55 protein-coding genes and 5 pseudogenes (1 of these 60 running past the window's edge) are annotated in these 55298 nt (G+C 70.4%); 28 read left to right on the forward strand and 32 right to left on the reverse strand.

Annotated elements, in window-relative coordinates; translation table 11 throughout:
- Positions 1-1005: 1005 nt before the first annotated feature.
- Together ACWDR0_RS15480 and ACWDR0_RS15485 are read right to left on the reverse strand one after the other, a co-directional pair.
- The gene (locus ACWDR0_RS15480) at positions 1006-1593 is read right to left on the reverse strand and encodes a hypothetical protein (protein ID WP_456352185.1); all 588 of its coding nucleotides are present in this window, start codon (positions 1591-1593) and stop codon (positions 1006-1008) included.
- Complete coding sequence (locus tag ACWDR0_RS15485; protein ID WP_456352186.1) at positions 1590-2429, reverse strand: dihydrolipoamide S-succinyltransferase; 840 nt, start codon at positions 2427-2429, stop codon at positions 1590-1592. The genes ACWDR0_RS15480 and ACWDR0_RS15485 overlap by 4 nt, the downstream gene beginning before the upstream one ends.
- A gap of 1356 nt (positions 2430-3785) precedes the next feature.
- On the opposite strand from ACWDR0_RS15485, the pseudogene ACWDR0_RS15490 reads away from it, so the two are divergent.
- Positions 3786-4461: pseudogene (locus ACWDR0_RS15490) on the forward strand (transposase); the annotation flags it as partial.
- Here ACWDR0_RS15490 and ACWDR0_RS15495 read toward each other — a convergent pair.
- From ACWDR0_RS15495 to ACWDR0_RS15505, 3 genes are all read right to left on the reverse strand, one after another.
- Complete coding sequence (locus tag ACWDR0_RS15495; RefSeq protein WP_456352187.1) at positions 4454-4939, reverse strand: hypothetical protein; 486 nt, start codon at positions 4937-4939, stop codon at positions 4454-4456. The pseudogene ACWDR0_RS15490 and the gene ACWDR0_RS15495 sit on opposite strands and share 8 nt — an antisense overlap.
- A gap of 941 nt (positions 4940-5880) precedes the next feature.
- Positions 5881-6090, reverse strand: coding sequence for a hypothetical protein (locus ACWDR0_RS15500; protein ID WP_456352188.1), 210 nt, complete (start codon positions 6088-6090; stop codon positions 5881-5883).
- 444 nt (positions 6091-6534) lie between these two features.
- Positions 6535-6708 (reverse strand): hypothetical protein, encoded by a 174-nt coding sequence (locus tag ACWDR0_RS15505; RefSeq protein WP_456352189.1) that lies wholly within the window; start codon positions 6706-6708, stop codon positions 6535-6537.
- Positions 6709-9042: 2334 nt separating this feature from the next.
- On the opposite strand from ACWDR0_RS15505, the gene ACWDR0_RS15510 reads away from it, so the two are divergent.
- On the forward strand, positions 9043-9930 hold the full coding sequence (locus tag ACWDR0_RS15510) for a response regulator transcription factor (protein WP_456352190.1): 888 nt from the start codon (positions 9043-9045) through the stop codon (positions 9928-9930).
- 131 nt (positions 9931-10061) lie between these two features.
- Here the strand turns inward: ACWDR0_RS15510 and ACWDR0_RS15515 are convergent, their stop codons facing one another.
- On the reverse strand, positions 10062-11012 hold the full coding sequence (locus ACWDR0_RS15515; RefSeq protein ID WP_456352191.1) for a helix-turn-helix transcriptional regulator: 951 nt from the start codon (positions 11010-11012) through the stop codon (positions 10062-10064).
- 102 nt (positions 11013-11114) lie between these two features.
- On the opposite strand from ACWDR0_RS15515, the gene ACWDR0_RS15520 reads away from it, so the two are divergent.
- Positions 11115-12665: an MFS transporter gene (locus ACWDR0_RS15520; RefSeq protein WP_456352192.1), complete on the forward strand. Its 1551-nt coding sequence runs from the start codon at positions 11115-11117 to the stop codon at positions 12663-12665.
- Positions 12666-12857: 192 nt separating this feature from the next.
- Here ACWDR0_RS15520 and ACWDR0_RS15525 read toward each other — a convergent pair whose 3' ends face one another.
- On the reverse strand, positions 12858-13025 hold the full coding sequence (locus tag ACWDR0_RS15525; protein ID WP_456352193.1) for a hypothetical protein: 168 nt from the start codon (positions 13023-13025) through the stop codon (positions 12858-12860).
- 1014 nt (positions 13026-14039) lie between these two features.
- Here ACWDR0_RS15525 and ACWDR0_RS15530 point away from each other — a divergent pair.
- Positions 14040-15452 (forward strand): SMI1/KNR4 family protein, encoded by a 1413-nt coding sequence (locus ACWDR0_RS15530; RefSeq protein WP_456352194.1) that lies wholly within the window; start codon positions 14040-14042, stop codon positions 15450-15452.
- Positions 15453-15840: 388 nt separating this feature from the next.
- Here the strand turns inward: ACWDR0_RS15530 and ACWDR0_RS15535 are convergent, their stop codons facing one another.
- Positions 15841-16179 (reverse strand): hypothetical protein, encoded by a 339-nt coding sequence (locus ACWDR0_RS15535; protein ID WP_456352195.1) that lies wholly within the window; start codon positions 16177-16179, stop codon positions 15841-15843.
- A 661-nt stretch (positions 16180-16840) separates the two neighbouring features.
- Between ACWDR0_RS15535 and ACWDR0_RS15540 the strand changes: the two genes are divergently transcribed.
- Positions 16841-17263 (forward strand): hypothetical protein, encoded by a 423-nt coding sequence (locus tag ACWDR0_RS15540; RefSeq protein WP_456352196.1) that lies wholly within the window; start codon positions 16841-16843, stop codon positions 17261-17263.
- A 32-nt stretch (positions 17264-17295) separates the two neighbouring features.
- Here the strand turns inward: ACWDR0_RS15540 and ACWDR0_RS15545 are convergent, their stop codons facing one another.
- Both ACWDR0_RS15545 and ACWDR0_RS15550 read right to left on the reverse strand, forming a co-directional pair.
- On the reverse strand, positions 17296-17460 hold the full coding sequence (locus tag ACWDR0_RS15545; RefSeq protein ID WP_456352197.1) for a hypothetical protein: 165 nt from the start codon (positions 17458-17460) through the stop codon (positions 17296-17298).
- Between the two features lie 112 nt (positions 17461-17572).
- The gene (locus ACWDR0_RS15550; RefSeq protein ID WP_456352198.1) at positions 17573-17863 is read right to left on the reverse strand and encodes a hypothetical protein; all 291 of its coding nucleotides are present in this window, start codon (positions 17861-17863) and stop codon (positions 17573-17575) included.
- A gap of 431 nt (positions 17864-18294) precedes the next feature.
- Between ACWDR0_RS15550 and ACWDR0_RS15555 the strand changes: the two genes are divergently transcribed.
- The 3 genes from ACWDR0_RS15555 (at position 18295) to ACWDR0_RS15565 (ending at position 19884) form a co-directional block, all read left to right on the forward strand.
- A complete protein-coding gene (locus tag ACWDR0_RS15555; protein ID WP_456352199.1) occupies positions 18295-18891 on the forward strand; it encodes an HD domain-containing protein in 597 nt (198 codons plus the stop codon).
- A 197-nt stretch (positions 18892-19088) separates the two neighbouring features.
- A complete protein-coding gene (locus ACWDR0_RS15560; RefSeq protein WP_456352200.1) occupies positions 19089-19586 on the forward strand; it encodes a GNAT family N-acetyltransferase in 498 nt (165 codons plus the stop codon).
- 127 nt (positions 19587-19713) lie between these two features.
- Complete coding sequence (locus ACWDR0_RS15565; protein ID WP_456352201.1) at positions 19714-19884, forward strand: transposase; 171 nt, start codon at positions 19714-19716, stop codon at positions 19882-19884.
- A 64-nt stretch (positions 19885-19948) separates the two neighbouring features.
- Here ACWDR0_RS15565 and ACWDR0_RS15570 read toward each other — a convergent pair whose 3' ends face one another.
- The 5 genes and pseudogenes from ACWDR0_RS15570 to ACWDR0_RS15590 all read right to left on the reverse strand — a co-directional run bounded on the left by ACWDR0_RS15570 (position 19949) and on the right by ACWDR0_RS15590 (position 22801).
- Positions 19949-20470: a DUF2199 domain-containing protein gene (locus ACWDR0_RS15570; protein ID WP_456352202.1), complete on the reverse strand. Its 522-nt coding sequence runs from the start codon at positions 20468-20470 to the stop codon at positions 19949-19951.
- A gap of 212 nt (positions 20471-20682) precedes the next feature.
- Complete coding sequence (locus ACWDR0_RS15575; RefSeq protein WP_456352203.1) at positions 20683-21186, reverse strand: hypothetical protein; 504 nt, start codon at positions 21184-21186, stop codon at positions 20683-20685.
- A gap of 165 nt (positions 21187-21351) precedes the next feature.
- On the reverse strand, positions 21352-21513 hold the full coding sequence (locus ACWDR0_RS15580; RefSeq protein ID WP_456352204.1) for a hypothetical protein: 162 nt from the start codon (positions 21511-21513) through the stop codon (positions 21352-21354).
- Between the two features lie 27 nt (positions 21514-21540).
- Positions 21541-21585 (reverse strand): annotated as a pseudogene (locus ACWDR0_RS15585) (hypothetical protein); the annotation flags it as partial.
- A 490-nt stretch (positions 21586-22075) separates the two neighbouring features.
- Entirely contained in the window at positions 22076-22801 is a 726-nt protein-coding gene (locus ACWDR0_RS15590) for a TetR/AcrR family transcriptional regulator (RefSeq protein WP_456352205.1), read from the reverse strand.
- Between the two features lie 129 nt (positions 22802-22930).
- On the opposite strand from ACWDR0_RS15590, the gene ACWDR0_RS15595 reads away from it, so the two are divergent.
- Positions 22931-24010 (forward strand): ABC transporter ATP-binding protein, encoded by a 1080-nt coding sequence (locus ACWDR0_RS15595; protein ID WP_456352206.1) that lies wholly within the window; start codon positions 22931-22933, stop codon positions 24008-24010.
- Complete coding sequence (locus ACWDR0_RS15600) at positions 24010-24687, forward strand: ABC transporter permease (RefSeq protein ID WP_456352207.1); 678 nt, start codon at positions 24010-24012, stop codon at positions 24685-24687. The genes ACWDR0_RS15595 and ACWDR0_RS15600 overlap by 1 nt, the downstream gene beginning before the upstream one ends.
- 177 nt (positions 24688-24864) lie before the next feature.
- Here the strand turns inward: ACWDR0_RS15600 and ACWDR0_RS15605 are convergent, their stop codons facing one another.
- Positions 24865-26061: a M20 family metallopeptidase gene (locus ACWDR0_RS15605; RefSeq protein ID WP_456352208.1), complete on the reverse strand. Its 1197-nt coding sequence runs from the start codon at positions 26059-26061 to the stop codon at positions 24865-24867.
- A gap of 85 nt (positions 26062-26146) precedes the next feature.
- Positions 26147-27700 carry an AbgT family transporter gene (locus tag ACWDR0_RS15610; RefSeq protein WP_456352209.1) on the reverse strand — a complete coding sequence of 518 codons (1554 nt, stop codon included), beginning with the start codon at positions 27698-27700 and terminating at the stop codon, positions 26147-26149.
- Between the two features lie 114 nt (positions 27701-27814).
- Here ACWDR0_RS15610 and ACWDR0_RS15615 point away from each other — a divergent pair, with 114 nt between their 5' ends.
- Together ACWDR0_RS15615 and ACWDR0_RS15620 are read left to right on the forward strand one after the other, a co-directional pair.
- Positions 27815-28846 (forward strand): winged helix-turn-helix transcriptional regulator, encoded by a 1032-nt coding sequence (locus ACWDR0_RS15615; RefSeq protein ID WP_456352210.1) that lies wholly within the window; start codon positions 27815-27817, stop codon positions 28844-28846.
- A 65-nt stretch (positions 28847-28911) separates the two neighbouring features.
- The gene (locus tag ACWDR0_RS15620) at positions 28912-29052 is read left to right on the forward strand and encodes a hypothetical protein (protein ID WP_456352211.1); all 141 of its coding nucleotides are present in this window, start codon (positions 28912-28914) and stop codon (positions 29050-29052) included.
- 53 nt (positions 29053-29105) lie between these two features.
- Here ACWDR0_RS15620 and ACWDR0_RS15625 read toward each other — a convergent pair.
- Positions 29106-29318 (reverse strand): annotated as a pseudogene (locus tag ACWDR0_RS15625) (L-threonylcarbamoyladenylate synthase); the annotation flags it as partial.
- An 807-nt stretch (positions 29319-30125) separates the two neighbouring features.
- Between ACWDR0_RS15625 and ACWDR0_RS15630 the strand changes: the two are divergent.
- Together ACWDR0_RS15630 and ACWDR0_RS15635 are read left to right on the forward strand one after the other, a co-directional pair.
- Positions 30126-30323 carry a hypothetical protein gene (locus tag ACWDR0_RS15630; RefSeq protein WP_456352212.1) on the forward strand — a complete coding sequence of 66 codons (198 nt, stop codon included), beginning with the start codon at positions 30126-30128 and terminating at the stop codon, positions 30321-30323.
- A gap of 606 nt (positions 30324-30929) precedes the next feature.
- The gene (locus ACWDR0_RS15635) at positions 30930-31217 is read left to right on the forward strand and encodes a hypothetical protein (protein WP_456352213.1); all 288 of its coding nucleotides are present in this window, start codon (positions 30930-30932) and stop codon (positions 31215-31217) included.
- A 48-nt stretch (positions 31218-31265) separates the two neighbouring features.
- Here ACWDR0_RS15635 and ACWDR0_RS15640 read toward each other — a convergent pair whose 3' ends face one another.
- Together ACWDR0_RS15640 and ACWDR0_RS15645 are read right to left on the reverse strand one after the other, a co-directional pair.
- Positions 31266-32984 (reverse strand): hypothetical protein, encoded by a 1719-nt coding sequence (locus ACWDR0_RS15640; protein WP_456352214.1) that lies wholly within the window; start codon positions 32982-32984, stop codon positions 31266-31268.
- A 328-nt stretch (positions 32985-33312) separates the two neighbouring features.
- Positions 33313-33969 carry a DUF6000 family protein gene (locus ACWDR0_RS15645; protein WP_456352215.1) on the reverse strand — a complete coding sequence of 219 codons (657 nt, stop codon included), beginning with the start codon at positions 33967-33969 and terminating at the stop codon, positions 33313-33315.
- A gap of 206 nt (positions 33970-34175) precedes the next feature.
- On the opposite strand from ACWDR0_RS15645, the gene ACWDR0_RS15650 reads away from it, so the two are divergent.
- Positions 34176-34790 carry a YdeI/OmpD-associated family protein gene (locus ACWDR0_RS15650; protein WP_456352216.1) on the forward strand — a complete coding sequence of 205 codons (615 nt, stop codon included), beginning with the start codon at positions 34176-34178 and terminating at the stop codon, positions 34788-34790.
- 353 nt (positions 34791-35143) lie between these two features.
- On the forward strand, positions 35144-36055 hold the full coding sequence (locus tag ACWDR0_RS15655) for an ADP-ribosylglycohydrolase family protein (RefSeq protein WP_456352217.1): 912 nt from the start codon (positions 35144-35146) through the stop codon (positions 36053-36055).
- Positions 36056-36322: 267 nt separating this feature from the next.
- On the opposite strand, the gene ACWDR0_RS15660 is transcribed toward ACWDR0_RS15655, so the two are convergent.
- Positions 36323-36712 (reverse strand): barstar family protein, encoded by a 390-nt coding sequence (locus ACWDR0_RS15660; RefSeq protein WP_456352218.1) that lies wholly within the window; start codon positions 36710-36712, stop codon positions 36323-36325.
- 505 nt (positions 36713-37217) lie between these two features.
- Between ACWDR0_RS15660 and ACWDR0_RS15665 the strand changes: the two genes are divergently transcribed.
- From ACWDR0_RS15665 to ACWDR0_RS15675, 3 genes are all read left to right on the forward strand, one after another.
- A complete protein-coding gene (locus ACWDR0_RS15665) occupies positions 37218-37523 on the forward strand; it encodes a hypothetical protein (protein WP_456352219.1) in 306 nt (101 codons plus the stop codon).
- A gap of 163 nt (positions 37524-37686) precedes the next feature.
- A complete protein-coding gene (locus ACWDR0_RS15670; protein WP_456352220.1) occupies positions 37687-38412 on the forward strand; it encodes a dienelactone hydrolase family protein in 726 nt (241 codons plus the stop codon).
- A 508-nt stretch (positions 38413-38920) separates the two neighbouring features.
- Positions 38921-40357 (forward strand): hypothetical protein, encoded by a 1437-nt coding sequence (locus ACWDR0_RS15675; RefSeq protein ID WP_456352221.1) that lies wholly within the window; start codon positions 38921-38923, stop codon positions 40355-40357.
- A gap of 101 nt (positions 40358-40458) precedes the next feature.
- On the opposite strand, the gene ACWDR0_RS15680 is transcribed toward ACWDR0_RS15675, so the two are convergent.
- Together ACWDR0_RS15680 and ACWDR0_RS15685 are read right to left on the reverse strand one after the other, a co-directional pair.
- Entirely contained in the window at positions 40459-40854 is a 396-nt protein-coding gene (locus ACWDR0_RS15680) for a contact-dependent growth inhibition system immunity protein (protein WP_456352222.1), read from the reverse strand.
- A 58-nt stretch (positions 40855-40912) separates the two neighbouring features.
- Complete coding sequence (locus ACWDR0_RS15685; RefSeq protein WP_456352223.1) at positions 40913-41200, reverse strand: hypothetical protein; 288 nt, start codon at positions 41198-41200, stop codon at positions 40913-40915.
- A 203-nt stretch (positions 41201-41403) separates the two neighbouring features.
- On the opposite strand from ACWDR0_RS15685, the gene ACWDR0_RS15690 reads away from it, so the two are divergent.
- Positions 41404-42042 (forward strand): DUF4241 domain-containing protein, encoded by a 639-nt coding sequence (locus tag ACWDR0_RS15690; protein WP_456352224.1) that lies wholly within the window; start codon positions 41404-41406, stop codon positions 42040-42042.
- A gap of 130 nt (positions 42043-42172) precedes the next feature.
- On the opposite strand, the gene ACWDR0_RS15695 is transcribed toward ACWDR0_RS15690, so the two are convergent.
- The 4 genes from ACWDR0_RS15695 to ACWDR0_RS15710 all read right to left on the reverse strand — a co-directional run bounded on the left by ACWDR0_RS15695 (position 42173) and on the right by ACWDR0_RS15710 (position 44691).
- Positions 42173-42715, reverse strand: coding sequence for a GNAT family N-acetyltransferase (locus tag ACWDR0_RS15695; RefSeq protein ID WP_456352225.1), 543 nt, complete (start codon positions 42713-42715; stop codon positions 42173-42175).
- A gap of 243 nt (positions 42716-42958) precedes the next feature.
- Complete coding sequence (locus ACWDR0_RS15700; RefSeq protein WP_456352226.1) at positions 42959-43507, reverse strand: hypothetical protein; 549 nt, start codon at positions 43505-43507, stop codon at positions 42959-42961.
- The gene (locus tag ACWDR0_RS15705) at positions 43465-43908 is read right to left on the reverse strand and encodes an NAD(P)H-binding protein (protein WP_456352227.1); all 444 of its coding nucleotides are present in this window, start codon (positions 43906-43908) and stop codon (positions 43465-43467) included. Before ACWDR0_RS15705 ends, ACWDR0_RS15700 begins: the two co-directional genes overlap by 43 nt.
- Before the next feature lie 6 nt (positions 43909-43914).
- The gene (locus tag ACWDR0_RS15710; RefSeq protein WP_456352228.1) at positions 43915-44691 is read right to left on the reverse strand and encodes a DUF4386 domain-containing protein; all 777 of its coding nucleotides are present in this window, start codon (positions 44689-44691) and stop codon (positions 43915-43917) included.
- Between the two features lie 108 nt (positions 44692-44799).
- Between ACWDR0_RS15710 and ACWDR0_RS15715 the strand changes: the two genes are divergently transcribed.
- Positions 44800-45504 carry a TetR/AcrR family transcriptional regulator gene (locus tag ACWDR0_RS15715; RefSeq protein ID WP_456352229.1) on the forward strand — a complete coding sequence of 235 codons (705 nt, stop codon included), beginning with the start codon at positions 44800-44802 and terminating at the stop codon, positions 45502-45504.
- 96 nt (positions 45505-45600) lie between these two features.
- On the opposite strand, the pseudogene ACWDR0_RS15720 reads toward ACWDR0_RS15715, so the two are convergent.
- The 3 genes and pseudogenes from ACWDR0_RS15720 to ACWDR0_RS15730 all read right to left on the reverse strand — a co-directional run.
- Positions 45601-45705 (reverse strand): annotated as a pseudogene (locus ACWDR0_RS15720) (IS5/IS1182 family transposase); the annotation flags it as partial.
- Positions 45706-45830: 125 nt separating this feature from the next.
- A complete protein-coding gene (locus ACWDR0_RS15725) occupies positions 45831-46871 on the reverse strand; it encodes a VOC family protein (protein ID WP_456352230.1) in 1041 nt (346 codons plus the stop codon).
- A 249-nt stretch (positions 46872-47120) separates the two neighbouring features.
- Complete coding sequence (locus ACWDR0_RS15730) at positions 47121-47483, reverse strand: hypothetical protein (RefSeq protein ID WP_456352231.1); 363 nt, start codon at positions 47481-47483, stop codon at positions 47121-47123.
- Positions 47484-47612: 129 nt separating this feature from the next.
- On the opposite strand from ACWDR0_RS15730, the gene ACWDR0_RS15735 reads away from it, so the two are divergent.
- From ACWDR0_RS15735 to ACWDR0_RS15765, 7 genes and pseudogenes are all read left to right on the forward strand, one after another.
- Entirely contained in the window at positions 47613-48662 is a 1050-nt protein-coding gene (locus ACWDR0_RS15735; RefSeq protein ID WP_456352232.1) for a hypothetical protein, read from the forward strand.
- A 144-nt stretch (positions 48663-48806) separates the two neighbouring features.
- Positions 48807-49001, forward strand: a pseudogene (locus ACWDR0_RS15740) (VOC family protein); the annotation flags it as partial.
- 44 nt (positions 49002-49045) lie between these two features.
- Positions 49046-49231: a hypothetical protein gene (locus ACWDR0_RS15745; protein WP_456352267.1), complete on the forward strand. Its 186-nt coding sequence runs from the start codon at positions 49046-49048 to the stop codon at positions 49229-49231.
- Between the two features lie 130 nt (positions 49232-49361).
- Positions 49362-49736, forward strand: a complete 375-nt coding sequence (locus ACWDR0_RS15750) for a hypothetical protein (protein ID WP_456352233.1) — start codon at positions 49362-49364, stop codon at positions 49734-49736.
- Between the two features lie 249 nt (positions 49737-49985).
- Positions 49986-51443, forward strand: a complete 1458-nt coding sequence (locus tag ACWDR0_RS15755) for a pyridoxal phosphate-dependent decarboxylase family protein (RefSeq protein WP_456352234.1) — start codon at positions 49986-49988, stop codon at positions 51441-51443.
- Complete coding sequence (locus tag ACWDR0_RS15760; RefSeq protein WP_456352235.1) at positions 51440-52666, forward strand: sulfotransferase family protein; 1227 nt, start codon at positions 51440-51442, stop codon at positions 52664-52666. The genes ACWDR0_RS15755 and ACWDR0_RS15760 overlap by 4 nt, the downstream gene beginning before the upstream one ends.
- Before the next feature lie 44 nt (positions 52667-52710).
- Positions 52711-53961: a cytochrome P450 gene (locus ACWDR0_RS15765; RefSeq protein WP_456352236.1), complete on the forward strand. Its 1251-nt coding sequence runs from the start codon at positions 52711-52713 to the stop codon at positions 53959-53961.
- A gap of 75 nt (positions 53962-54036) precedes the next feature.
- On the opposite strand, the gene ACWDR0_RS15770 is transcribed toward ACWDR0_RS15765, so the two are convergent.
- Together ACWDR0_RS15770 and ACWDR0_RS15775 are read right to left on the reverse strand one after the other, a co-directional pair.
- On the reverse strand, positions 54037-54855 hold the full coding sequence (locus ACWDR0_RS15770; protein ID WP_456352237.1) for an AAC(3) family N-acetyltransferase: 819 nt from the start codon (positions 54853-54855) through the stop codon (positions 54037-54039).
- A 107-nt stretch (positions 54856-54962) separates the two neighbouring features.
- On the reverse strand, positions 54963-55298 hold the 3' end of the coding sequence (locus tag ACWDR0_RS15775) for a tetratricopeptide repeat protein (RefSeq protein WP_456352238.1). It continues 1911 nt past the right edge of the window; 336 of the gene's 2247 nt are visible here — the last part of the coding sequence; its start codon lies off the right edge, out of view — the gene reads right to left on this strand; the stop codon is at positions 54963-54965.

Raw genomic sequence — 55298 nt, forward strand, 5'->3', positions numbered from 1 at the left:
TCCACACCGTCCACTCGCCCTCCGCCTTCGGCCCGTTGGCCCGGCTCCGCCGGGCCTTGGGCGTCACCTTCGGTGACGTTCGGGGCCTTCGGCCCCGTGGCTGCCCTCCGGGCAGCCATAGCTGGCTACGGGGGTGGGTGCCGGCGGGTCGTAAATCGCTGTGTTTTTGGGGTTGCTGGGTGGGGGCTGGCTGTTGTTCGGTTGTTTGTTCGGGTTTTCTGTGTTGGTGCCTGGTGGGGTAGGTGGCTACTTTGTGTGTTTGTGCTGGGGTCTCTCAGTGCCGCCTCGGACGAGGGCTGATGGTTCGTCATGTGAAAACATGCCCGCTCGAATGGTCTACACCAGTTGGACTGGTGTAAAACAGGGGAACCTGACGGCTGGTCAGTACAGGCCGTGAGGAGTGGTCACGCAGGTTCTGGTGGTGCCCGAGAATGGGGCTGCCCCTTTGTTGTTGCATGTTCTTTCGTGGGGCAGCGGTATCTCTGTTCGTGGGTGGGATGCCGCGGTCGCGTGGCGACAGATAATCCGTATTCGATATCCGCATACGGATTCATTGCCTCTTGGTGAAGAGGTGGCTTGCTTGCCCTTCTGTCTTCTGCAGCCGGTACCGTCTGGCGGGTTCCCGGGGCACCCGGTGCCTGGTTTCTCCCCGGAGAGCTGCTGACGGCCCGGGAGTCGGCAGGCTTCCGCCCTGCCAGGGGCCGGCACAGCGGTCCCGCTGTGCTGCGGATGCCGGCTTCGGAGCGCGGGAAGAAGTTCTGTCTGAGGTCTTCGCCGGACGGTGAAGGCTATGCACTTCTGGACTATGTGCCCGGTCTCCTGATGGGCGCAGCCGGGTCGGGGGTGCTTCGGCAGGGGCGGCGGGGGTGGGCCGTTGGTTCGTCGGGGTGCCGATGGGTGATGTTCTTTGCCGGCGCTGCGGGCCGGGGGCCGGGTGGCCTTGTTTGTGTGCGCCGGGGTGACGGTATTTCATGTTGTGTTGCGGGGTGTTGTGGTGCTGTTTTGTCAGGCGCCGATTCCGATGGCGCTGACGTAGGCGTAGGCGGCGAAGTCGGAGTCGAGTTCGGAGATGATGTCGTCCCAGATGTCGTCGAGGGTGTCGAGGTCGTTGGCGGCCCATGCTCTGACGGCGTCGTCCCAGATGTAGCGGGCTTGGATGGAGCGGTCGGACAGAAGGCGGCGGTATTGTTCCGGGACGTTGGTCTGGTCGACGGGGAAGATTTCCATTCGGCGGCCGTGCCCGTTGTTGTCGAGGATGCGTTTCAGTGCGCCGGAGCGGACGATGTTCTGGCGGCGTCTGTTCCAGTAGGCGGTGTCGACTGCTCTGAGCTTCGCGGGGGAAGGGGTGGTACCGCGTTCCCAGGAGCGCAGCAGGCGGCGGCTGATGCCTTGGGTGGCGAGTTCGGTGCGGCCGGTGGGGCTGTCGAGGTAGCGGAGGCGGGCTTTGAGGCCGCGGGTGGTGGTGACGGGTGAGGTGATGCCGCCGGCGCGGGCGATGCGGTCGATTTCGGCGTGGAGGGCCTGGGCTCCGCGTACTCCTTGGGCGTGGTGTTTTTGCCATTCTCCCCAGAGGTCGGATGCGCCGCCGCTCACGTTTCATCCTTTCCGAGGATGTAGGTGTACTTGGGTTTGACCTGTGAAAGGTCGCGTCCTTGTGCAAAAACTGACTGCCATTCACCGGCGATGTGGAGTTCGTCAGTTCCGGACATTTCTACGACGGTGAGTCCGGCGGTGTGTGCCTTGTGTGCCTTCATCCATAGATTAGCAAATGCCTGGGAGCGGATGATGTGCATCCAGTCAGGTCGGCGGATTTCCCGGTTCGCGGTGGACTCGCCGATCGTGGAGACGAACTTGGAATACATGGCCTTGATGTAATCGAGTGTCAGGTCGTCACCGGTCTCGATGGCGGTTTTCCGGACGTCCGTCAGGGCGCGGCGCAGTTTCTCCAGTAGTCCCTCGCTTGCTCCGGAGGTCCAGGATTCGTGGATGACCGGCATTTCGCAGAGGGACTGGCGGGCGCAGCGCAGGAGGAGTCGGAGGGTGGGTTCGGTGATCCAGAGGGGGCCGGGTTCTTGGCGGGCGCCGAGGGGTGAGGGGAGGTCGGTGTGGGTCCAGGTGGGTGGGGTGATGTGGTGGAGTCCGGCGCGTTTGGGGTCGTGGGTGGTGGTGTGGGTGTGGGTGAGGCGGCCAATGGGGAGCCAGGTTTTGAGGGCGGCGAGGTAGGCGCCGTTGATGTCGAGGGTGGTGACGTCGAGGTGGATGTGTCCGGCGTGGGCGGCGTGGTGGAGTTCGGTGTGGCGCCATTTGGGGCGGCCTTCCCAGATTTGGTCGGCGCCTTTTTGTGAGCGTTTTTGGAGGATTTCCTGGGTTGGGGGGAACTCGGTGTGTTCGTAGCGGCCGCCGACGCGGGAAGCGGCGAACAGGGCCATGACGTCGGGGATGGCGCGTTTGACGAGTGTGGTGCGGGCGGCGTCGATGTCTCCGTTCGTGTTCTGGAGGTGTTGGGCGACGGTGGTATGGATCCGGTCGGTCAGCGGCCCGGGCCCGGCAGGGGCGGGGCGGTGCGGAACACGCGGGCCCGGGGCCGGGGCTGTTCGGGCAGGCATGGCGGGGCGGCGCGGTTCTGGGCCCTGGGCGGTTGGGGCGGGCTCTGGGTGCTGGGTGTGCTCCGTGGCGGCGGCATGGGGTGCCGGTGTCGTGTCGCCGGGGTCCTCGAGATCGGCGGTCGCGGTGAAGGCGGGCGTGGGGGTGGTAGCGGCAGTCGGGACGGGGTGGGCGCCGGGTGCGGAGGGCGGGTCGGGGGCTGGCGGGGTCTCGGCCGGAGGAGCGGATTCGGTGGTGTGTTCGTCAGTTGGCCTGTCGGCCGTCGGGTGTGCCGGGCCCGGGGTGGTCGGCAGGCCCGGCGCCGGGGCGGCGGGGCCGGGCGCAGTCGGGCACGGGGGGGCTTGCGAGCCCGGAAGCGGGTCGGCTGGTGCGGGAGTTGCGGCGGTGTGTGTTCCTGCTGGGGTAGGTGCCGGAGTTGTTGTCTCAGCAGGGCTGGGTGCGGTGGGAGGGGCTGGGGTGGGAGCCGGGGTGGTCGTTCCCGTAGGCAGGGGGGGCGGGGCAGTGGGCGGGCCGGTTTCGGCGGAGGACCCGCTGGCGGGTCCAGCCGGGGTGCCGGGGGCGGGCGGGTCGGGAAGAGGGTCTGCTGCCATGGCGGGGCGGGCCGCGGGGGAAGGTCGGCCGGCAGGAGCGGCCGGGCCGGGCGCTCCGGCATCGGGTGCAGCAGGGTCGGTCGGTGCGGGAGCGGCGGCGGGCAGCGGATCCGCGGCGGCAGCGGGGCCTGTCGGGGCGGGGACCGGAGGTGCCCCGGCAGGAGCGGGCACCGTGGGGACCGAAGCCGCAGCGGGACCGGGCGGGTTGGGGGCCGGGGCTGTTCCAGCAGGGGTGGGGGGCAGGGGGATCGTGGTCTGGGTTCCCGTGGCGGCGATTCGGTCGGCGGGAAGGACGGCGGTGGCGTGGGTGGGGCCTGCCAGGAGATCGAGAACGGGAATGTTCCAGTGGGCGGAGAGGGCATCGACGTCCCGCAGGGTCCACGCCGTTCGGCCGCTCTGCTTCCGGCTGATCTGAAGCTGGCTGAGACCGGTCCCGGCACCGACATCGGCCTGGCGCTCCCGGGTCAGCTGCATGACCGCCGCCACCGTCAGCCGGAGGGTGTCCTCCGTACTCATCGTCATACCCCAACCCTACCCATGCGATAGTCCAAAACTGCATACCCCACTCCGGGAATGAAACAACAATCGTTCCAGGTGCAGCACCCGGCTGTCCTCGCCCTGCTGGAACGCTTCGGGTCCCGGCACAGATACGCAAGGACGGCCGACAACGGCTGGTGACGCTGCTGCGGCCGAAGGCGCCCAGGATGGCCGAGCGGCTGGTCGAGGACGTCTTCACAGCCCTGGACGAGCAGACCGTCACCGTTCCCGGGACCGAGGCGGCCGCTCTGATCGTCCCAAGCCTGGCTGGCTCGCTGACGGCCGTGCTTGACCAGCGGAAACTCTTGGCAGGGGGGATCGAGGAACTGCTGGAGGCCTTTCAAAGGTCCTGACGTCGATGCCGGGAGTCGGCGTCAGGACGGGAGCCCGCATCCTGATCGAGGTCGGTGACGGCAGCACCTTCCCGACCTCAGGCCACCTCGCCGCTTACGCCGGACTCGCCCCGGCAACCCGGAGCTCAGGTTCCTCGATCCGCAGCGAACAGCCCTCCAGGAGAGGGAACAAGCAGCTCAAACGGGCCTTCTTCCTCTCCGCGTTCGCCGCCCTGGGCGACCCGGCATCCCGGGCCTACTACGACAAGAAAATCGCCCAGGGCAAGCACCACACCCAAGCCCTGCCCTGCCTCGCCAGGCGCCGGGCCGACGTCCTGTTCGCGATGCTCCGGGACGGGACCTTCTACGAGCCGCAGCCGTCGGCCGCGGTCACCTGACCTGCGGGTCTGCGAGGAGAACAACTCGATCTGCCTCAACAACGAAGCCGAGCACCGGATGGCCATAGTCGCCTTCCGGGTCCATCAGCACAGGCTTGCCCAGCCGCCGTCCGATCTCCCGAAGGAAGCCGCAGAACACATCAAGTCGCTCCTGGCCCTGCAACTCCCGCAGGTCGACGTCAAAGTCGACTTCATCGGCGGCATGGAAGCGGAAGATCGCCAACACGTCGGGAGTCGGCCAGACCCGCAGGTCCGGGCACTCGGCATCCGCAGGGCGGGACAGCACGGCCTCCGCCCGGGGCACCGGAACCACCGCCTCTCCTTCGGAGTACTGGCACCTCCAGCCCTTCTCCGCGACAAGATCAAGGACCGTCTGCCAGTCCTCCACCGAGGCATCCGGGACACGCACGTCCGGCAACGACCCCATCAAGTCCGGGTCGAAGAAGCACTTCACGTCATCCCACAGCAGATCAGCCACCCCGCCATGCTGCCCGGCCCACTGACCCGACGCACCCCCATTTCCCTTGACCAAAGGCATAGGGGCCCCCGCGTCGCCTTCGCCTTCGCCTTCGAACCGAAACCACCACTGCGGAGCCACGTCTTTGAATCCAAGGAAAACCGGAGCCGATACACCAGCATCCACCAACCCGGACACGACAAGAGCCCTACGCTGCGACACGCTGTGCACCGTGCACGCAGGGGTTGCGCACCGCCACCGGGACAGCCGCGCAGGTCGAAGGGGCATCGGCCTGCGGTGGAGGGGCTTTCACCGCAGGAAGCCTCTGTGGGCAACCGGCCCTGCGGGCAGTCCTGCCTGCAGATCACCGCCTGCGCAAAGCATCTCCGGTAGTTCTGGCGGCAAAGGTGCGGGGGCAGGGCCATCCGTACCGCGGCTTTCCGCCGGGCCTGACCCACCAGCACCGCTCCCACCGGGCACAGGGCCGTGGAACAGCGGCCGGCCTGGCTCCCGGGAGCCAGGGGTTTCCCAGGCCGCAGCCGGAGGTCCCCGGGCCGTGGCAGGTCCCTCCCGGGACACGGCGGGAGCCGTCCCGAGCCCGATGATGCCGATCTCTCATGCCGGTGATCCCCGACCTCCCGGAAGACCACCTGAGCGTCTCCTGCCGGGTGTCACCGAAAACCCGGCTCAGCCCCGTCCGTACAGGCACGAACATGACACAGCATGGGGCCGGCCGGGCGGGAACCAGCACCTACACGAACGGCCGGTGCACCCGGGGATCCGTCCCCGGGCCCACCGGCCGTTCCACTGCCTGCGGCGGTCAGCCCTTCACCGTGCCGGGCCGACCGACTCCGGGTCGGTCCGTCCGGGGATCCGTCCCCGGGGCCCACCGGCCGTCGCACACGTCCTGTCACTGTCACCGCGGTTTCGAGCCCGCCGCCCGGCGGCTCATGCCCCGGTATTCAGCCCTCCCCGCCCACCCTGCCCGCGCGCGGGACCTCGGACGGCCCGCCAGCCGGTCCGCCGGTCGGTTCGCCGGTCGGTTCGTCGGCCGGTCCGTCGGCCGGTCCGTCGGGGGACTCCGCGATCCACTCGCCGAGCTGTTCGAGCGTGGTCGACGGGTCCGCGACCAGCGTGTTGAGGGCATCCTCCTGGAGGACCGCCGTAGCCACGGCCGGACAGCGGTAACAGGCGGACACCCCGCTCTGCTGCCACCACTGACACCGCCCGCGCAGATGACACCGTGGGACCGACCGGCCCTCGCCCGCCGCCGGAAGCACACCCACCCGCTCCACCAGCGTGCAGTCACTGCCCCGCCGGTGAACACACGCGGACACGCAGTGCGTGGCAAACCTCAGCACCCGAGTCGGTGCAATGCCCTCCGGCACCGCCCCGAGCACCTCGCCAGCCGGCACCGGCCGCTCCAGATAGACGACCCTGCCGTCCTCACCGGAGCGCACGCCCAGCACCTGCGACTCGGGCCGGTCCGCGGGCCCGCTCGGACACCAGGTCACCGGCGGCTGCCCGACCGCCCCCACCGCGCCGGACCCCGCCGGACCGGACTCCTCAGCCGCGGTACGCTCGGCGGTCCGCGCCGCTCCCACGGTGTCCACGGATCAGGCCCCGGCCGCTTCAGGCGCCCGCTGGCCCGCCAGGCAGCAGCCGATCTGGCCGGCCTGAGCACTCTCCAGCTCCACCGCCTTCGCCAGATGAACATGAAGCTGCTCGACGGAGCCGATCCGCTCAGCCGCGGGAACGGCGCCCGCCGGGGCGGCAGCTCCGACAGCCATCCCCGCAGCAAGCACCACCGCAGCCCCGCCTGCCGCCAACCGGTTCTTCTTCATAGACACTCCCGGTACACGAGACGCAGCCACGGCCTCTCCGGAGCTGTCGCCCGGCACGAACGTAAAGCCGCGGAACAGGTACCAGCGGCAGTCCCGGCGGCAGTTGACGGAATCCAGCCCACCCATGGCCAGTCCACACCCCCCTCCCCCGAACAACCCCCAAAACCCCACCACCACATCACCACAAAAACCAATACCCGGCACAGACACCCGCCAGATAGCAACCCACATGGCAACCCACACCCCTGACCGGCCCTGCTCACCCGCCTCGACAACAGTCGATCACCATCCCGGGAGACAAGCGGATCCCGCCCGAAGCCATGTTCACGAGAACGGAAGGCACCGTGCCGCCCTGCCCCTCCCGGGGCGCAGCGCTCCAGTCATGCCTCACGTCACGGCCCTTCCACCGGGCCGTTGGGGCGCCCTCCAGCACGGAACGCCGTCATCCAGGACGTCCGGGGACACGAAGCGGCGTGGCGCCCGTCGTCATCGGCCTCGCGGCCGGGCTGATCGGCCGTACCTGACGGCGGACCGCCCCCGCACCAGAAGGTCGGCTGCCGGCGCCCGGCCGGCTTCAGTGGCGGCAGCACCCGGACAAGGGCCACCGGACCGGTGGCCGACGGCAGCCAGGCGGCTCTCTCCTTCCGAAGCGTCCAACACCGCGACCAGGCCCACGAACCAGTCATGCACGGTGTCACCGCCCCAGACCGCCTCCACCACTGCCACACGGCCGGGAAAAGCAGCAGCCCGGGCTGCAAGCGAGGCAAGATCCAACAGATCGGGCAGCGTGTGCTGTACACGGTCACACAGAGCCAAGCATCCCGTGTGAGCCACCCACTCGGCCTCGCACAAACCCACCCCCAAAGAACACAGCACCTCCCAAACGGACCTGACCACCGACACCCGACGACCACACAACACACCGACACCCACCCCCCGACAAACCCGTCCCCCCAAACAAACCCACCACACCACCCACCCATTCACCACACCACCACCCAGCCGACCAGCCAACAGGCCAACACCCACAACCACAGAACACACACACCACAGACACAAACCCACGCCACAACCCAAAACCCACCCCAACCACCCACCACCCAACCGACAGGCCAGCAGGTCAGCAGGTCAGCAGGTCAGCAGGTCAGCAACACCAAAGGACCAGAAGACCACAGCCACGACGGCCCACCGCCCACGGGCAACAAGCCCGGCCCTTCACCGTCAGGCCCCCAACAACCCGGCAGCGCCGGCCAGCAGTCCCCCAGCACAGCCGCCTACCGAACTAAGCCCGAGACGACCCGGCCGGCACAGACACCACCCGCCGGGAGTTCCCGCCCACAGCACTCCACACAAAAACGGGCGTCTCATTTCCCTTGGTTACTACCTTGATTGCGTGTGCTTGCCGTCCCGTCGTCCGTCGCGAGACCGTGAGCGGGCACCACCCCGTTGCACCGATCATGATGCACCGGGTTCCGCCTTGGGCGGCCCGGCTCTCCGCGTGCGTGTCGCGACGGCCCGCGAAGGTCGCGAGCACCGTCGTAAGGAGGACCTCGATGCGTGACGGTCGGTGTGGGGGCAGCGGGGAGGACGCTGAGCCGGAACCCGGTTCCGGGTCGGACGAGCCTTCGCTGCCGCGGAGGTGGTGGCCGTTAGCGGGCGCTTCACAGCGTGGGTGGTGGGAAGGGGTGCGTACTGTGCTGTGTGTCATCGAGGCGGTTGCTTTCCTGACCGACACGCAGGCCCTCGCCTGTGCGGCGAGGGCCCTCACCGCGGTGGGTGACGTGGTCGTCAACGCCGGCAAGCCTGAGCGACCATGACACCCGGGTCCGGCCGCCGGTGCGGCGGCCGGACCCCTTTCTTCGTTATCGCCCTTCCAGATAACCGTATTCGGCGGCGGGAGCCAAGCAGTATCGGTCCGGGTACCCGGCCAGCAGCACGAAAAGCCTTTCGTGCCGGCAGAGAAGGAGGCGGCCCGTGACCGAGGGCACAGGTTCTTGTGGTGCCTGTGGTCGGGCTCTGCCTCCCGCCCGCAAAGCAGGGCGCCCACGCCGCTACTGCTCAAGTACCTGCCGGTCTGCAGGACGGCGTGCCCGTGCGCGCGAGACCGCTCTTCTCTCCCGGCGGGGTGGGCCCTGCACGGCGGAACTGGCGGGACAGCGATGCCCGAAACCCGCCGCATACACGCTGTTCGTCAGCGGGGCGCCGTTCACGTTCTGCTCCGCCTGCTACACCGTGACGGCCCAGTACCTGCTGGATCAGCGCATACCCGCCTCCGAACTGGTGACAGTCGGGCTTCCGGCCGCAGCTGGTCCCCCTGCTCCGATACCGGGAAGAACGGGCAGAAACGGCGACGAGCCGGGGCAGCCAGCCCGGCTGCTGCTGCTGGTCGAGGACGATGACGCCATCCGGGAGGCCCTGCAGGCCGCCCTTACCCGCCAGGGCTACGAGGTCCTGGCCGAGGGCACAGGGCGTGCCGGGCTGCGCAGCGCCGATCTGCAGCGGCCCGACCTGGTCCTGCTCGATGTCATGCTTCCGGACATCGACGGCATGGAGGTGCTGCGCAGGCTGCGCACAGTCAGTGACGTCCCCGTCATCTACCTCACAGCGCGCAGCGATCCCATCGACGTCATCGTCGGCCTGGAGACCGGTGCGGACGACTACATCGTCAAGCCGTGCCTGCCCAGGGAGATCGACGCCCGTATCAGAAGGGTGCTGTATCGCTACCGGGCAGCGGAGCGCCGGGAGGGCGATGTGTACGACGACGGGCTGCTACGGCTGGACTCTGCACGGCAACAGGCGTGGACCGCGGGAAGCCCGTTGCCGCTGTCCGGAACCGAGTTCCGCGTACTGAGCCGCCTGGCACGCCATGCGGGTGCAGTGCAGCACTTCGGGACACTGCTCGAGGCCGGCTGGGGTGCCATGAACCCGGGTGCACGTGACCGGGTCAAGTTCACCGTCTCCCGCCTGCGCGGCAAGCTCGACGCAACGCCGGTACGCGGCGGGTCCATCGTCTCGGTCCGCGGGATGGGCTACCTCTACCGCTCCCCCACCACACCCGCCCTGCCCCCCTCCCCCAAACCCGTATCCCCATCCACTGGGTACAGCCACACACACGCCCTGCCCAGCACATCACCCCCACCCCCACCGGGCCGGACAGGAAGCACCTGACTCCGGCCCTCCCCCAGGCAAGGGCCAGCCGCGCCGACAGGCACCGGTACACCAGCACCATGTGGCGGCAGCGCCCCCTCCCAGACACCGGCCGAAACCGAGTTCCAGCGGTGCGCGGGGAAGCGCTGGTGTCAGGAGGACCCGGCCGATCCGGCGCACTCCGTGCCGATGCAGGCGTTCCGGGGCCTGCGGGTCACCTGCTGCTTCCGAGCAGGGTCCTGCCGATCGGTGACGTGGCCGGTGACCTGGCCGGACAACAGTCGCAGCGCGTCGGCCGAGGCGCTGTCATTGGGCGTATAGACCTCCAGCCGGTGATCGGGGCTGTCGGGCTGGAGCCACACCTGGTAGTCGACGCCGACCCCGCCTACGGTCGGGTGCTGCAGCCGCATGGTTCCCACGGTGCAGTCCGCGACGTCGCCCTCGGCCCACAGCCCGGCGAATTCACCGCTGTGCATGGCGAGTTCACCGACCAGTTCGGCCAGTCGCGCGTCAGTGGGATACCGTCCCGCGGTGAGCCGCAGATAGGCGACATGGATACGGGCCAGCTCAGCCCAGTTCTCGTGAAGATCACGACAGAGGGGGTCGAGGAAGAACATACGCGGCATGGACGGCCGCCGCGCCGGATCCCGGGGCGCATCGAAGCCGACATGCTCCGCGACGAGGGCGTGCCCGGTGCGATTCCAGGCCAGCACATCACCGCGGCGGCCGAGCAGAACAGCCGGTGTGCTCTCCCCCAGGGAATCCAAGAGGGCCAGCACTCGTGCTTGCGGATACTCCGCCGGCGGGCGGACCAGCCGTGAGGCGACCGGCCTGCGGGCGAGATTGTGGAGGTGGGCCGCCTCGGTCGGATCAAGCCGGAGTACGCGCGCGAGCGAGTCCAGGACCTGTTGGGAGGCAGTAGCGGCCTGGCCTTGCTCCAACCGGATGTAGTAGCCGACACTCACCCCGGCCAGCTGGGCCAGCTCCTCACGGCGCAGCCCCGACACGCGGCGGGCGGAGCCGTAGGCACGCAGTCCGACGTCAGCGGGTGTGACCCGGTCACGACGGATCCTGAGATACGCGCCGAGGCTCTCCGATTCCATGACCCCGAGCCTAGGCAAGGTCGTCCGTCCACGGGTGTCCCTGCCGGGTGTACCCATGACACGGGTCTGGCCGGGAAGTGCCCGGACCCGCACCGTCGGGGCATGAACGAACAGCATGCTTCCCACCCGCCCGGTCTGCGGGCGGACCCTCCCGGCCTGCGGGCGTGGCTCGGTCTGCTGGCCACGCTCGGCCCGGTACTGCTCGTGGCCATGGACGGTTCGGTCCTCTTCCTAGCGATGCCCAGGGTCACCGAGGCATTGTCGCCGTCCGCCGATCAGGCCCTGTGGATCATGGACATCTATGGATTCGCGGTCGGGTCGCTGCTCGTCGCCTTCGGTAACATCGGTGACCGTTACGGTCGGCTGAAGCTGTTGATGATCGGCGTGGCCGGGTTCGGTGCCGCCTCGGCCGGAGCAGCGTTCGCGCCCGGTCCGGAACTGCTGATCGCCTTCCGGGCGCTGATGGGGGTGTCGGGGGCCACGCTGCTGCCGTCGGCCCTCGCCGTGCTCGGTGAGCTGTTCACCGACCCTCTTCGGCGAGCGCGGGCGATCGGTATCTTCGCCGCTACCTTCGCCGCCGGGTTCGCGATCGGCCCGTTCGTCGGCGGACAACTGCTGAGCAGGTTCTGGTGGGGATCCGTCTTCCTGATCAATATCCCCGTTGTCCTGCTGTTCCTGCTGCTGGCTCCGATCCTGCTCCGTGAGGTACGTGCCACCCGGCCCGGGCGCGTCGACACCGTGAGCATCCTGCTGTCCGCCGCGGGCCTTCTGCTGACCATCTACGCGATCAAGCACGCTGCCGCGGAGGGCCCGACGACTACCGCGCTGACCGCCGGGATCGGCGGCGTCGTCGCCCTGGACCGGTTCGTCCGGCGGCAAGGCCGTCTCGAACACCCGCTGATCGATTTCCGCCTGTTCCAGGACCGGGTGTTCGCGATAGCGATCATCACCGGGCTACTGCCGCTGGCCGCCTGGTCGGCCGTCGCCTACCTCGCGAGCAGCTATCTCCAGTCCGTCCTCGCCCTGCCCGTACTGCACACGGCTCTCCTCACGATCCCCGGTGCCGCTGTACTCACCGCCACCTGCGTCTTCGCGCCGGCCCTGGCCGGGCGTACCGGGAAACGCTCAGCACTCCTCATCTGTCACTTCTGCATCGCCGCGGGGCTGCTCCTGCTGCTGCCCGCGGGTGTCTCCGGCGGGACCGGCTGGTACATCGCGTCCACCGTCGTCGCCGGTGTCGGCTACGGCATCTCCTTCAGCATCGTCGCCGACACCGCTATCGCCGCGGTTCCCACGGAACGCGCCGGGTCCGCGGCGGCCCTCGCGGAAACCAGCAACGAGATCGGCAACGCCCTCGGCATCGCGCTCCTGGGCTCGCTCTCAACGCTCCTCTTCCGGTTCCACGGACCGGACCTCGCCGGCACCCTCGACGAGACCCTCCGGATCCCCGGCCTCACCCCTGCGGTGATCGGCGACGCGAAGGCTGCCTTCGTCACCGGTTTGCACGCTGTTACCGTGATCGCCGCCGTCCTGCACGCCTCGCTCGGCTTCCTCACTCTGCGCTGGATCCCGAAGACCCGCCCCGGCACCGGAATTACCGGGAAGGGCCCCCGGGCGGCGGATGCCGACGAGGAACACAGCAGCGTCCGGTGAATCCGGCCACGGGCCGGATTCGGGAATCCACCTGAGTACGGAGAAGACCGGTCACACTCGCAATGACGGAAGTCCCGGCGCGTCACAAAAACGCGGGCGGCTCTCTCCGTGGCCGGCTGTCGCAAAGAGGCACCACAGGACGGTACCGGCACGCGGGCGGCGCGTTGACGTCCTGCCCGCCCGCGGTCTCACCTACTCGGACTCGCCCCCGCCGAAGGGGCCCACGCCCGTACCGCCCCCACTCTCGACCTGCTGGAGGGGGAACTGCGTCTGCTGTCCTTCGAGGAAGATCACTCCGGCGCGGACAGGGGCACACCAGGGCGGAAGCGGCTGGAAGAGGCTCTGCACGGATCCCGGCACGAGGGCACCAGCCCGGCGCCAGCCCCGCCCCACCGAAGGCGCGGGACACGCAGCAAGCACACACCGGGACACATACCAAGCACCGGGGGGCGGTTGGCTCTGCCGGGGCCGGGCACCGGAAACAAGCCCGAGGAGAACGGAACCGCACAACCAAGCCGGAAACCACCAGGCCCAACGCCGAGGCCCGGAGTGGTAGCGCGGGACAACACCCGGGCCAGCCTCCGGGAACCGTCCCTGCCCCGACGGCACACCGCGAAGCAGGAGCCACCGGGAGCGAAAATCAGCACCGGCTCGGTGGGCGAGGCGAGTTGCCGGCCGAAGCCCTCAGCAGTTCCGGCCCATCGCCCTCCACCATCACAGCCCACGGGAGCCCCCTCCCAAACACGACGATGAACAACCGTCAGAAAAGCAGCCAGGCAGTCAGCCGCGTCCCCACCACGGACAAACGACGCACAATCGGCGGGCTCACCCTCAACCCGGGTGGTGACGCTCCAGGGCCACGGAAACCACCCAGAAGGCCCACCGAGTCGCTGCAGCACGAGCACCAGCAGGGACGGGTCAGGTCGGGTCGGGCAACCAATTGCCCAACCGCGGGCACCGAGCACGATAGGCCGGGCGGTCCGGGCGGGACGCTACACACACCGAGGACAAAAGCGCTGGCTACGGGCGTAGCCGGTCGGTCGTGGCCGCGCCGTTGCCGACCACTGCGCCCCGGGCAGAGGTGCCTCCCGAAGCCGTGAACATCGCCTTCTCGCACGACCGTGCGACGCCTGGAGGCATGTCGAAACGACGGCGTGACTCGCGTACAGAGCCATTGCCTCAGTGACGACCGGGGTGGGCATCTCCGGTATGTGCTGCCGGGTCGCGGCAGGGCGCCCGGGTACAGGCGAGAAGCACAGCCATCCGGTCCATCACCGGCGCCGGGCAGCGGGACGGCCTCACTCATGTTGCGCTGTCCGACCGTTGGTCTCTCCCCGCTCGGGCAGTGTCAGTGGGGACACGTACGGTCCGGTCATGACTGACGGAAGATCCTTCCCCTGCCCGGGCGCATCGTTGTTCGATTTCGCGACCTGGGTGCCTGTCCTGCGGCTCCAGCATGCCGACGGTCTGCGCCGCAACGGTGTCCCTCCCACCCGGGTAGCGGGCCGCATCAGTGTGCAGGGCTGGGATCTGGGCGTCGAGCGGCAGGCCTCTCCTGCTGGTGGCTCCGCCCAGATCGAGGGGATGCAGGTCGAGATCGATGCCGTGCGCGTCGTGCTGGACGCTCTGCAGGGGGCGCGGGCCGGCGAGGTGTCGTTCGCCGCCCGGATCGAGCCGGGCGGGCACACCGTGCTCCGTCTGACCGTGTCCAGTCCCGCCGCAAGTACCGGGATCGGCGGGCCGTACACGGAGACTCTGGTTCTGGTCGAGGGGGCGGTGCCCGAGCCGTGGCGCAGGCTGCCCGATCCGTCGCCGTCGGCCGTGCCCGCGCCCACCGCGGATCCGGAGCTGCTGGAGCGCACGTTGCGTGAGCGGATGCCGGGTGCGATCGGGGCGACAGAGGAGGAGATCAAGGCAGCGGAGGAGCGGTTGGGGATTGTGCTGCCCCACGAGCTGAAGGCTGCATTCCGGGTTACCCGCGCGTTGTGGGAGGACTGGGACGGCGATGTCGAGATGTACGACCGTTACTCCGAGATATCTGGTTTCGGGCTTCTCCCGTTGGGCGCCCTGTATCTTGCCGATCCGTCGAGCCGGTACCTGAACTGGGAGTACGGAGCGGGCGAGGTGGTCGTCACGCCTCCTGATGCGGCGGTGCAGGGACTGGTCGGGTCGCCCGGCTGGATCGTGTTCGCCGACAACGGAGGCGATCAGGCAGCGATCGACCTCACCCCTGGCCCGCGCGGACACACCGGGCAGATCATCCTGATCAGCCACGAGGAATCGACCGGGGCCCATCTCGTGGCCGACTCCCTGACCGACCTGGCACTCGGCCGGACCCGCTCGGACCACCGCAACCCATGGCGCAGCAATTCCCCTGCCGTCGCCCGCATCAACGGCCACAAGCCCGGGAACGTCGAGGACACTGCGCACCCGGGCCTGGAGGTCCTGTCCATACACACCGGGCAGGACAGGCCCCACAGCCTCGCGGCCGCCGCAGGCCTGCCCCGCCTGCGCACTCTCAAAGCCGAGCCCGGAACACTCGCCGATCCGCTGGACATCACAGGGCTCACCGCGTTGGAGTACCTGGAACTCGGCACAGCGGACTGGCGAGCCCTTCTGGACTCCGGGGCCGTTCCCGAAGGCTTGCTGGCCGTCACGGTGTCCGGAGACGGCCGCGCCGAATCCCACGACGAGGTCGCAACCGTCGCCAACGAAATCCTCGCCCTGCATGGTCTGCCTCTGATCCCCCAGGCGCTGATCGAAGGCACCTTCAACCCCGCCACGTAGACCGGAACCGGAATCCGGCACAGCCTTCGCCGGCGCGGCCGGTGACGAGGTGCTCGTGCGGCAGATGCCGGCCGAGGAGGAAGACCTCGATGAGCGCGGGTGCCGTCCCGCTCGCCGTGGGCCTTGACAGCGGCCTCCCACCGGGCGTCGCGGACGGAAGTGAAAACGGCCCGCGGAGCGGGCCTGGTCGAGAGCGGTCGCTCCCGGCAGAGCGCCGGGCTTGCGAACGAGAGCTTCCAGGTAGTGGTCCGGTTCGAGGCGCATGCCGCCTTTGGCGATCAGCCGCTCGTGCCGGGCAACCTCCTCTCGGCCGTCATAGACGACCAGCTCGGAGGCGTGCAGCATCGCGCAGATGGGCACCCACCTTCGACGGCCGGGATCATGCTTCCTAGTGGATGTTCCGTCGGTGGGCCTCGCTCCGGATCCATGCCGCCAACCGCTGCGCCCTGAGAGCCCGGTCCCGCTGCTTCTCTGTCAGGTGGCACGGCAGCGGCCTCGGCTCACCATCGAACTCTAGGAACAGATCAGCCTTCGACGTCAGGGGCAACATGTCGGCGCTGACGTAGCAGTCGCTCCAGCTGATGCGATGTCCCGCCGGTGAGCAGCAGATGTCGGCGTGGGCAGCGCTGAAGAGCTGATGGGCCGCCTCACCTCCGAAATCGCTGTCGTGCGGTTCGCCGAGGTAGCGCGAAATGAACTTGGCTGCGTTGACGCGGCCTCTGCTCATGAGTCCTCCCAGACTCACGTGCGGTCGATCCTCGACCGCGAAAGGCCCCGCGCCTGCACCCACGGTAGCCCAAGAAGCGCAATTTTGTCCGAGGCTCCTTCCCTCGACCACCGCGGTGCGACGCCGGCCTATGGGCCGATGTCACCGCGCCTCACGATGTAGTGCCGTTCCACACGACCAGCCGGTCCGACGAGAGTGTCTTCACCGACGAGCTGCAACAGCCCCGCTGGACCACAGGCTTGCCCAGGGTGGCCTGGGCTCGCCGACACCCATTTCGAGCGGTTCTGGCCCCCGAGCGGAAGAACTACGTGGACAACCCCTGATCATTCCCCCGCCGCCGTGAGTCCCCGGACCCGCCGACAGGCCCGGGGTCTCGTACGCCACCGCGCAGCACCACGGCGGTGAGGTGGCGTCAGCGGCGCTGGTCGTCGCTCCAGGCCTCCGCAGTCAGAGTCGCAACGCGCAGTCGTGTTGCGGCGCCGGTGTTGCGCGGCCCGGGTGAGTGCGTTGCGGCGGTGGCGCGATCGTCACCGCTTCGGGTGGCGCGTTCGTCGCGGCCGGGGTGCCTTGCCGGGAAGCACGCACCCCTGTGGCCCGGAGCAGCTATACCGGAGCGGGGCCGACTGCCCTGCCCGCCGTAGGAGAAGGAGCCCACCGCCTCATGACCGACGCCGCGAACACCCCTCCCGCCACCCGAGCCGCCCGCGTGATCACGATCGTCGCCGTCGTCTTCTGCGTCGCCTACATGGGCTTAATGGCCTTCATCTCGGTGCCTGAGCTCACGGACTACATGAGCGGCCGAGACATCGACTTCCCGGTGTTCCCGGCCATCACGGCAGTCGTCGGCCCGGCCCTGTTCTGGGCCTACATCGGCCTCGGCTTCGGGCTGAGCAAGACGGGCTGGGCAGCCGGCTTGGCCCTCACCGGTATCCTCATCGGCCTCACGTACGGGTGGCTCCTCGACTCCTCCAACGGCGATGGCTTCTCCTACTGGCTGTTCCTCACTCTGATCGTCGCCACCAACCTCGGCGCTTTCTGCGTGATCCCGTACGCCCTCGTCCGCGGCACCGTCGGACGCCGCTGACCCGCCGGGCCGGAGCCGCACAGGCCCCGGGCCTACGGCTCCTCAGTGCGCGTACCCCACCGGCCGGCGAAGTCCTCCAGGGCGCGGCGCTGCTGTTCCTCGCGGGCGATCTGGCGCGCGAGGACGTCGCGGTCGATGTACGGGTCGACGGCGGCGAGAACCAGGCGCCGGAGCTCGTCCGGCTCCAGCGCCTCCACTTCCCACTGGACTGGGCGCTCGATGTCGAAGCCGTAGCGGCGGGCGAAGGCCGCGGGTCACCGCGCTCGCCCTCGGTCGCGGGCAGTCCGTACCGCTGGACCTGGTCGTAGGTCAGCAGCACTCGCTCGGTCCTGGTCCAGCAGCCGTACGGGCCACCCAGTCGCGTTCGATGTCCTCGCCGGAACAGTCGAAGTCGCCGACCACGGGTAGAACGCCGGCGCGCGGGTCGGCGGTGACGCGGTCGCGGACGACGTCGGCGTACGACTGAGAGCCGACCAGCACAGGGATCCCGGCCTCGTCGAGCCAGCCGGTCAGCTGCTGCCGCAGGGTGTCCTTCTCCGCAGCGACGTACAGCGCGCGCTCCTGGCCCTCGGTGCGGTCCAGCCGGAACCAGCCGGGCATCTGGGCGACGAACGCGTCCGCACCGTCCCAGGCAGGCGGGGACGTGGACTTCGCGGAAGGTGTCGATCAGGTCCGGGAAGCGGTCCTCCCGCCGCGGCCTTCGCCAGCTGCGCCGAGAGGCGGCGGTACACCAGCGCCATGTGGCGGCAGCGCCCCTTCCGGACACCGGCCGGTACATCACCTCCCACAGCACGACCCCACCACCACAACCCGCCACGATCCCCGCACCCAGACCACCACACCTGTACACGAACCCGAAACGGAAGGACTAACAGCATCGGACAACAGTCAGGGGAGGACCACGGCACTCTGACCGGAACACAGCAAGACACCCGCCTCCTTACGGCCGACCGGGCCGGGAGCGGTGTTCAACACCTGGCGTCCACTCCGTCTGAGAGCTTGTCCTGAACACTCCGGTTAAGGTCAGGTGGATGACCGTGCCCTCTGCTGACCTCCTGTTCCGGGCCCTCCACGTCCAGGGGGAGCCGCCACTGCGGCTGCTGCCGCCGGCAGCGGCCGGAATTCTGTCCTCCCTGGACACCCCGCCGCGTCTGGCGGCGCATCTGCGCGCGGTCCACGATGTCGCGGTGGAACTCACCGGCTGGGTGCGGGAACGGCATCCCGGTCTCGCCTTCGACCACGATGCCGTGCACTTCGGCGCGGCCACACACGATGTGGGGAAGATCCGGCACCCCGGAGAGCTCACCGGCCCGGGCTCGGAACACGAACAGGCCGGCCGCGACCTGCTGTTGGAGTACGGGTTCCCTCCTCAGCTGGCCCGGTTCGCCGCCACTCACGCCGGATGGGATGCTCCGACCGTGACCATCGAGGATCTTCTGGTCGCCGCGGCCGACAAGGTGTGGAAGGACAAGCGCGTCCCCGGCCTGGAAGAGCGGCTCGCCCGGACCCTGGCCGCGGCAGCGGGGCGAGAGCCCTGGGAGGAGTTCCTCGCGCTCGACGACCTCCTCACCCGCATCGGCGCAGACGCCGCCGGCCGTCTGGTTTTCCAGTCGGCTTTTCCCACCTGACCATGACCTCTCCGCACGACCGACCGAACGGGCCGGACTCTGCTGCACGCGGCTCGGGCGACCGGTGGCGGGGGTTCCTCCGGCATGCTCGTCGAGGAGGCCCTCGTTCACACGGCAGGGCGGTGAGGGGCCGTGTACTCGGCCGTGATACTGAAGATGCCGGGGTGTGCCGACGGCCATATGGATAGGCTGATCGGGTGATTACAACTGAACGGCTCTCGCTGCGCCCTCTTCGGGTTGAGGATGCCGACGCGTTTGTTGCGCTCCACGCCGATGAGCGTGTGAACCGGTTCGTCGGCGCCTACTCACACCAGCAGGCCCTGGAACGGCTGGCCTCGGTCGAGCAGCAGTGGGCCGAACGGGGGCACGGGCTGTGTGCCGTCGAGCTGAAGTCCACCGGTGAGTTCATCGGCCGGGTCGGGCTGAACTACTGGGAGAACTTCCACGAGGTCGAACTCGGCTGGACTCTCAAGGCAGGGGCATGGGGCCACGGTTATGCGACCGAAGCCGCCCGCGCGTGCCTGGACTGGGGGTTCGCCACCTTGGACGAGCCCTACTTCATCTCCATGATCCGCCCCGGGAACACCGCCTCCCTCCGCGTCGCGCAACGGCTCGGCTTTACCCCACTGCGCCAGGACCAGCTCTTCGGGAATCCGGTCACGGTGCACTCGGCAAACAAGCCGGCCTCACCTTGAAGCACGGATACCTCCGGCCCTGCCAGGGTCAACACGGCCCCTCCGCCCCACTGGGCCACGTCATCAAATGATCTCGAGTGGCGGATCACGGTGGGGTGATACCTCGTCATGAACCCTCCGACACGTAGTGGGCTTTGGACAGCCGCTGCTTCCCCGGGCGGTCCGGGGCCGCAGACGGCCGGACGACCGCACCGTTGCCAACGAGATCGTGCGGAAGTCCCGGACCGGGGTGACCTCGCGAGAGATGCCGGAACAGAACGGGTCCCGGGCGACGCCGCACGCCCGTTTCCGCAGGTAAGCCCTCAACAGCACCTCCGACCCGATGCCGCAGACCATACAGGCCCGGACAAACGCAGCCGGGGTCAGAGGATGTCGGTGGACGGGTGGAGGACGGCTGCGGCGATTTCGCGGACCCGGTCCAGAGTGATCCCTGTTCGCTGCTCGACCGCGAGGGGATGGTTGGTGGGCTCCAGCTCGATGAGGAAGCTCCGGCCGACGGGGCGGGTGTGGACGTGAGTCTTCAGATTGATCGTGCTCGGGGAATAGGAGAGGAGGTCGGTGCTGAGCCAGCCGAAGTACGGCTCCTCGGCCTCACGGCCGACGGTGTTCCACCTGTCTGCGGCACGGGAGAAGTTCTCGCGGCTCAAAGAGACCCAAACAGCCCAGGAGAACACATCGTCGCTGCCGACGACCGGTATCTCGACGAGCCCTTTGACGAAGTAGTGCTGGGCCTGGACAACGCACTGGTCCGATGAGAGCAGGCAATCCGAACGCTCGGAGAAGCTTTCGTCCCACATGTAGGGGGCGGTGGTCGAGTAGTTCATCGGGAGCTCCGGGTGCTGCCGGCCGCAACAAGAGCAGGTGAAACCGGTGACGTTGATCATGATCGGAAGCCTAAGGGTTGTCCTGTAAATGATCTCCCGTCGCCTCGGGCATGCCCAGTGGTCGTGTGGCCCGCCGACCTCTCCGGCGAAGGTGAGGTTGGGCATTCGAGCGATAACGAACAGTTGGCCACCCTCCCGGACGGGGGCGGAGCCGACGAGCCGAGCCCGGAGGGCCAGGAGCCCTGCGTCCTCGGGTTTGCCAGCGCTGCGTTTCAGTGATCTTGGCCTGCGGTCCGTACGGAGCAGTCGTGTCCGTCGCCGGGCAAGCCCATGACGTTCAGCACGGGGTCCTCGCCCTCGGCGATCTCGAAGGTGAAGCTCGCTCCTGACGCGATCGCCGTAAGGGAGCACTGGTTACCGAAGGTCAGTGCAGCATGCGGCGCCCAGGAACAGTCGGCCCTGTCCAAGGCGGAAACAACGTCCGCATGCTTGAGGCCTGCCGGGAAGGTGCCCGTCCCTCCGGCAACCGACGGAGGGAGTTCGACGACGTCGCGCCAGGTCTGGACACAGATGAGAGAAACCTTGCGGCAGCGGCAGACACTGAGCTCAAGGTCCCCGTAAGCGAAGAGCCGCGGCCATTTTCTGTTCCGGCTCATTGTTCCGATGACCCACGGCTCGCCCAGTGCCGCGATCACATCGTTCCAGTCGGCTCCGCTGTACACCGGGCCCAGTCGGCCTGTCTTCGCCATACGGGTCAGGACATCAAGAACTTCCACGAGGCGGAGCCTGACAGGTGCCCTCACCAGCAGTCCAGCGATTACAGGAGGCCGGCCTCGTTGTGGGTTGTTCACTTCGGGCACGGCTGCCGGGTGCCCGGCAGCCTACGAGTGCTGCCGCCGGGGCGGGCGGTCAGCGGATGCCGGGGAAGCTCCTATGGACCGTCAAGCGGTCTGCGGGAGCGCTTCGGTGCGGATCATGTGAGGTAGGTGGCGATAGATCTCGCGGGTGACGAACCGTTTGAGGCAGCGGACGATGTCCTTCTTGACCATGCCTTCGGTGGTTCGTCGCGCGATGTAGTCCTGGGTGTGCTGGTCGTGTTTCATGCGGGCCAGGACGATGGTGTGCAGGGCGGTGTTGGCTGCTCGGTCGCCTCCGCGGTTGAGGCGGTGGCGGTTGGTGCGGCCGGAGGAAGCCGGGACCGGTGCGGCTCCGGAGAGGTGGGCGAAGGCGGCTTCGAGGGAGGCGCTCGGGGGTTGTCACCCGCGCCGGCCAGCAACTGGCCGGCGGTCTCCGGTCCGGCGCCGGGCAGAGCGACCAGCCGCGGGGCGGCCCGGGTGACCAACGAGTCGATCTCCCGGTCCGCTTCTCCGACCTCCTCGCTCAGAACCTGATGGCGGCGAGCGAGACAGCTACCGCCTGACCTGCGGCATCGCGCCTTGCTCAGGTTTTCCACAGCCGTCGATCATTCGCAGATGAGACCCGAAGTTCAGACGTTCGTCGCCGACGGCCCCTCCCCGGCTGGGACGCCGACCGGGTAACGACCGCCCAATCGAGCCGGATCCAGCAGCTCGCGGGGCGTGGTGAGCGGCGTCCGCCTCGCCGCCGGCGCGCAGGGCATGGGCAGAGCAGGGGCGGGTGGTGAGCGGGGCGGTCGCGCGGCCCGGATCAGGAGTCCGGTGCCTCCCGGATGAGCTTCTGTACCCGCTCGACGTCAGGCAGCCGCGACGTGTGGCCGCGGCGGCCCGGCGGCTGCTCGTGCGGGAGGTGTGCCGGTGACACGAGGCGGCGCAGGCCGGTGCGGAGAAGAGCGCCGTCGACAGCGGTGGCGCCGCTGAGAGCGAGCACCGAGATTCCCTGTTCGAGCGCCGTCATGAGCCGTGCGACATCGTCGACCGGGAGGTCCTCCCCGGCGGGCCGGCCCTCGGCCGCGACGCGTCCGTAGGCATCGAGCATCACCTGGACCCGGGCCCGGAGCAGGGGCGCCAGTACGGAGTCGCGGGCGGCGGTCGCGATGAACTCGAGCATGGCGAGCCCGAATCCGTGCACCATTCCGGCCGCGTCCCCGTCGCCTCCCGGATCCGCGCCCGTCTCCGGCTGCCCGGCACCGCCTGTCTCCGGCGCTGCGAGCGGATCCCAGTCCCCGCCGCGCAGAGTCTCCAGGTTGTGGTCCATCACCGTGAGGAAGAGCTCGGCCTTGCCGCCGAAGTTCGAGTAGACCGCGCCTTTGGAGAACCCGGCCTCCCCGGCGATCGTCTCCAGGCTCGTTCCGTGGTAGCCGTCGCGGGCGAAGGTCATGAGTGCCGCGATGATCAGCGCTTCGCGGGTCTCCTTCTGCTGTTCGGCACGGCTGCGCCGCACCCGGGGGGCGGGCGTCGATGGGCGTCGGTCCATGAACCCATCCTAGTTGACGTACCGCAAGTATTTGGATACCAATGGCATTCAAATACTGATGGTATCTGAAGTGCCGGGGTGTGCCTCATGGGGCGGAGGCCCGGCGCACGATCGACGAGAGGGAGCGCCATGAGCAGCGCGGTGCTGGAGATCGAAGGCCTCACGCGGAGGTTCGGTCCGGTCGTCGCGAACGATCGGGTCGGCCTGAAGGTCGGGCCCGGTGAGGTCGTCGGGCTGCTGGGACACAACGGCGCGGGGAAGACCACCCTCGTCTCCCAGCTGGTGGGGCTGCTCCGGCCCGACAGCGGGTCGATCCGCATCGCGGGGGCGGACGCGGTGGCGAACCCGGCGGCGGCCCGCCGCAGTGTGGCGCTCCAGGCCCAGTCGCAGGCCCCGATGGACGGGCTGACGCCCAGGGCGGCCATCGAGATCGCGGGCCGGCTGCGTGGTCTGTCTGGGGCGGACGCGAAGGCCGCCGCCGTCGCGCTCGCCGACGAGCTGGACATCGGGGAGTGGCTCGACCGGAGGGCCGTCCCGGGCGGCGGGCTCTCCGGCGGGGTCCGTCGGCTGACCGCATTCGCCATGGCGGCGGTCGCACCGGCACCGCTGATCGTTCTCGACGAACCCACCAACGATGTGGACGCGGCCCGGCGGCGGCTCCTCTGGGACGCCGTCCGCCGGCTCGGAGACACCGGCGCGGGTGTACTCCTCGTCACCCACAATGTCGTCGAGGCCGAGCGGGTGCTGGACGAACTGGTCGTTCTCGACCACGGAAAGGTCGTCCTCGCCGGATCCCCGGCCCGGCTCCGAGGGACCGGCGACAGCCTGCGGTTGGAGCTGTCGCTGCACCCGGGCGGTCCCGACCCGTCCGAGCCGCCTGCCCGCGTCCCGGTATCGCCGGTCCGCCGGGTCCGCGCCGGTCGGCGCGTTCTGCTGAACCTCGCGGCCGACGAGGTGGAGACCGCTCTTGCCTGGGCCGCGGAGCTCCGTGCCGACCGGCTGATCGAGGGCTACGCCGTAGTCCCCACCGGCCTCGAGGACATCTATCTCGCCGCGACCGGCGCGGCGGCCGACAAGAAGGAAGCCCCACAGTGCCGACAGCGTTCCACTCCGCCCCCGCGGCGGTTCCCGTCCGTGTTCCGCCGCGCGTCGGCCTCTTCACGACCTACGCGACCCTTCTGCGCTGGACGACGGCCCAGATCGGAGTGATGCTCCCGCTGGTCGTCGTCGTCCAGGCGGTGCTCGCGGCGGGCATCATCGTCGGCTTCGGGTTCCTCGTCCCCGGTATCGGCGCCGCCGAAGCCGGATTCCTCGCCTCGGGCGCCCCGGCCGTCCTGCTGATGGTCGTCGGCTTCGTCCTGGTCCCCCAGGGCGTGGCGCAGTCACGCACCAGCGGCGCCTTCACCCATCTGCGGGCCCTGCCCGTCCCCCGGCCACTCCTGCTGCTGGCTGATCTGACGGTATGGCTGGCGGTCGCCCTGCCGGGCATCCCCGTCGCGGTCCTCGTCTCGAAGTGGCGGTACGGACTGACGTACTCCGTCGACTGGACCGTGCTGGTTGCCGCGGCCTCCCTGACCGGAGTGATGGCCTCGGCCGTCGGCTATGCCGTCGCGGTCCTGCTGCCACCGCTCCTGGCCCAGCTCTCCACCCAGGTGCTGGTGTTCTTCATGATGCTGTTCTCGCCCGTCACCTTTCCGGCGAGCCGGCTGCCCGCATGGTTCCGCGACGTCCACGACGTGCTGCCGTTCCGGCCTGCTGCCGACCTGCTCCGCGCGGGGCTGCTGTCGGACGGCTACAGCGCGGCCGGGCGGGACTTCGCCGTACTGCTCGTCTGGTGTGCGCTGGGGGTGGCGATCAGCGTCCGCGCCCTGGTCCGGCGGGCCTGAGCGACGGGCCGGGGCGGCGGACAGAGGCCGTCGGCGCGGCGGTGATCATCCGGCGGGCGCGGCACGGACTGGACGTCGTTCCTGCCCAGGGGGCGCAGGGGCCGTGATTGTGTGCGGCCGCACGGGAGCGTCGCCGTCCACGGGGCGTGCATCCGGTGGACGGCGCCGCTCCGCGCGTCAGTTCGCCGTCGCCGGTTCCGGCAGGGGGTCCGCCAGCTTGCGCAGCATCCCCGCGACCAGGGCGGTCCGGGCCGGCACGGTGTCGGGGTAGATGAACTCGCCCTGGGCATGGGCGCCGTCGCCGACGGCGCCCATGCCGCACAGGACGGGCAGGCCGAGGGCGGCGATGAAGTTGGCGTCGCTGGCGCCGCCGACGGCGGTGTCGGGAAGTTCGCCGCTGCCCTGGTCGCGGGCGACCTCACGGGCGAGGTCGAGCAGGGGCGCGGAGGCGGCGTTGAGGGTCATCGGCGGCCGGTTCCAGTCGCGTTCGATCTCGATGCGTACCCGCGGGTCGCTGATCTCGATGGCGTCGAACGCGGCGTCGACCCTGTTCTGCTCGTCCTGGCTGCTGATCCGGATGTCGATGCTCGCGGTCGCCCGTCCGGCCACGACGTTGGTGGCGGAGCCGCCTTCGACGAGGCCGGTGTTGATCGTGGTGCCCCGGTCGGGGGCGGCGATACCCGCGGCGGCGACGACGAACTCGGACAGCGCGGTGATTGCGCTTGCCCCGTCCTGGGGGGCGAGCCCGGCATGGGCCTCGACTCCGGTGGCGATGACCCGGAAGATCCCGGAGCCCTTGCGGGAGGTCTTGACCGCGCCGTGGGCGCTGGGCTCCAGCACCAGGGTGGCATCGACCCCCCGGGCGACCTCTTCGATCACCGGCCGGGAGGAGAGCGAGCCGATCTCCTCGTCGCCGTTGAAGAGGAAGGTCACATCCGGGACGGGCGTGCCGCCCTCCGCGGCGAGCTTCAGCGCCCAGACGGCCTGCACCAGCCCCGTCTTCATGTCGAAGATGCCCGGTCCGCTCAGCTTCAGGGGGCCGTCGCCGCACTGCTCCGGCTGCTGCCATCCGGCAAGGGTGCCGGTCGGCCACACGGTGTCGTAGTGGCCGACGAGCGCGATGTGCCCGCTGCCGGTGCCGCGGTAGGTCAGGGTGAGGGTGGAGCCGTACTCGCCGCCGGGGTAGCGCTGTTCGCGGTCGGGCGGCCCGAGCCGGCGCACGGCCAGCTCGCGCAGGAGGTCCAGGCCCGCCGCGAGGCCGGGCAGATCTCGGCTGCCGGTCTCGCAGCGAACGAGGGACAGGATGTCGGCGACGATCTCCGCCGACGCCTCGTGGGCGCGGGCGGTGAGTTCGGCTGCGGGCACTGCGGTCATGGCCTGCTCTCTGGTACGGGGCGGGGGTCGCCCACCGGGGGAAAGGGGGGCGGGGGTCGCCCACCGGGGGGAAAGGGGGGCGCGGTCAGCTGATGCCGAAGGGGATTCCGAGCAGGTACCAGATGACGAAGAACGCCATCCAGGCGACCCAGACGACGGCCGCGATGGGGATGGTGAAGGAGGCCAGGGTGCCGATTCCGGCGGACTTCCGGTACTGCTGGATGAAGCCCAGGGCCATCACGAAGTACGGGCTCATCGGGGTGACGCAGTTGGTGACGGAGTCGGCGACGCGGTAGACGGCCTGAGTGGTCTCGGGCTCGATGCCGATGAGCATCAGCATGGGGACCAGGACCGGCGCGGCCAGGGCCCAGAGCGCGGAGCCGCTGGTGATGACAAGGTTCATGATCGTGATCAGGACGGCTATGCCGACCAGCACCATCCAGCCGTCCAGGTCCAGGGCGCGCAGGGTCTCGGCGCCCTTGACGGCGAGGATGTCGCCGATGTTCGTCCACTTGAAGTAGGCGAGGAACTGGGAGATGGCGAAGAAGAGGACCAGGATCGGCGCCATCGACTTGGTGCCGTCGACCATCGCGGCGATGATGTCGCGGGACGCGGTGAAGGCACCGGTCATCCGCCCGTAGACGGTTCCGACCAGGGCGAAGAACAGGCCCAGCACCATCGCCATGCCGCCGATGACCGGGGAGTTGACGATCCCGCCGCCCTCGCCGCGCAGCGGGGACGAGACGGGGGTCATGGCCGCCACCAGGAGGACGGCGAAACCGAGGGCGACCAGTCCGGTGGCGCGCAGAGCGCGGCGCTGGACCCCGGTGACCTCGATGGCTTCGCGCTCGGCGGCGTTCGGCGCGGCCACCGGCTCGTCGGGCTCCAGGTCCGAGCGGCGCGCGATCACCTTGTCCACGACCAGAGTGATCACCAAGGCGACCAGGACCGAGGAACCGACGCCGAAGAAGTAGTTGCCCACGGGCGTGACGACGTAGTCGGCGTCGATGGTCTGGGCGGCGGCGGTGGAGATTCCCGACAGCAGGACGTCCGTGGTGGTGAGCGACGGAGAGGCGTTGTAGCCGGCGGAGATGGAGACGTAGGCCACGATGCAGCCGAGCACCGGGCTGCGGCCCGCGGCACGGAAGATCAGTGCGCCGATCGGGACGAGGGTGAAGTAGGCCGCGTCTCCTGCGACATGGCTGACCATCGCCGTCAGCGACAGGGCGAAGGTGAGGTACTTCCCCGGCACCCGTTCGACCATGCGGCGCAGCAGGGTGGCGAAGAGCCCGCTCTTCTCGGCGATCACGATGCCGAACATCACGGTGAGTATGGTCGCCAACGGCGGGAAGGCCGCGAAGTTGTCGACGGCTCCCTCGATGGCCATGGTGAGGCCCTCGTGGCTGAGCAGGCTCTTGACCGTGATGGTCTCGCCCTTGCCGGGGTGCACAGCGCTCACGTCGACGGCCGACAGTACGGCGCTGAGGACGGCGACGACGCCCGCGAGCATCCAGAACAGCCAGAACGGGTGGGGGAGTTTGTTGCCGACCTTTTCGATCGCCGCGAACCCCCGGAACGCGATGCGGAGGGCTCTTGACTCCGGCTCGGCCGGCCGGGGCTCGGCGGAGGTGACGCTCATGGGACCTCTTCGTGCAAGTGAAGGATGTTCCTGCGAACAATGGCAGCTAAGTGAGAGATTCTCTAGACTTTCTAGGTAACGGTGGGATTAACCGGCGAGCTAAGGTAGGGCTCCATGACCCGCCCTCTGCTGGACGAGCTGGACCGACGTCTCATCGGCGCGCTGCACCTGGCCCCCCGGGCCACCTGGGACGACATCGGAGGGATCCTGGCCGCCGACGCCAGCACGCTCAAACGCCGCTACGACCGGCTCCACGAGGCCCGGATGATCCGCGTCATCGGGCAGGCCGACTGGGGCGTCCACTCCACGGCGATGCCGGTCCATGTCTTCCTGGACATCAGCGGCGAGACCCCGCTCGCCGTACTGCACCGCCTGCGCGACCTTCCCCATCTCCAGCTGCTGGCGCAGATCTCCGGCGACTACCCCATCTACGCGGTCGTCCACGCCCCCTCCGAGGCCGCGACCAGCCAGGCGATCGACCGGATGTTCTCGGTCCCCGGCGTCCGCAGGGTCAACGCCCTGCCGGCCCTGAGTACCCTGCGCCGGGGCATCACCTGGGACCCCCGGTTCCTCGACGACGCCGAACGCGACGGCCTGCTGGAACTCATCGGCTCACGGCCGGAGGGCACGGCGACTGCCACCGCGATGCCCCCCGCCAAACCCCTCAGCGATGCCGAGCGGGCCGTGGTCGCCCTGCTTCTGCAGGATGGCCGCGCCTCCGCCGCAAGCATCGCCCGTGCGGCAGGAATGGCCACGTCCACCGCGCATCGCGTGGTCCGCCGGGTTCTCGACGAGGGCTGGGTGAAGCCGCGGCTGGAGATCGTCTCGGAGTGGCTCGGCTTCGAGACGCCCTTCATGCTGAGACTGCGCGTGGCCCCGGGGGAGACCCCCGATGTGATGCGCCACATCGACCAACTGCCGCAGACACGGCTCGTCGCCCATGTCGCCAGCGACCTTTCCGTCCTCGCCACGGGTCTGGTCGCCGACCGCTCCGCCGTGGCGCTCTTCGTCGACCGTGAACTGGCCGCGATCCCCGGCATCCTCGGCGTCGGCGTCGGCGTCATGCTCGCCGAACCACGCCGCTACTGGCTCGACCGGGACCTCACCTCCGGTCTCGGCGCGTTCCACGCCCCGGCCCTGCTGTGACCGGCCGCGGGACCGGCGCTGCGACGCAGTGATCCTTCAGTCCGTGGTGGGACGGGAGGACACTGATGCGCCGGGCACCCGTCTCCACCCGGGGAGCCTGCAGAGGCTCCGCCACGGGCTTGCCGAGCGGCGATCTCCGGGTCGCCGTCACCGGACTCGACGGCCTCAGCACGGGGAGCACCCGGCTGCTCGCCACCGGCGGCTGAACGGCCCGCCCGGTGGACGGCCGCCGAACCCGGGGGACGGGCCCTCGCAGCGGCTACTCGAACCGGGCGGTGTCGCCCACTCCCCTGCGTACGATCTCCGGCTCACCGCCGGAGAAGTCGATGACCGTGGTCGGCTCGGTGCCGCAGTCACCCGAATCGACCACGGCGTCGACGACATGGACGACATGGTCGAGGCGCTCCTTGATTTCCCAGCCCTGGGCCAGCGGCTCCTTCTCATCGGGCAGCAGCAGTACGGGCGGGAGGAGGCAGGCCGTCGTCGTTCTGACCCACGCCGTCACCACGCCGCGCACCAGCCGGCACAGTATGCGCTCCGCCCCTCCACGCACAGGTGCCCGAGTGCTCAGGCGAAGGTCACCTCGTGCACGACAACCGACACGTCCGCATCATCCGCCAGCATCCCCAACCGGGTACCCGGAGTGAAGGCCGCCTTCAGATACGCCGCAATCCGCGGCCAGGCCACCAGCCGAGAAGGACCGTACCGCAACCAATCCGATGGGCGGCAGCGCGTCGGGATGGTGATGTGTGCGGGTTCAGGAGATCTTTGGCGTTCTGTTCTCATCACATCTCCGACGCTGTTGGCTCGTCGTTGTTCCGCCTGGAGATAAACGGGGCGGGATGGAGCCGCAGGAGTTGGTGGAAGGCACTGGCATCCTGGCCCCATGGCAATCGCGGGTTCTCGCACGAAGACGACGGACACATGGCTGACGGCTGTCGATGAGGTGCTTCTGGGGCAGCGAATTGCCAAGGCGCTTCCCTCATCCGGATGGCACTGCAGTCATCCAGGACCTGTCGGGTTGCACCAGGTCCACCTGCATGACTCGATCCAGTCCGCTCTGGGCTGCGGAAGCACGCAGGCGTTTCTCAGCCTCCCGGCAGGTGCTTCCCTCCCACCAGCGATCATTCCAGCTGCGGGTGTCCTCACGCCTGTCGGGCCGCCGACCTCGGCGGTCGTCCAGCTGCTCCGTTCACGGCTCAGAACGGACGAGCGGGGCGAATTCTTCGAGAGTGGGCGGCTCGCGGTGCGGTGGTCCGAACCCGAAGCCGGACCGGAAATGCATCAGACCCTCACCGAACAGACCCGGCTGATCTGGGCTGCGTTGCGAGCTGCGACCCGGCCGGCCGTGATCGAGGCACCCGACGGTCGCCGCACTTCGGGAGCGAGAATCGGGCCCGCCGCCCGTGACGAGGTGCTGCGCCGCCGGCTGCCGCTGGCGAGACCCGGCATCCAGCGGTTCCGGCTGGTGACCTGATGGCGAGGGCCCGGCTGCCGGAGGCCGCCGGGCCCGATGACCAGTAACGCTCAGCCGAGTCGTTCAGGGAGTCCTTCGCAGCGGGATGACGTCGGGGCCGGTGGGCAGGGCAGGGCGGGCGGCCTCCGGGGTGGCCGGCAGGACCACGGTGGTGACCGGCTGCTGGCAGTGCGGACAGTTCCGGGTGGCAGTCGGCTCCAGAGGGTCGCGCTCCGGGACCGCCGGTCGGGGGCCTGACCGTGGTGTCGATCCGGGTGGTGATGGAAGGTCAGGCAGTGCGGGTGGCGCCTGCACCTCACCGAGCCGACGGGCTCGTTCCTCGTCGCGCTGACGATCACACTGTTTCTCCGCCTCGCGGCGACAGGCCGGTGAACAGTAGACCTGCCGCCGGCGGGGGCTTGCGATGAGCGTCGGTCGGCCCTGAAACCCGAACTGCCCCGCCCGGCACTCCGAGGCGCCGTGCCTTCCCGGACACACCGAGAGATCCCATCCCATGCTCACCGCCGCTCACACCGCGGATGAGGTTGACAGGTACGACCTGGGAGATCCGCAGAATGTCGGCCTGATCCCTTTCCCCGGCCTGCCAGGCCCGGCCACACTGGTGCGATGCCGATAGACCCCCGAACGGTCCTCGTGGTCACGACCGAAACTGACGGCCCCGACTACGGGCGGACAGTCCTGCACCGGTGGCTGGTGTGGAGCGGGTCGCAAGCCGATGTAGCCGACTGCCTGACAGAGATTCAACAGCTGGCAGCCTCCGGAGGCGCCACGGCAGTCGTGGCGGCGCGAATCATGACCGAATCGAACACCTACACCGCCGCACCTCGCGCCTTGGACCGCGTAGAGACAACGGTGCTTTACCGGATGTACGGCACCGCCATCAGGTACGAATAGTCCAGGAGTCTCCTCCCCACGGCGGGGTGGCGCAGGGTGTCGCTGATTTCAGGGCGAAGCTGCCACGGCTGCCACGGCACGGGTCAGGATTCGGTGCAGGACAGGCACCGGGATCGCCGGGTTGGTGACCGCTGCGCGTGCCGTGTCACGGTCGTGCAGTAGTCCCGCCAGGACGCCGGCCGGCAGCCGCGGATTACGCACCGCGGTGGAGCGAACGTGTCCGTCCGGGTCGTTCAGCAGCCGCACCGCGGCGGCCGGTGACAGCCTCGGGTCCTCGGCCGCGCGGCGGCGCACTTCGGCTTCGGGGTCCAGGGCCAGGCGCGCGACGTCGGCCGGTGTCGACTCCGGATCGTCCAGGGCCAGGCGGCGCATCCGTCCGCTGGGGTCGGCGATGTAGCGCAGCAAGCCCGTACGGGGGAAGTTGGGATGGCTGCGGGGGCAGTCGGGACGGCTGAAGCTGCCGTCCCACCAGCGCCAGACTTCCAGCAGCATGTCGGCCGGAGCGTCCTCGCACGATTCGGCGAGGAAGAGGCGAACCGCCCGATCCTCGTCCCGCGCCAGGACTGCTACGACGTCCGGTGGGAGGTGCCGGGCCCGGGCCACACTGCGACGGACCAGTGGGTGCGACGACACGGCAAGACGGCGCATCGCGTCGCTGTCACTGTGCAGGTCTTGAATCCAGGACAGTGTGTGCGACATCAATGACGCGTCGAAGCAGTGTCGTACCTCGGCACGTTGTTCCTCGGTGAGGTCGGGGCGCAGCGCCACCGCAGAACGGATGTCGTCCTGCGGATCCTGTGCCAGCACGGCGACGCCGTGTGCGCTCAGGCCCGGGTTGGCGGCCAGGGCGCGTCGTACTTCCGCGTCCTCGCAGCCGACCAGCTCCGCCTCGAGCCCGGGCACGAGGCGGCACTGTTCGAGCGCCCGCCGCGGGTAGGGCAGGGCGGCGAACACCTCACGAGGCATGGGTACGCCGGTGTGATGAGCGAGCAGCGCAGCCGTTCGCACCGTGTGGTCAGCGTCGGCCAACAGCTGCTCCCGCAGTGGCGCAGCCAGGTCCTCCCACCGGGCACAGGCCGCCGCCCGTATCCGGGGATCGGCGTCGGCCGCGAGGCCGGGGAGGTGCCGTGCGGGGAGCCCCGGGAGGTCGGCAGCCTGCGCGCGGGTCGGACCGGCGAGAAGGTCGTCGTACAGGTCGTCGGGAAGCTCGGCGCCCCGGATACAGGCGCGCTCGGCCCAGAGCACCCGTCGACTCGGCGACGGCTCGGCGCGGATCAGGCGTACCCACTGATCGGATGTGAGCTCGGTCCGGAGGGTGTCGGCGTACCCCGATCGCACCTGCGGATCGGGATGTGCCACGACGGCGTCGACAACGGCGGGCCGGTCGCATCCGTGCAGTAGGCCCGCATCCGCATCCAGCAGCCGGATCAGCATTTCGTCCGTCGCGGCCGGATTCACCCCGATGCCCTCCGCCCAGTGCAGAGGCCATCCACGCCGGCCGGGGACCGTCGCCCACACCGCGGTGCGCTCGGCCTCCGTCTCCCGGTCGGCGGCCGCGGCGGCCTCGTCCAGCCGCTCCGGCAGTCGGTCCAGGGCCGTCACCCGAGGCCCGTCGACGCCGGGCACTTCCGCCAGCATCACCTGCCCGTCGAGGGAGAGCGCCACGAACCCGGGATCTCCGGTCAGCTCCGGTACGCCGCTCCCGGCGTACCGGACCCGGCTCCACCAGGAGTCGTTGCCGCCGATCCGATGTCCGAGGACCGCCACCAAGAACTCACCGTCGACATCGCAAAGACGGCGCCACCACGCGGTATCAAGTGCTGTGCGGGCGGCACCGTCCGGTGCCGCAGTTCCCCACGCGATCCGCCAGCCGACCTCCGGTGGGAACAGGCTGCCCGGTCGCACGTCATGGACAACCGCGAGTCCAGCGCGTGCGAGTAGCTCATGGAGTCCCTCTCGACGCTGCACGCGCTCATGATCCCTGCCGTTTTCCGCTGGAACAAGCCCGAGCACATTGCGTCCCGCATGCAGGTCCGGCCGCTCCGCTCCCCCGGTCGGCGTCCGGTGCCCGGAGACCGCCCCTATTTCGTGGCGGTCATGACATTTCGGCGCATTCGTCGACGAACGCGCAAAGCCGACGAATGAGGCTCACGAGGGAGGGGGTGGGGTCGGAGTCCCCCTGCATGTGAGGGGCATCGTGAAGCCACTGCTGCCACAGGCCTCCCGGTTCCCGGAAGCGTTCGGCATGGCCGCCCCCAAGGTTCAGGTCGATGAGCTGGAGAGCGCCCATGACGACAGTCTGGTCGTATCCGAGGTCGGGGCGGCGGAGGTAGCGATCAAGGTAGTCGGCGAGCAGATCAGCGTCGCGCGCTGTTCCGAATCCGGCCAGGGCCACGCTGTAGGCCAGCCCTACACAGCAGACTTCGCTGGCCAGCAGGAGTTCTCCGATGCGCCCGCGGAACTCGGTACGGCGGGAGACGGCTACGAGCCACGCCGCTGTTCTCCGTTCGCGCCAGCCGCCCTCGAAGAGAGTGGCTATCTCATGCGGGGTGATGACTCCGGCGTCCTCGCTCAGCCGTCGCAGGAAACGGTCGTACTCAGGACTTGGCATGCGCAGCAAGCCGCCGCCGAGCTTCAGATAACGCCGCTCGGGCGTGACATAGCGGCGGACCAGGGCGGACAACTCGGCATCGTCACGAGGATCGCGTATCACCCAACTGATCTTGCCTTGAACGGAGCGCAGCCGGCCCATTCCTTGCCCTGCTTGTCCGAGGACAGGCAATGGCCCAGGCTCTCGCCTGGACCAACCGCTCGCACGCTTCCATCCTCGACTTCTCGCGGAAGGACACCCCTCGTCGGACAGGCCCCCCTTGCGCATACCTCATGCAATTGGCATACCGCAGGGATCACAGGCCTTCAGCCCCACCGACACCACGCTTAGAAGCTCAGTAACCTTCGGTGGTGACCGGAACCGAGCTGGATGAGTTGATCGTTGCCGACGGCGCGGCGCTGCGCGCGTGGCTGCTGGACCATCACACCACTTCTCCTGGTGTGTGGCTCGCGCTGACCAGGAAGGGTGGTTCCGTTACCGCGCTGACCTGGCAGCAGGCGGTCGACGAGGCCTTGTGCTTCGGCTGGATCGACGGGCAGGCCCGCAAGCGCGACGAGGAAAGTTCCTGGAGGCGGTTCACCCCGCGCAGACCCCGCAGCGTCTGGTCCCGGCGCAACGTCACCCACGTGGCCCGGCTGGAGGCGGCCGGCCTGATGATGCCCGCCGGCTGTGCCGCGGTGGACGCTGCGAAGGCAGACGGGCGGTGGGCGGCGGCCTACGCTCCGTCATCCGAAGCGGAGGTGCCGGCCGACCTGCGAGCCGCGATCGCCGCCGACCCGGCGGCGCAGGCGATGTTCGAGGTGCTGACCAGGACCAACCGCTTCGCCCTCATCAACCGGGTCAATGCCGTCAAGCGGGCCGAGACGCGTACCCGGAAGATTGCGGAGTACGTGGCGATGCTGGCCCGGCACGAGACGCTTCATCCTCAGCGGGCCAAGCCGGCAGACCCGCCGACGCCGTGACCACCCGACCACCACGCCGGACACCGGGCAGCCGGCAGCCGGCAGCTGGCAGCTGGCAGCTGGCAAGTGTTCAGCGCACCGCGCTCATGCCCCGGTACCTCCGCTACGCCGAACCGAGAGCCGGGTCAACCCGACGCGGCGAACCGTGCAGGTCACCGGCCGGTACTACCCAGGTCGGTCAGACGCACACAGATCCAACCGACAGCAGCACGAGAGTTCTCCAGCCGGCTGCGCGGGCCGGAATCCAGAACCGACGGAGGATACGGAAGCTGCCGGTCTCCGTGGGCTGCCCGGACACGGCCGGCACGAAAATCAAGATGCCCGGGTCACGACCGGCCGGTGATACTGCTGCGATGAACAACCTGCCTGCCGCCGTGATGGACTCGTTGTCCGGGCTTGCCTTCGGTGATGCCTTCGGTGACCGCTGGTTCGGCATCCTGCGCCGCGAAGGACCAGCTGCTCTGGACGCACGGATCCTGCCTCCTGAGGCGTTGTGGCTGTGGAGCGACGACACCGCCCAGGCCCTCGTGCTCGTCCGGGAACTCGCCGACAGCGAAGGCATCGTCGACCAGGACCGTTTCGCTCGGCGTCTGGCTGAGGCCTACGCCGACGACACGCACCGCGGCTACGGCGCCTCGATGCACGACGTACTCCGCCGGATCGGCGCGGGCGAGCCCTGGCAGGTGGTGGTAGCCGGGCAGTTCGGCGGTCAGGGCTCCTGGGGCAACGGCGCGGCGATGCGTGTCGCCCCGCTCGGGGCATGGCACGCCGACGACCTGGGCACCGCGGTCGAGCAGGCCACCCGCCAGGCAGTCGTCTCCCACAGCCATCCGGAGGCTGTGGCCGGGGCAGTGGCGGTCGCTGTGGCCGCCGCCATGGCAGCACGCAGCCGGGGCGGGCCCGCTCCGGATCCAGCGGACTTCCTCCGGGCCGTCGCCGCGATCCTGCCGGACAGCGATGTCCGGTCGGGAGTACGGACCGCGGCACGGATGTCCGCGAGCGCTTCACCCACGCACGCCGCACATGTGCTGGGCTCCGGTTACCGGATGTCCGGACCCGACACCGTCCCGTACGCCTTGTGGTGCGCCGCGAAACACCTCGACGACCTGCAGGAGGGCCTGTGGTTCACCGTGGCCGGACACGGCGACATCGACACCACCTGCGCCATCGCGGGCGGGGTGATCGCCGCCCGCACAGGTGTCACCGCCCTCCCACCTGTCTGGCACACAGCCCGCGAGCCACTCCCCATACCAGGAATATCCTAAGAACTTCACCCACCCGAAAGATGCGCGGGGAGAAGAACCTGCACAGGGAGACGGCAGAGTCGCGGCCGGGCCTCAGCCCACACGCCCCGGGCTGAGGCACGTTCGCCCGGAGACGTCGGAGGTGGCGGCCTGCCCGTCGTCGTCTTCGTCCGCCGCGGACGAGAACGAGGTTCAGGGGTACGGGTCTTCGCGCCGGGGCGTTGCCATGCCTGGCCGGCTGCCGACGGTCACAGGTGCGGATTGAGCCTGCCGGGCCGGGCAGCCGGGCTACTGGAGCCGCAAAGCGCCGGGAGCACGCTTCTCGAAGATCTCGACCAGCTGGTCGAAAACGGTCGGCCCGTGCTGGTCACGGGCCGCGGCCAGGAGCACCGCCAAGCCGGTTCGGTTCGAGGGGTGGCACCGAGCCCGACGAAGCTCCAGCCAACGGACCGTCTCCGAATATCCGAGATGATCACGCGACACGGCATGATCACGCCATTCGACTATGTACTCGTCGGCGTCGGGGTGTCCCGGTCCACCGCTGAGACAGTCAGCAAAGGCATCGAAGGTCCTGCCGAAGTACTGGCGCCCGGGACCGTCGAATGCATCCATGACGGCCTCCCAGAAGTCGTCGAGCGTCCGAATCCGGGTTCCATCCAGTATGTACACCGCGGTCATGATTCGCAGAATACGTCCACCCCGGCGCCCTCCTCATCCCCATGGGCCCCAGGCTGTTCAGCAGCTGCCCGGCACAGGTGCCGCCGGAACATCCGCGCTGCGCAAAGGCATTTGTCCACTTCACCCCGGCCCCGGCGCGAGCCACGACATCCCCGAGACAGGCCGCTCCCGATGTGCCGGCCACCGCCCGCGCGCAACGCCGGGCCCCGCCGAAATCCTGCGGCTGCTGATAGCCGAGGACGGTCGGAGAGCGACCTGCCGGCCCGCGGACGAGCTGTTCGCCGAGCTGGTGTGCGAGCGGGAGTGGGCACCGGCCGTTTCCTCCAGGTCGGGCGGGAAGTACGGGAAGGTGCTCCATGACAGCCTCAGGAAAGTGGTCCGCACGGAGTTCCAGGACCTCAGGTCACACAGAATCTGAACGTGTTCAATAATTGAGCAATGTGAGGGCCGTGTCCCGTCGGGGCACAGCCATCCGCATGCCGAGAACACCGCGAAGGACGACTCCATGAGCAACCCGGCCACCCCGACCGCCACGAACTCCCGCGGCAGGACTTGGAGCAGGGCCCGGCTCATCGCGGTGGGCTACCCGGGGCTCACGCTCGCCGTCGCCCTGGCCAACGAGACCGCCGGACATCCTTCGGCCCTCGATACGACGATGACGCTGGTCTCCTTCCCCGGCGCCGTCCTGGTCCTGGTCACCCTGGTCTACCCACTGGCGCTGCTGCTCGGTGACGGCTCCGGCACGGAGGACACCGGGTTCAGCATCCTCACCCGCTGTTCCACGGCGCCGGGGCGCTGGCCAACGTCCTGATCGTGTGGGGCGTCATCACCCTCGTACGCCACTTCAGGAATGAGGCCGGCAACAGCCGGGGCCACTGAGCCCGCCCACCGCACGACCCCTGGCCCGGATCTGCCTTCTGCCGGTGGCAGAACACCGGCCCGACCGGGCGCGACGATCATTACAGTCCAGGCGCATGACGACAGTGACAACACGCACCATCGAATACGCAGCCGACGGTCTGACGATGATCGGGCACCTCGCGCTCCCGGCAGGTGTCGACCGTCGGGCCGCGGTGCTGGTCGGACCCGAGGGGACGGGGCTCAGCGACGTAGAACGCCGCCGGGCCGATGCGCTCGCAGAGTTGGGGTACGTGGCGCTGGCCTTCGACCTCCACGGCGGGCGCTATTTGGGCGACCCCGAGGAGATGCTGGCACGTTGCATGCCGCTGCTTGCCGACCCCGACCGGATGCGAAGCATCGGACACGCGGCGCTCGACGTACTCCGCGCCGAGCCGCGGACCGACCCGGACCGGATCGCCGCCATCGGCTACGGCACCGGAGGCGCAATCGCGCTGGAACTCGGGCGTGCCGGCGTCGAGCTGCGCGCGATCGCGACGGTCAACGGGCTGATCACGGGCCGACCGGGCGAGGCCGCGCGTATCGGCTGCCCGGTGTGGGCCGGGGTCGGGTCGGAAGACCCGATCATGGCGCCCGCGCAACGAGAAGCATTCATCGCCGAGATGCAGGCCGCGGGCGTCGACTGGCGTCTCGTGGTGTACGGCGGCGCTTTGCATGCCTTCCATCACCCGCCGGTCGACCACATCGTGCTTCCCGGGGTCGGCTATCACCCTCGGCACGCGCAGCGAGCCTGGCGGGATGTTGTCGACCTGCTCGCCGAGTGCCTGCCTATAACCGAGTGATCCGGACAGACGGCAGCGGCAGGCCATGAGTTGCCAGGAGGAGAGGCTGCTTGCGGCCGTTGGTCTTCTTGCCGGCGTCGTCGGGGTGGGAGTCCCGGACAATGAGGGACAGCGCGGGGCGGTGGTGATCACTCGGTGATCCGCCGGGTGTGGTGTCTGCGGTGAAGCATCCGTTCGTGGCCGGATGCGGCTGTGCTCGGACGCCGTGTTCTGCCGTCCCGGGCCGGGCGAGGGCCGGCCGGGGCACAGACTTCGACGGAAGCCCGATCCGGAGTGCACCACGGGGAACAACGGCCCGCGGCCTGGTCTCGCCGTGTTGCGCAACCCTGTCGGCGGGATCCCGGCGCCGAGCGTTCTCTCCGCCGTGGCGCGGCGGGTGTACGGGAGCCTCCGGTACCGGTCGGGGAAGCCGCCGGAGCCGCTTCCGCTCCCGGGGCCCGGCCGCCACGGGGCGTCTTTGCGCGACCCGCGTCCTACGATGACCTGGTACGACTGTGGAGGGGCGGAAATGTTCGAAGGCACCGAGGGCGGGACAGCGGCGGCGATCCGGCTGGCGCGGGGCGCCCCGCTTCACCGTGTGCTGGACGTCTCCGACCCCGGTGGCTGGCTCGCGCTGGACGAGGAAGCACGCGAAATGGCCCGGTATCGCCCGGCGCTCCTGCCGCGGTGGGAGCGCTCCTCCCCGTCGGCCGCCGGACTGGACCGGCTCGACGAGTCCCGGCTCGCACTCGCCCTCTGCCACAGCGACGGGCGGATCCGTCAGGAAGCACTGCGCCAGTCGGTCCGGTACCCCGCTCTGCTGCCGCTGGTCGTGATCCGCTGCACCGACTGGGCCGGTCCGGTGCGCGAGCACGCCCGGCAGTTGCTGAGCGAAACCCTGCACGTGGGCTCCGCCCCCGGCCTGGCAGCCGTCATCCTCCGCGTCGGCCGCCGTGACCGGGGCGCCTTCGGTGTGGAGGTCCTCGGCCGGGTCCTGCGCCGGGCATCGCACGGGCAGCTCGCCGTCCTCTTCAACGACCCCGACCGCGCCGTCCGCCGGTTCGCGTACCGGCTCGCCGTCGACGGTGGGCTGCTCCGCCCCTCCGAGCTGGCCCGCGCGGCGGCCCGGGACCAGGACACCGTGGTCCAGGACCTGTGTGCCACAGCGGCGCTCGCGGCACTGGAGGACGAGGACACCTACGCGGATGTGCTGCCTCCGCTGCTGTCCGCACGCAACCCGCGCACCCGTTCCGCCGGTGTCACCGCGCTGAGGCGAGCGGGGCGGTCGCAGCAGGCGGAGTCGTTCCTCGCGGACCGTTCCGCGCTCGTGCGCGCTTGTGCCCGGTATGTCGTACGACAGGACGGCGGTGACCCGGCGGCCTGGTACCGGGAGCGGTGCACCGTGCCGGGCGACCCCGGGCTGCCGCCCGGTGCGGTCATCGGGTTGGCCGAGTGCGGCAGCCGCTCGGACGCCGGGCTGCTGCGGTCGCTGCTCCCGCACCCGGTGGCCGGGGTGCGGGCGCGAGCGGTGGCGGGGCTGCGGGAACTGGACTGTGTGGATGCGGAACAGTTGCAGCGGCTCCTCGACGACCCGGCGGCGGGTGTCGTCCGCGAGACCACCATCGCTCTGCTGCCCTCAGCCGGCGAACTCTGTGAGGACCGGCTGGTGGAACGTATCCGCCCCGACCGGCCCCGGCACGTCCGCGCCGGCGCGTTCCGGCTCCTGGACACACGCGGGGGCGTCACGGCACTGCGGGCGGCGGTCGCACTGCTCGACGATCCGGACGTCGGACTGCGTACCCGGGCCGTGCAATCAATACAGCGGTGGCATCCGTCGCCGGACGAACGGCGCGGCAGTGCGGAGGTGGGGGAACTGCTGAACCGCAGCCGGCATGTTCTCAGCGATCCTGCGCTGCGCCGACTCATTTGGGAAACCGGGGTGGACAGCTGGCGTCCGTTTCGGTGAAGAACCGGGCCACGGCCTGTGTGTTCCGGACACTCTCGATGCAGGGGCAAGCTCGTCGTAGTTCCCCGGGGCAGTTTCCGGCCTCTCGTCGGGAGGTCGGACTACCGGGCCGGGAAGCGCTCTGCCTCGCGTTTCAGGGCGGAAGGCATGCTGGCCAGCCCCGACACTATCTGACGGATATCCCGTCCGAGTTCGGGGAACTCTCTCCAGACCTCCGCGCTTCTGGTGAGTACCGCGGCCAGCAGATCGCCCTCGTACAGGTCGCCTTCCGCGAGCGGGTCGGTCCGGAGGACGTCCACCGCCATGGGCAGCAGGTGGGCAAGGCCCAGGTCCTGCCCGATCAGCAGCCGTAGGTCCTCGACCGTCAGAGCAGCGAGCGGTTTGCGCCGAAGCTCGCGCACCGTCGCCATCAGCCGCGTTTCGGTACCCGACGGGTCCGGCCAGCGGTCTCGCTCCAGGTCCTCGAGAGAGCGGTCACGGTTCACGGGTACGGTCACCGGCCCATCCTCCCACGCCGGATCCGGGACACGGCCTGCCGGTTCAGGGCGACGAACGTCAGACCTCGCAGGGCCAGACGGTGACACGGGTTGGTGCCACACGGACCTCGACCCATGATCCGTCGATGCCTGCCGGTGGCAGTGGGTCGGCCAGATCGAACAGGATCGGTGTGCCGCCCACGTCCAGTACGGCCCCTCGGTCCCCGGTGAGGCCGAGCTGCCCGCGAAAGACCAGGCAGTCACCGTCTTCCCGCAGCTCGGGTACGTCAGCGGTACTCGGCCGGGCGTTCACTGCCCAGGCGATGTCCTCGTCCACGGTCCACTCGACGTGGTGTTCCCGCCCCACCGCCTCAGGTCTCCCCCGCCAGACCGCCGTAACCGTGCCCACCGCCGAGTGCACTCTCACCGTCATCGGCCCTGACGGGGCCGGACGTATCGCCTCTACTGTGACCAGCACCCTGCCGTCTTCCTTCCTTGATGGACCGGCCGAACGCCCCCGTACGGACATCCCCCGGTGAGGATGGTGCGAGCCGTCGTACATTGGGCGCCATGGCCGACCTGCCCGACCTCCACGGCTTGCTCCGCGAGGGCTCGACGGTGACCTACCTCGGTGAGGAGTACCTGGTTTCCCGGCGGGATGCCGGCACGCTGGTGCTGCCGAGCGGGCAGGTCGTCGTCAAGGACCCGCTGACGATGCGAGCCGATGCCGTACCGCTCGCCGTCACAGCCGTACCCGGCCGTTACCCGGTGGTCAGCTGGGCACTTCACGATCCCCCGGCCCGCCCGGGCGTCCACTCCACCGCCTACTGCGCCGCTCTTCAACTGGTGGTACGGGACGAGGCGGTGGTGGCCTGGGAGCCTGCGGTACGGCGCGGTGGTGGCAGCGGTGCGTATGACCATTACTACGCGGTCGACCGTGGTACGGCGTGCTTCATGGACCTTGTCGCGGCTCGTGCCCTCGGCGCCTGGGACGAGGACAGGGTCGACAGGCTGATCGTCGACCGAGTCCTCTACGACGGTACGGACGTCGTCGTGCGGCAGATCGATCCCGGGACAGGAGCCAACATCGTCATTTCCGACTGCGGAGGTGACGGCGTCTGCGGGGTCTGGGTCGGCCGTACGGCCCACGGGGACGTGGCCTGCTTCGTCACCGACTTCGTTGTGCCGGACTCGCCGGGCAGTGGCTGAGGCCCCTGATCGCGCAGGGGCGGCCCACCCGCCGGGTCGTCACCTGCTGCCGGCCGGGACCCGGCCGGTCCGGGTGTACCGACGGCGCCGTGCCGTGGCTGGCCCGGCTGCTCGTCGGCGTCGGCGTGCGTCAGGGGCGGTCAAGGCCCCAGGTCTGGAGGGTGTAGGGCCGTCCCTTCTCCTCCCCCGTGATCGGGGGAACGTCCAGCACGGTGAATCCCGCCTTGGTGGCCACGGCCACGCTGGCGGCGTTCTCGGCTTCGAGTTCGAGGATGACGTGGTCGAGGCCCAGCCGGTCGAAGGCGTAGGACGCCATCACCCGGACGGCTCGTACGGCGAGGGCCTGGCCGCGGTGTGCGGGGCCGACGGCGTAGCCGAGTTCCGTGCCTTCGGGGGCGCGGCGGAGCATGACCTCGCCGAGTGGGGCGCCGCCGTCCAGGGTGATGGCGAGGAGGACCGCGGTACCTTCGGACCGCAGTTGCCGGCTGCGGTCGAGGCGGGCGCGGGCTGCGGCTTCGTCGAAGGGGGAGACGATCGGTGTCCAGTACGCGATGTCGGGGTGGTCGAACAGGGCGGGCATCGCGCTCAGGTCCGTTTCCGTCCAGTCGCGCAGGACGAGGCCTTCTCCCGTGAGCTCGATCCGGTCGGGGAAGGGGGGCGTGGCGCTGCTCATGGTGGTGGGCCTCCGCGGGCGGTAGGGGACAGGGCAGGATAACCGGGGTCGTCGGGGTGGTCACCAGCGGTTTTCCTGGCCGGCCGGGGTGTGGCGGTGGGTGCCTGCTCCGGGCGGCCGGAGGGGGACGGGCGTTCGTGCGGACGACCACGGGGGACGGTCGGTGTGCTCGCGGCCCCGGCGGTGCCGCCGGTGCCGGGTGCGCGGTGGCGGAGGCGGCGTCCGGCCGTCCCCCGGGTCCGGTCAGGTGTTCTCCGCCGTGCGGGCGGTGCGGTGCCAGTCGACGGTCGCGGCCGCGGCCCGGTCGGGAGGGGTGGTCTCCACGGGGCCGAAGGTGCGGCGGTACAGTCCGTCGTCGATGGTCCAGGGGCGGTCGAACTGGTACCAGATGTCGACCATTTCACGGGCCGCGGGGTCGGCCCATCCGGCGATTCGCATGAGTGTTTTGGTGATCCCGCGCACGCGGGCCCGGCCTCCGGCCGCCGCGGCGAGCTGTTCGGCGAGGTGGCGCGGGGTGTCCGCCGGGGCGGCGGGGAGGACGAAGGTCCGGCCGTCGGCTTCGTCCCGTTCGCCGAGCGTGACCAGCGCGGCGGCGATGTCGGGCAGATAGTGCAGGGCGTGCGGGAGGTCGGGCCGGCCGGGCCAGTTCACCGTGGTGCCGCGCAGGACGGCGGGTATCACCGCTGCTCCGATGACGCTGTTGGTGCCGCCGGGCCCGTAGTAGTCGCTGGCCTGGCCGATGGTGACATTCAGGCGGCCGGTCCGGTGGGCTTCGAGGAGCCGGTCCGCCATGTCCTTGCGTACGGCGCCCTTCCGGCTGGTCGGGCGCCGGGGGTCCGTTCGGACAGCGGGCCGTCGGTTGGTTCGTACGCATAGAGGTTGTCGGCGAGTACGAGTTTCGCGCCGGCCGCCGCGGCGGCGTCCGCGATGGCTTCGGTGAGCCGGGGGAACTCCTGCGGCCAGCGGTGGTAGGGCGGCTGAACGCAGTGGTAGACGACGTCGGCACCGGCGCAGGCGGCGCGGGCTCCCCCGGCTGTGGAGAGGTCGGCGGCGAGGGTCGTGACACCGGGCGGCAGGGCGGAGGACGGGCGGCGCGAGACGGCGCGGACGCGGTGTCCGCGGCGGGCCAGCTCATGGACGACCGCGGTGCCGATGCCGCCGGTGCCGAGGACGGCGTGCAAGGGAGTGGGCATGGTGTCTCACTTCGTGGTTGCGGGCGGGAGGGGGTCGCCGGAGGGGGTGGTGGTACGGGGCCGGCGGGCGAGGGAGACCGCGGCGGCCAGGAACCACAGGTGCAGGAGGGTGGTGCCGACCGAGGTGGCCGGGCCCGGGTCGGCGCCCGCGAGCTCGGCGAGCGGGAGGGCGAGACCGGCCGCGACGGGGAACCCCGCGATCAGCAGCCAGCGCGGGGCGGCGCCGGTGCGCAGGGCGGCTGTGACGGTGCACAGGAGCCAGCCGACGGCGAACAGGGAGACCCCGAGCACTTCGCCGATGCCGCCGCCGAAGTCGTTGAGTACCTGGTACTGCACGGCCAGCGCCTCGCGGACGGCGGGGTCGGACGCGTTGCCGTGGGCCTCCGCCAGGGCGGGCATGGGGAGCAGCCAGCGGGATATCCCGATCGTACGGGCGAGCGTCGAGGCGACGGCGAAGCCGATGGCCACCCGGCTGAGCGGGCTGTCCGTGCCGCCGGTCAAAGTGCGGGTGGTCCATATCGCGACGGGGAGGAAGAGGACGGAGTAGGCGAGGTAGACGGCGTATCCGGCGCGGGCGGCGCCTTCGTTGGCGAGCAGTCGGGGCAGTGCGGTGGCGGCCGGGTCGTCGAGGCCGGCGGGCCAGTCGATCGCCGATCCGAGTACGAGCAGGGGGACGAAGATCAGCAGGCCTTCGACGGCCAGCAGGGCGGCGGTGATGCGCCGGGCGGTGACGGCTCCGGGGGGTGCGGCGGTGCCGGGGGCCGGGGCGTGGGTGAGGGACATGACTGCGCACTCCTTGCGTACGACGTTCGCAAAGCGACTGGTGTTCGCAGAACGTAGAGTACGCCGTTCGCAATGTAAACAGTGTTCGCTATTTGGTAGGGTGTCCGCATGCCCGCACCCACCCGCCGCGACCGGCTCCGCGCCGAGACCCTCGACGAGATCAAAACGGCCGCTCTGCGCCAGCTGCGCGAGGCCGGGGCGGCCCAGCTCTCGCTCCGGGCGGTCGCAACGTCCCTGGGCATGAGCCCGGCCGGGCTGTACCGCTACTACGACAGCCGCGACGCGCTGCTGACCGCCCTGATCACCGACGCCTTCAACCGGCTCGCCGACGCCGTCGAACAGGCCCGGGACGCCGATCCCTCCGCGGATGTGGCCGACCGGCTGCTGGCCGCGCTGAAGGCCTACCGCCGCTGGGCCGTCGACCACCCGCACGAGTTCGGCCTGGTCTACGGAACCCCCGTACCCGGCTACGCGGCCCCGCCCGACGGCCCGACCACCACGGCGACCCGCCGGGTCGGCCGGGCGCTCATGCACCTGTTCGCCGAGGCCTGGCAGGAGGGACGGCTGCGTCCGGCCGACGAGGTCCCGCCCGATCCGGCGCTCGCCCGTTACGCCGCCGAGATCCATCCCGGTCTGCCGCCCGCGGCCGCCGCGGTCGTACTCGGAGCCTGGACCCGTCTGCACGGGCTCGTCGCCCTCGAAGCCTTCGGCCACCTGCGCTGGCTCGCGCCCGACGCCACGGACCTGGCCGAGCATCAGCTCCGGGAACTGCTCGCGGAGACCGGGCTGCGCCCGGGGGCCGGAGCCCCGTAGGACGGAACGGCAACAGGCGCGCAACCGCGCCGCTGTGACGGAGCGCTATGCGGTCCGTGCTGCCGGGGCGGGGGCGTTGCCCGCTGAGAAGTCGTCTCGGTCGGCGTGGAGTCTGCCGGGTTTGCGCCGTCGCCGGCCGCGGGGCGAACGGACCGGCGGGATGCCCTTCACAAGCGGGATCAGGGCTTGGCTGTCGTGCACTCGCCGGAACAACTCCACAACTCGTCGGGCCCCGGCCGCTCGACGGTCGTCACGCGTCCAGGCTACGGATCAACGGACCGAGCCGGCGGCGGGCGGCGGGCGGCGGGTGAAGAATCCGCCGCTGCTCATGCGGCGGAACGGAAGACGACAGCGGTGCCCAGAGCGACGTCGGCCGGTACGAACACGTCACCGGACGGTGTCTCTCGAACGAGGAGCCCGTTGCGGCGCAGCAGGTCGCGGGTGAGGGCGAGGTCGCGTACGGCCACGGTATAGCCGGCCAGGGCCGGGAGTACGGGGGGCCGCTCGCCGGGCAGGGCGGTCGCCAGGCCTGAGGCGGTCACGAGTTTCAGGGCGGCGCCGTCGAGGTCGAAGACGTAGGCGAGCCCTTCCTGCCGTGCCGACCGGCCAAGATAGGTCTCGTACCGCCGCCTGAACACTTCCAGTTCCGTGTCGGCCGTGCAGAGGGTCGCTTCCACGAGCTCGACGGCCCCGTTGGGATGTTCGAGGCGGCGGGCGCCTTGGATGTCGGGGTCGAGGTCGGCGACGAAGCCCACCCGCCCCTCTTCGACCGTGCCCGGCGCGGCAGCGGGTCCCTCGCCGTCGATCTCCAGATATCTGACCGTCTCCACCGGGGCTTTCGCGCCCTCGGGTGCGGCTCGCCGCACTGTGTTGACTCCGCCGTGCCGTATGCCGGCTGCGGTCAGACGGTCGGCTGCCTCGTCGATGGCGGGCGACGAGAACATGAGGATGTGCACCCCCTGGAAGCGGTCCAGGAACGCGGCCAGGCCGGCGCCGGCCGCGCCGATCCGTTCCATAAGCAGGGGCAACACCTCGGCCGGCGCCTCCAGAGGAACGAGGTGTGTGTCCGGGGGCAGACCTTCGGCATCCCCTTCCTTCACCCGTGTCGCGAGCTCGAGGAAAGAGTTCGGGAAATCGGCATGGGTGTTGGCGGCTCCGAAGGATTCGGGCGCCGCACCTTCGCGCCGGGAGACCGCCGGACAACTGGGCGGCGGCAGGACGAATCCCAGTCGCTCGTACAGACCGATCGCCTGAGCCATGTTCTCGACGATGTGGCCCACGTGGTGAATGCCGACAGTGTCGCGTCCCATGACCGTCACGGTAAGGAACAGGCGATCACCGGTCAACGAAACGTCGAGCGGGGTCACATGTTTCCCTTGACCACTCGACGATCCACTGGAACGTTGCTCCACCGGCGCATAGTCGGTCCACCGACTCCGGCTGCACACCCCATGAGATGACGCCTCAGGGGAAGCGCGCAACCGAAGGCCGACCGCGAGCGGCACAGGGCGTGGTCCGTGGCGGGCCGGGCCGCCGGACGGACCGCTCCCGTCGTACGCGGCCGGGCCCACCCCGGTGAGACCGCGGGAGACCCGAGTCCGGCTCGGCCCCGGATGTCAGGTCGCGGTGGGTATGTGGCGTGCTGCCGCGGTCAGCGCCATGGCCCTGAGTCCTACGAAGTAGGAGGCGCAGTACTCCTCGTCGAGCAGCGGAACGATCCTGTCGAGGTCGGCGATGCAGTACCGGAGGCGGGCGATGCCGGGGCCGTCGAGTCCGCCCTCCGCCTCCCGCCGCACCAGGCCCGCGACATCGGCGTCCAGGAGGACCAGGTCCACGCCGTCGACGTCGACGCCGCGGAAGCCTCCGGGGAACGGTGCGGCCAAGTGGTCCTGCCACAGCCGGGCGAGACCGCCGCCGGCCCGCACCCGGCCCGCGCCGGCAGGAGGAGGGAGGTCGGGCGGTGGAGGAAAGGTGTTCACCGGCACAGTGTGGGCGTGGAAGGCTGTCGGCGGCATCGAAATTTACCCGGGCAGTCGGCGGCCCGCTGTCGTACACGGCCACCGGCAGGGTGCGGACCGGAAACGAGCTCGGACAGAGGTGGGGATCAGGTGGCGATGACGCGGGCCGCGCGGATGCTGCTCGACCGGTGCGCCGGGGATCCGGCGACGGTCACCTGGCGGTGGGAGTCGATGGTGGTGGACGTGGTTCTGCGGCACGGGTCCCGGTCCGATGCGGAAGCGCTGCTCCCGGTGTTCCTCGACGATCCCGGAGCGCGCGAGCGGCTCGTTCCGGTTTTTGCCCGGCACGGGGACACCAGTATCGCCGAGCGCCTGCTGGAAGCGGCGGTCGAAGGCGGCAGGCTGCGGGACGGTATGCCGACCGGGGTGCTGCGCGCCGTCGGGTATCTGGGGTACGAACCGGCCGAGCGGATGCTGTGGGAGCACGTCGAGGGCCCGTACGACCAGTCGGCGGACGCCTGTCTCGGATTGCTGCACCTGTCGTGCCGGGGGCTGCGGGCCGAGATCGCGGAGGCTCTGGAGGGTTACGAGGGTTCCCATCTGTTCGCCGAGTTCCTGCCGGTCCTCGCCACGAAAACGGGTGACCCCTCATGGCTGGGGAGGCTTGTCGCGTGGGGTGAGGACGGTGCGTCCACGGACTGCAACGGGGGCCTGATCCTGGGCATCGCGCTGCACGGTGATCCCGCGCGTGCCGCATTCGACCGGCTGCTGTGGAACCCGCGCTGGGAGGCGCACGGCGGCGGGACCGGATCCGACTACTGGGCCTACGCGGGCGCACGCGTGCTGGGGCTGGGCATGCCGGAGCTGTACGCCGGTCTGGTGCGGCGCTTGAGCGCGGATACCGGCTCCACCGGGAAACGGCACTGCCTCAGTACGTTCATCGCCCTGCTGGGGCACTGGGGCGAACGGGGGTGGCTCGGGCTGCGTACGGCGTCCGATCCGGACGAGAGCGCCGACGCGCTGTGCAGCCTGCTGTTCGAGTGGTCCACGCCCCACGAGGACGACTCGCTGACCGGCCTGGCCGGTCGCGTACTCGACCGTGACGACGGGCTCCTCACCCGGCTGCACCATCTGGAGGCGGCCCTGTGGAGCAGGGCGGGGCACGAGCTGGAGCTTCGCGTCGTCACGGCACATCGCTGACGGGCACATTCCCTGCGGGGCTGCCGGGGCCGGGGTGGCCCCCTTGCCACCGGCCGGGCCTCGGAGAGTGCGCAGGGGGCGAGTACCCGGGACCGGCACAACACCGTCGCGTCGCCGGCCGGCCCCTCCTAGAGTGGGCCGATCATGTCTGATCTCCTCGGCATCAATCATCTGACCCTGTCCACAGCCGACCTCGACCGGCTCGTGGCGTACTACACGGAGTTCTTCGGGGCACGGCTCGCTTTCGAGCGGGCGGCCACCTCCGACCACCCACGGATCGCCGTCGTGGACGTGGGCGGGAACGACCATCTGATGTTCGTCGAAGCCGCCGCTGCCGCCCCGCCGCGCTCGACCCGCTGGGCCGGGCGGGCTGGGGTCTGCGGGTGGCGAGCCACGTGCGGCTGTGCGAGATCCGTGAGCGGCTCATGGCCGCGGGCCGACCGGTCGGGGAGATCGAGACGCTGCCCGCGCAGTGGACCATGACGGCACGGGACCCCGACGGGCGCCCGGTCGATGTACGAGCCCACCGCGCCCCGCAGGGCAACGCCGCTACCGGCGGCACCGGCTGACGGCGCGCGAGGCGCGCGGCGCCGTCGTGGCCCGGGGCCGGCGGAGTGTCCGGCCCGGTCGGCCGCGAGGTCCGTCCGGCCGGAGGTGCGCTGTTACGGCAGCGGGTCGGTGTTGGGCGGGAATCATCAGGTGACCGAAGCCGGTGTGGTGCACGTCTTCCTCTCGCGCGGCCGATTCTCGTCGTTCGAAGACATCAGCACCTACGTCGATGCGGGGTGGTCGGACGACGGGGACGCGGAACCGTCCGTCTTCATGGCAGAAGCTGGAATTGCCGAGCTCGAACCGTCGTGCGTCGAAGTAGTGCACGCCCAGGACGCCGGTCACCCCGGGCCGGTTGCCCCCGGGGTACTGCTTCGAGGGGCCTCGTACGCCGACCAGTGGCTGCCACAGGTGGAGTCGGCCGAGCCGGCCGACGCCGCAATCTGTGTCTTCGCTCCCAACGTGGTCACCAACCCGCACGGGACCGCTCTGCGCCACCTCGGCCCGTTCACCTATCGTGCCTGAGCGCTCTCCGCGGGGTGCTCGTGCAACCGCCGGCCGTGCACGCATGTCCGATTGCGTGTGCCGTTGCCCCGGGGGCGCGCATGCCCGGATAGTCGGGCGGGTCACTGGGCACGGCGCGGAGCGGCGGGCGGAGGTTCTCAGTTGGCGAGGTCACGGGGCCGGGCCGGGGGCGGGGGTGGCTCTCCCGGCACCGGTGGAGGGGGGTACGGGGACCGGCCGGGGCCTGCGCTGACGCTGCCCGAGGAGACCATGAGGGCCCTGGGCCACCGGGTTGTCGATCTGGTCGCCGGGCATATGGCCGGTCTGGGGCAGCATCCGCCGACCCCGGTGGGAGATACGGCGGCCCTGGCGGCGGGCCTGCGCTCGGAGGCGCTGCCAACCGGTCCGGCACCCGATCCGCTTGCCCTGGTGGAGGAGGTCGGGCACCTCCTGAAGGTGGGCAACGCGCACCCCGACCACCCCGGTTTCCTCTCCTTCGTGCCCGCTCCGGGCACCTTCTCCGGTGTGCTGGGCGCGACCTTGGCCACCGGGTTCGCGGTGCCGACGGGATGGCGGTTCACCGGGGCCGTCTCCAGTGCGATCGAGACGGCCACCGTCCGGTGGCTGGTGGAGCTGCTGGGGTTGCGTCCCACGACGCGAGGGCTGTTCGTGCCGGGTGGTTCGACGGCCAACCTCACCGCGCTGACCGCGGCCCGTGACGCCCTGGCCGGCACCGAGGCACGGGACGCCACCGCCTACTTCTCCGACCAGACGCACTTCTCCGTGCCGCGCGCCCTGCATGTGCTCGGGATCGGGGAGGAGCGGGTCCGGGTGCTGCCCTGCGACGACGGCCAGCGGCTGTCCGTCGACGGCCTCGCGGATCGGGTGGCGGCGGACCGGAGGCGGGGGCGGCGGCCCCTTCTCGTGGTGGCCAACGCGGGCACCACCGCCACCGGGGCGGTTGATCCGCTGCCCGCGCTGGCGCGGCTGTGCCGGGAGGAGGGGATGTGGCTTCATGTGGACGGCGCCTTCGGCGCGGCGGCGGCCCTCACGGAGCGCGGCAGGCGGGAGCTGGCCGGTCTGGAGGCGGCCGATTCGCTGGCGGTCGACCCGCACAAGTGGCTGTTCCAGCCGGCGGAGACGGGGTGCGTCCTGGTGCGGGACGCCGGGGACCTGCGCCGCGCGTTCGGGGTGAGCCTGCCGGCCTATCTGGACGGCGGCCGTCCCGCGGCGGACGACGGCGACCAGGAGGCCGACTTCCTCCAGTGGGGGGTGCAGCAGACCAGGGAGTTCCGTGCCCTGCGGCTCTGGCTCTCCCTCAGAGTCTTCGGCTCCGAGGCGTTCCGGGCCGCGGTCGACCGGGGGCTGGACTCGGCGGAGGACGTCGCCCGGTACGTCGGCGCGTGTCCCGGTCTGGCGGTGGTGACCGGTCCCCGGTCGGCCGTGGTGACCTTCCGTGGGCTGCCTCCCGCAGCCGGACCGCCACCGCCGCCGGAGGCGGCGGACCGGGCCGTCGACGAGGTGTGCCGGGCCCTCCGGGACGAAGGGCGGGCGCTGGTGACGGCCACCACGGTGGCCGGCCGGCGGGTGTTCCGGCTGTGTACCGTCAACCCGCGGATCGAGCGGAACGAACTGCGGGCGGTGGTCTCGCGCATCGGGGAGCTGTGGCGACAGCGTCGCGGGGGTCCGGCGCCGGAGGTGCCCCGGGGACCCGGGGGTGTCCCGTGACGCGGTACGGAGACAACGGGCCCGGCCCTGCCTCGTACGGCCCGGCGAGCACTCCGGGTGCCGCGACGTCCCGGACGTACCCCGGCCGGGGCAGCACTCCGGCCGTACGGCTCGACCCGGCGATGCTGTGCGCCGAGGCCCTCGCCCTCACCGGACTCGGCGGCTTCGGCCCGGACACCCACAACCGGGCCCTGGAACTCCTCGTCACGGCCCTGGAGGAGGAGGCCCGGCTGACCCCGTACGGGCGGGCCGAGGCGCACGCCCTTCTGCTGAACGCGCTGTGCACCCGGGCGCGGCTCCATGCGGCGCCCCGTCCTGCGGTGGACCGCCGCGTCTGGCGGGAGCCGGTGTTCATCGTGGGGTTGCCCCGGACCGGCAGCACGCTGCTGCACGCTCTGCTCTCCCGCCACCCCGGGCTGCACGCCCCGCAGTTGTGGGAGCTGCTGGCCCCCGTTTCGCCTCCGGGGGCCGCCGTGCGGGACCTCGTCGGGGCGGCCGAACGGTATGTGGCCGAGCACTTCCGTGCCGCTCCCGCGCTGCGGGCGCTCCACCCGACGTCGGCCCGGAGCCCCGAAGAGTGCGAGTATCTGATGACCACGGACTTCCGCAACGCCGTCCTAGGGCTGATCAGTTACCGGGTCCCGGGCTACGCGTCCTGGCTTTGGGAGCAGGACCTCACCGGCGCTTACCGGCTGCACCGCGCGCAGCTCCGGCATGTGCTGGCCCGGCGCCCGGCAGTACCGGGGGCCCGGCTGGTGCTGAAGAGCCCCTCCCACGTGTGGCATCTGCCGTCGCTGGCCGCCGTGTACCCGGATGCCCGGCTCGTCGTGCTGGAGCGCGACGCCGACGCGGCGATCGGCTCGCTGTGCGGCCTGGCCATGGCCGCGCGGCGCAAACGCAGTGACGACGTGCGCCCGCGGGAGGTGGGGCGGCAGCTCACCGCGGCGGCCGGTATCGCGCTGGCCCGGCTGCGGGAGTTCACGGCCGGCCCGCCGGGTTCGGTGGAGTGCCTGCGGATCGGTTTCGGTGAGCTGGCCGCCGACCCGTTGGCCACGGCGGAGCGGGTGGCGTCCTGGCTGGGGTCGGCGACGACCGGGGAGGTACGGGAGCGCTGGCGCGCGTATCTGCGCCGGAATCCCCGTACGCCCCAGGCACACCCACGGGCGCTGTGCGGACTGCCGCCCCGGGAGCCGCCGGATCCCGGCTCCCGGCCCGGCCCGTGAACCGGGTGCTCCCCCGTCCCGTACCGCCGACCCTGCGAGGTGCCGTGTCGTCCCCCGAACAGTTCCCCGGTGAGACCGTCCTGTCCTACCCGTTCCCGCGGGCGGACTGCCTCGCGCCCATGCCGCACCTCGACCTGCTGGACCGTCCGCGGATGGCCCTGGTGACGATGCCCAGTGGGGATCCCGCCCGGCTCGCGGTACGTCACGCGGAAGTCGTGCAGGTGCTCACCGACCGCCGGTTCAGCCGCCGGGCCATGCTCACCGCACCGGGCGGACCCCGGATGACCCGGGCGCATCTGGACGAGCCGAGCCTCCTCGGTCTCGACCCTCCCGACCACACCCGGGTACGCCGCCTGTGCGCGCCGGCGTTCCGTCCGTCCGCGTCGGCAGCGCTGCGCGTCCCCGTGCGGGACCGGGTCCGGCGGCTCCTGGACGAAGTCGGCGCCACGGCGGGAGCAGGCCCGGTCGACCTGCACCGGTCGTTCTCCCTGCCGCTGGCCACGGGTGTTCTGTGCGATCTCCTCGGTGTCCCCGACGACCGGCGGGCGCCCCTGCTGGAGTGGTCCCGGCAGAAGCTGGCCCTGACCTCCCTGCCGCCCGAGCGGGCCCGCGCCTGTCACGAGGCGCTCCGGGCCCACTGGGACACCCTGCTGTTCGGCGGACCCGCGCCCGGGAGCGGACTGCTGCCCGGCGACGGGCTGCTCAGAACCCTTCTCGACGGCCACCGGTCCGGACTGATCAGCCGCCCCGAACTTCTGGCGACCGCCGTCAACCTCTTTGTCGCCGGGCATGTCACGACCGCGGCCACCCTCACCAACGGTGTGCTGTACCTGCTGGTCCACCGGGAGCAGTGGCGGGCGCTGTGCCGGGAACCGGCGCTGGTGGAACCGGCCGTTCACGAGATCCTCCGCTACGACACCATCGCGGACGCCGCCCTCCCGCGTCTCGCGACGGCCGACCTGGTCGTCGGAGCGACCCGGGTCCGGGCCGGTGAGGCCGTCATTCCGTCCCACGCGCACGCCGACCGCGACCCGCGCGTCTTCGGCTCCCCGCAGGTCTTCGACATCACCCGTACTCCGGGTCCCCACCTCGCCTTCGGTCACGGGCCCCATCGCTGTATCGGCTCGCGGCTCGCCCTGCTCGAACTCCGTACTGCCCTGAAGGCCCTCGCGCACCGCCGGCCGGGCCTGCGGCTTGCGGAACCGGCCGCCGGTCTGCCGCTCCTCGACGGCTCGCTGATCGGCGGGGTGGCGCGCCTGCCGGTGTTCCTCACGGACGGCCCGCGCAGTCCGTGAGGAACACCGGCAGGTGCGGGCCGTCCCGGCGCCTGACCGGCGGTGCCGCCCGGGTGCGGGTCAGGCGGGTGCGGCTCAGGCGGGTGGTCCGCCCGCCGCGGCGTCCCGGCAGGGCAGGCAGTGGGCGGAGCAGCGGGTCAGCTCCGGGTCGGCGGCCAGGGCGGGGACGACGGCGGCCAGGGTGGCGCGTACCGGGTGGGCGGTCCAGCGGGCGGCGCCGACCGTCGTCGTACGGGCGGCGGGGCGGAGCCGGGGTTCCAGCCGGGGGAAGCCCTCCGAGCAGGATCCCACTTCCACCGTGACGGTACGGCCGTCCCCGGTTGCGGCCCAGCGGCGGAACAGGCGGCGTCCGGACTGCTGTTCGGCGAGGTGCAGTACGGTCATCCGGTTGAGGCCGACGCCGATCAGCAGGCTCCGTCCGTCGCGTTCGGCCAGGGCGCGGAGGGGGGCGTAGACGTCCTGGGGGCTCTGGTCGCGGACGAGCGCGGCGGCGTCGGGTCCGTAGGCGGCGAACGAGTTGAGCGGGTGACGGCCGCGGTGGGTGCCGGGCCGGGCGAGGAGTGCGGCGGGGAAGGCTCCGAGGCGCGGGTTGACCAGTCCGCAGTCCGGGGTGTACGCGGCGGGGGCGGGCAGGGACTCCTCCGGCCAGGGCCTGGTGTAGTCCACTCCGTTGCGGGCGGGGCGCATCGCCGGGGGTGCGGGTACTCCGAAGTGGGTTTCGGTGAAGGCGGGGACGAGGACGGTGCAGCCGTGGTCGGTGAGGACTCCGGTGAGGGTGTCCGCGCCTCCGTCGAGCGGGGCGCCGAAGGACCGGAGTGCCGCGTGGACGAGGACGGGCAGCCCGGGGAGACCCAGTTCGGCCACGGCCGCGGCGAGCTGTCCCGTTCGGATCATCGGATTCTCCTCGGGTCCGGCCTGCGGGAGGTCCCCGGCGGGCGGTGGATGCGGCGGGCCCGGGACCGGGCGGGGGCGGGGAGGGGCGGGGCGGGGCGGCCGCGGGCTCAGGCGATGTGGCGGGCGTCGAAGGGCAGGCCGCGGCGCAGTGCTTCGAGGGCCTGCCGGGTGGCGGTGGTGTCGGGGTGGTCGTCGCCGAGTACGCGTCGCCGCCCGGCGAGTACACCGCGGGAGATCCGTTCGGCTTCGGCGGTCCGACCCTGGGCGGCGAGGGTCCAGGCGAGTTCGTGGTGGGTGGTCAGGGTCTCCGGGTGGTCGTCGCCGAGGACCTGCCGCCGGTCCCGGAGTACCTCCCGGTAGAGGGCCTCCGCCTCGGCGCGGTCGCCGGATCCGGCACGTACCCAGGCCAGTTCATGGCGGCTGGCGAGGGTCTGCGGATGGCG

This window comes from Streptomyces sp. NPDC003691 (assembly GCF_053981115.1).

Excerpts from the sequence above, each read along its gene's own strand:
- ACWDR0_RS15610 (WP_456352209.1), bottom strand. The coding sequence starts at position 27,700 with ATGAGCGTCACCTCCGCCGAGCCCCGGCCGGCCGAGCCGGAGTCAAGA.
- ACWDR0_RS15755 (WP_456352234.1), top strand. The coding sequence starts at position 49,986 with ATGAGGGCCCTGGGCCACCGGGTTGTCGATCTGGTCGCCGGGCATATG.
- ACWDR0_RS15485 (WP_456352186.1), bottom strand. The coding sequence starts at position 2,429 with ATGGCCCTGTTCGCCGCTTCCCGCGTCGGCGGCCGCTACGAACACACC.
- ACWDR0_RS15670 (WP_456352220.1), top strand. The coding sequence starts at position 37,687 with ATGACGACAGTGACAACACGCACCATCGAATACGCAGCCGACGGTCTG.
- ACWDR0_RS15655 (WP_456352217.1), top strand. The coding sequence starts at position 35,144 with ATGAACAACCTGCCTGCCGCCGTGATGGACTCGTTGTCCGGGCTTGCC.
- ACWDR0_RS15620 (WP_456352211.1), top strand. The coding sequence starts at position 28,912 with ATGCGCCGGGCACCCGTCTCCACCCGGGGAGCCTGCAGAGGCTCCGCC.
- ACWDR0_RS15595 (WP_456352206.1), top strand. The coding sequence starts at position 22,931 with ATGAGCAGCGCGGTGCTGGAGATCGAAGGCCTCACGCGGAGGTTCGGT.
- ACWDR0_RS15550 (WP_456352198.1), bottom strand. The coding sequence starts at position 17,863 with ATGCCCGGCTGGTTCCGGCTGGACCGCACCGAGGGCCAGGAGCGCGCG.
- ACWDR0_RS15540 (WP_456352196.1), top strand. The coding sequence starts at position 16,841 with ATGACCGACGCCGCGAACACCCCTCCCGCCACCCGAGCCGCCCGCGTG.
- ACWDR0_RS15530 (WP_456352194.1), top strand. The coding sequence starts at position 14,040 with ATGACTGACGGAAGATCCTTCCCCTGCCCGGGCGCATCGTTGTTCGAT.
- ACWDR0_RS15580 (WP_456352204.1), bottom strand. The coding sequence starts at position 21,513 with ATGAAACACGACCAGCACACCCAGGACTACATCGCGCGACGAACCACC.
- ACWDR0_RS15715 (WP_456352229.1), top strand. The coding sequence starts at position 44,800 with ATGCCCGCACCCACCCGCCGCGACCGGCTCCGCGCCGAGACCCTCGAC.
- ACWDR0_RS15665 (WP_456352219.1), top strand. The coding sequence starts at position 37,218 with ATGAGCAACCCGGCCACCCCGACCGCCACGAACTCCCGCGGCAGGACT.
- ACWDR0_RS15630 (WP_456352212.1), top strand. The coding sequence starts at position 30,126 with ATGCATCAGACCCTCACCGAACAGACCCGGCTGATCTGGGCTGCGTTG.
- ACWDR0_RS15605 (WP_456352208.1), bottom strand. The coding sequence starts at position 26,061 with ATGACCGCAGTGCCCGCAGCCGAACTCACCGCCCGCGCCCACGAGGCG.
- ACWDR0_RS15535 (WP_456352195.1), bottom strand. The coding sequence starts at position 16,179 with ATGAGCAGAGGCCGCGTCAACGCAGCCAAGTTCATTTCGCGCTACCTC.
- ACWDR0_RS15520 (WP_456352192.1), top strand. The coding sequence starts at position 11,115 with ATGAACGAACAGCATGCTTCCCACCCGCCCGGTCTGCGGGCGGACCCT.
- ACWDR0_RS15690 (WP_456352224.1), top strand. The coding sequence starts at position 41,404 with ATGGCCGACCTGCCCGACCTCCACGGCTTGCTCCGCGAGGGCTCGACG.
- ACWDR0_RS15695 (WP_456352225.1), bottom strand. The coding sequence starts at position 42,715 with ATGAGCAGCGCCACGCCCCCCTTCCCCGACCGGATCGAGCTCACGGGA.
- ACWDR0_RS15710 (WP_456352228.1), bottom strand. The coding sequence starts at position 44,691 with ATGTCCCTCACCCACGCCCCGGCCCCCGGCACCGCCGCACCCCCCGGA.
- ACWDR0_RS15590 (WP_456352205.1), bottom strand. The coding sequence starts at position 22,801 with ATGGACCGACGCCCATCGACGCCCGCCCCCCGGGTGCGGCGCAGCCGT.
- ACWDR0_RS15705 (WP_456352227.1), bottom strand. The coding sequence starts at position 43,908 with ATGCCCACTCCCTTGCACGCCGTCCTCGGCACCGGCGGCATCGGCACC.
- ACWDR0_RS15505 (WP_456352189.1), bottom strand. The coding sequence starts at position 6,708 with ATGGCTGTCGGAGCTGCCGCCCCGGCGGGCGCCGTTCCCGCGGCTGAG.
- ACWDR0_RS15645 (WP_456352215.1), bottom strand. The coding sequence starts at position 33,969 with ATGGGCCGGCTGCGCTCCGTTCAAGGCAAGATCAGTTGGGTGATACGC.
- ACWDR0_RS15615 (WP_456352210.1), top strand. The coding sequence starts at position 27,815 with ATGACCCGCCCTCTGCTGGACGAGCTGGACCGACGTCTCATCGGCGCG.
- ACWDR0_RS15570 (WP_456352202.1), bottom strand. The coding sequence starts at position 20,470 with ATGATCAACGTCACCGGTTTCACCTGCTCTTGTTGCGGCCGGCAGCAC.
- ACWDR0_RS15635 (WP_456352213.1), top strand. The coding sequence starts at position 30,930 with ATGCCGATAGACCCCCGAACGGTCCTCGTGGTCACGACCGAAACTGAC.
- ACWDR0_RS15555 (WP_456352199.1), top strand. The coding sequence starts at position 18,295 with ATGACCGTGCCCTCTGCTGACCTCCTGTTCCGGGCCCTCCACGTCCAG.
- ACWDR0_RS15600 (WP_456352207.1), top strand. The coding sequence starts at position 24,010 with ATGCTCCCGCTGGTCGTCGTCGTCCAGGCGGTGCTCGCGGCGGGCATC.
- ACWDR0_RS15660 (WP_456352218.1), bottom strand. The coding sequence starts at position 36,712 with ATGACCGCGGTGTACATACTGGATGGAACCCGGATTCGGACGCTCGAC.
- ACWDR0_RS15515 (WP_456352191.1), bottom strand. The coding sequence starts at position 11,012 with ATGGAATCGGAGAGCCTCGGCGCGTATCTCAGGATCCGTCGTGACCGG.
- ACWDR0_RS15675 (WP_456352221.1), top strand. The coding sequence starts at position 38,921 with ATGTTCGAAGGCACCGAGGGCGGGACAGCGGCGGCGATCCGGCTGGCG.
- ACWDR0_RS15770 (WP_456352237.1), bottom strand. The coding sequence starts at position 54,855 with ATGATCCGAACGGGACAGCTCGCCGCGGCCGTGGCCGAACTGGGTCTC.
- ACWDR0_RS15700 (WP_456352226.1), bottom strand. The coding sequence starts at position 43,507 with ATGGCGGACCGGCTCCTCGAAGCCCACCGGACCGGCCGCCTGAATGTC.